We start from the raw sequence: 42,431 nt of genomic DNA on the forward strand, positions 1-42,431 counted from the left end.
CAAGCAGGAATACTAAAGGATATATAGGCTAAATGACCTAAAAAAAGGAGTAGTAATAATACTCCTTTTTTTTAGTTTGTTATCCATATGGTTAACAGACTATTAATTCAATTCAAATTATAATAATAATGTGAAAAAAATATAATTTCGCTGAAAGAGGGTAGAAAATGAAGCAAAATAAAAATCTTATTCATTACATTATTTCGAGTTTCATAATTGTAGTGTTTCTAGCAGGGTGTTCAACAGTACAAGATAAAGAGGTTTCTGTTGAAAAGGACGTTGAAATTTCTAATGAAAAAGTCAGTGAAACTAGTAGTCAACAAGAATCTAGTGTAATTGAGAATGCGGAAAACACTGAGGATATAGAAGACACTGAGATTACAGAAAACACCAATGATGCAGAAAGTGCTGATAAAACTGAAACTGCGTCATCTGATGAAGCTGTTAGTAACGACAAAGTAATAGAAATTTCAGCATTTGAGATGGGGTTTAATCCTGAAAAGATTACTTTAACAAAAGGTACAGAATATGAATTTATTTTAATAAATGAAGGTAAGGTTTTCCATGATTTAAATGCTTATGATATGGACATTGAAATAACTTATATGGATGAAATGGATGCACACCCTGATGAAGTGTCTTTCATCGATAAAATATTCGGTGTTAAGGTAGTGTCAGCTGATGGTGAAAAAGAAGCAATTCATATGAATGTAGATGTTGAGCAAAGCAGTAGAATCAAATTTATACCTTTAAAAGAGGGAGAATTTAAAATCTATTGTAGTGTTCCTGGGCATGAACAAGCAGGAATGGTTGGGACTATTATTGTTGAAAAATAGAAATCGGTCTCATTGAAAAGTGAGGATTGATTGTAGTCAACTCCCACTTTTCAATTTTTTAAGTATAAACCTGCTAATGGTGAAGGTTAGAGGGAATAGAACAATTAATTGAATAACTGGTAAAAGTCCAATGTTTGTATTTAATACTAACGGCATATATTCTGAATAAGACCATCTTTTAGTATATAGTGCTGAACTCTCAAAATAAAAACTTAAAGCTAACGCATATAAGAAAATGATTATATAAGTGACTTTGTTAAATTTATTAAATATCCACTTATCATTTCCGTGAATAAATGTTAGTAAAAGAAATAAAATAATTGTCATATTAACATCCCCAAATATTGCTTGCCACATGAGTGGCTCAACAATTGACATTGAAGACATATTATAAAAAATCCCACACTGTAGGAATTCCCAAACCGAATGAAGGATTAACGATACAACAATAATTATAATTAATTTCTTTAGAATTTCCATAACTTCACCTATGATAATTAGTTGTTGGTTTTTAAAGGATCTTTTCATAGAATTTGTTGCAGGTACTAAGTTGAATTTTTCCTTGATCAACCACAAACGCTAGATGTATACATGATTATATTTGTGTAGTAAAAGAAAAATCAATGTGAAAACATTCTTATGAAAATTTAAGTACGTTTTGTGCTGCTTAGTACTGGTATATATACTTCATTGTTTTGTATAATGGGTTGAAAGATGTCAAGAGGACGCGGAGGTGGACCACCAATATTTATACCGAATTCATCGTATTCTCCTCCGTGACAAGGACAATAAAATGTTAGTTCCTTATTACTTTCATTTTTTTCATCATCGCTAACCTCACCAGCAATACAACCCAAGTGGGTACACACAGGAGACATAATTAATAAGTTATTAGCATCCTCAGGATCAACATTTACATACACAAATCCTTCTCTTTTTTGCTCGACCCATGCATCTTGAATAGTTGTAGAATAATTGATTTTTTTAGGAAAAGGGCCTTTTTTTATGTCCTCTAACAATCCTAATTTTGCTAAAGAACTAGTATCTATTGTCTCCTCGTTATTACATGCAGTCAGACTTATTGGAACAACAGCAAGCGTTAACATACCAAGAGTACCTTTAGTACCGTTTTTTAAAAACCTTCTTCTACTCCATTTCTCCATCATATTTTAACCCCCTTATTAAAGTTTATAATAGCGTAAATTTATGAAGATTTTATGTATTTTGAAAAGGGAGAAACTTGAGGTCTTTACTCACTCTATTTCTTCATCTAGTTTTATTTTTCTAAAGGCATAGCAAGAAGAACAGTTTCTTTGTATGAGATTCATTTGATGTATTGAATTTACGTGAAAATAAGTTAAAAAAGCACTGTTCCATAAGGTATTATCTGCAATAAGTGAAAATGTTGTTCTTACACTGAAATGCTTTTTTAATTTGTGCTTTGACACGAAGCAAAGACCTTCACATCATCTATGTAAGATCAAATCGTTCATGGTTCACATCATCACAACCAAATAATTACATGACTTTTGTTGTCAAAAATAGAGCTTCAACCTGACTTCAGTCATGGTATTCACTGACGTATGGATAGCTATTTCTTGATTATTGGTATATGGGACTTAAAGTTACATCTAGATACTATTTTTTTATAAGATCAAGAAATATATTCTCGTAACAATAGGGAGTCATTTTGAGATAGTGGATTCCCACACACAATCATATTAAAATTAAAAGACTTTTTTAAGAAAATTTGTTGTTTTTGTCACTAAATTACCATAGTAAGAAAGGATTTAATATATTGGACATAGTTTTTCAAAAGAAATGATTCCTCCAAGGGTAGTTGTATATATATTACTTAATTGAAAAGCAACAATTAATGAGAAAACAACCAATAAAAAATGAGAGATCGGTAAGTTGAAGTCATGAAAAGTTATTGACATTTCAAATATATCAAGCTATTATATAGAGTATTCACGACAATATATCGTGATTCCGTAGCTCAGCTGGGAGAGCGCTACCTTGACAGGGTAGAGGTCGCTGGTTCGAGACCAGTCGGAATCATCCTAACGCTAGAATCCTTGATAAATCAATGGTTCTAGCGTTTTTTATTTCCGTTGACTTGTGCTTTACTTAGTAGATTTAAGGGGAATTTATCACAGGGTAGCGGTGCTAGAGGTCTATACAAAGCCTTTTTACATCGATTGCTCCTAATCAAAAATATTCGGGGTAGCGGTGGTACTATTCGTCTATTATTTCGTAATAATAAAATAGGAGGCGTAGTTTATAGCTACTAAACAGGCTTGCAACGTTATGTTTATATGAAGAAGTGCCGACTAGCATCCGGACAAAATGTCCCGTGACGAATACCTGATTATGAGTGATATGCAAGAAGAAGAACGACATAACGACGAAGTTTCATTAACATGGGCTGAAAGTGTCAGTACCGACGGACGTGACTATCGTGCTCAGACGAGAGATTATCGAAGAAAAATGAGAAATTTATCGTAAGGTATACAACTTTTTGTCAGTTTCACGGCTATACCTTATAGAAGGATACTAAATACAAACGATCGCCCTCAACGGAGATAGTTACGTCTGAGAGCGATTGAGCTACTGATTCGGTAGCGATGTACTTATACATCTATCGAAGAACTTAAAGAAATAAGATCCGATACAATTATCTCCACCGTCACTTAAACACATAACTGTGATTCGAGTTACGTTTGTATATGAAAAAGTGAATACATTATCATTTTGACCTGGATCATTTCTCGGAGGTACATCGAACACAAAATCTGTACCATTTGTCGTAATCGTAGCACGGAGTCCACACTCTGATGAATCAAGTACAACAATATTTCCTGTCAGTAGACCTCTAAAGTTTCCTCCTAAAATAGTCATGGATTCACCGCACGCTATGTTAATATCACCACCTCGCTGGTCGATTTCCATAGGACAATCACAGCAAGCAGTTTGTTCTTTGACTGTGGATACAGTGCTACCACAACATGATGATTTTGAAACATACGCACTCATTTTACTACCTCGTTTCATAGTTTGTTTGCGGTATTGTATGGTTAATTATTTAGTTTTGATTAGGCGTAAGAGTAAATATTTTGGTGTTTAACGGCCAACCGCAAATCAACGCGGTTGGCTTTTTTATATTAGTCAAAGGAGGCGACCTAACATGGCGCAAGAGCGCGAAGTTGGCGAGTTATCAGTAAAATTAAACGTTGATGTTTCCGAAGCCATTACCGGTTTAAAGGCGATTCAACGTGAAGCAAGGAAAGTAACGCAGGCACTTCGGGAGTTGGAGGCACAGCGTAACGGAGGTGTCAGCGATAACTAACATTCTAGTAATCGATCGTTCAACAGGTGAAGAAGTCACTGCTGACTATGTTGTGACTAATCGCCTTCAAGCTACAGCATATCGCAAGCGCAAAGAAGCCGAGCAATACGAAATTACTGACGTAGGTAAGCGTTGGGTAGCCAGTTACCACGACCCGATTCGCAGTAATATAATAAATCTATCGTTAATTGAGGCGGGGGCAATCGTAAAGTTGCTTCCGTTTTTGCGTTTTAAAGGCGAGGGCAAATTACCGTTGAAGCAAACTGAGATTCAGCGAATATTCAAGCGGGGCAGGGACGCCACTCGCGATATATTAGACCGGTTGCACTCGCTCGGTGTTATTTCGATTCAAAAGGAAGGGCGCTCGAATGTGTTTTCATTAGCGCCAACTTTCATACGATTGGCGACGTTCGAGAGGGCGAGCGATTTACGAAGTTGTACCAAGTGAAAACCAGCGAAATAGTTGACGGGCTGGACTTGAGTACGACGGGCTTACTGTATAAAGCGCTGCCGTTCTTTCATTATTCCGAATATTATTTATGCGCCAATCCTAACGAAGAGAATCCGGAAGTGATCGAACACCTAAATCGTGAACAGTTGGCGGAAGCTATAGGGCACGATGCTGATACGGTGACAGAAGCGATTAATAAATTACGGAGAAAGCGAGCAATACTGACGACTAAAAGTGGTCAGACCATACGTTATTTAATTCACCCTGACTTGATGTTCCGTCAAAAAGTAGAGACTGATTGGACGAAATCGGTGCGTAAAATGTTTGCGCAACATAAAGTTCGATAAAAACATGCGGTGAAAACCCGTCATATTAAAAGTGGGTCAAACCGTTGGGGCAGTACGGGAGAGGTCGGTTTTAGGCGATTTTTCTTCTCTTTATCTTGTTACAAGCGCAGAAGTATTTGGGCTCTTATGAGCCCGCGCCTCATTCCGTTTCACTACATTCGCGCTGTGGCCCTTTATCGTTGGTTATTAAATAATCGCCGAGGAAAGTAATAAAGGACAGTGACAACTTGAGCGAAGCGAAAGGCGGCACAATGGTTTTAAACTTATTAAATCGATTGAAAGGGCGGTGAATATGGCGCAATTAAAAGAAACAGATGATTTCGGTTATATATTCGTAAACTACTCCGTTATATACCATGAGTTACCGGTAATAGACGATCTAGTATACGTAAGTTGTATTGGTATCTTTAACGTTGATAACGTATATAACAACGGTGATATAGACGTTAAGTATAACGATGGTAAAGTAGTACGGTTACCAACGTCATATTATCGTTTAATTAAACGGAAAGGAGGAAGTTAGGAATGGCACGGAATTTAACGGAAGCACAGATTGCAGGAATTACGATATTAGCAATGCCAAAAAGGAACGGAATGAAGTACGCTGAAATAGCCGAAGAGGTAGGCGTTACAGAACGTACATTACAGCGTTGGCGTAAGCTCGATCATTTTAATGAAGAATTAAAACGTCAGATTATGCGCAACAAACTAGATAGATTACCGGAAGTAATGGAGTCGATACCCGATCATATTATCAAGGACGGTAATGCTGCGATGTTTAGGACGTTGTTGCAGGCGCATAGTATGTTAACGGAGAAAGTCGAAGTCAATTCCAAAGCAAAAGAGGAAGGCGTTAGTGTGTCGGATATGAAGGCGAAGATCGAACGTTTTAAGCAAACGGTAGACACTGACGAATAGAGAGCATTAATTAATAGGAAGGGATGCAGAATAATAGGGTGGACTTGATGTCGGTTGAGGTCGTACGTCCAATCACAGTGAAGAAACATGCATAAAATATTACATTAAACTGTGCTAATGGAGGTAGAATGATGAGTCAATATAAAAAAGTGAGCACGTGTTGCGGAAGTACTATCAAAGAAGATAAAACGTGTGATTGTCCATGCCAATTGATTGTTGATGATGTTCAATGTGCATTCGAAAATTTAAATAATGAAAACCCAATAATAGAGTTTTACAATGGAAGGGAAGTTGGATTGCACGGTAACGTCGGATTGAATGTAAGTGACCCCAATGATAAGGCAGTTTTTAACTTTACTTCAAATGGCGCAGTACAGCCTATAACAATAGATAATAACAACCGTTGCAAATTCTTTTCGTTGAAGAATGTAACTAAAGTAGATGTGATGTTTATGGGAGCAAATGGAACTACTTTGAATGGGTTTATTGATTTGCATGGAATGACAGAGCCGTGTAGTTAGGTCTGCACGACGCACCTGACGCGCGGTACCCCGAACACTTTCGCCTTAAAACGGAAGGTTAATCGTATGCACTATTTTAGCGTAGTAAAGGGAGTTCGACACGCTACAAACACAGTAATGCAACGATGTATAAAAACGTGCATATTCGATAAATCCACATGCCTTACAAACGCTGTCATACCAACGGTTGTGAATACGTATTGGTTCCTATAGTTACTATTATGTAAAATAGAAATGAATACCTTATACAACGATATACACGAATTAGAGTGTGGTCGCAAGGGGAAAACGACCTATCCTCAAGCACCCCCAGCGAATAGCCTTTATCAGACAGAGGAACAATGCGGATTCAAAAATCACTTTGACCTTGCACTCGCATACATTGGTAAAAACGATTGTATGGAGGTCGGTACAATGGTGCTGGATTATGTTTCCAACTCAATCTAAGGCACAGTGTCAGTCATAGATACGAAAACTCATTCAGTTATCGCAACAGTACCCGTTGAAGAATCACCGGACACTATAACAATAACTCCGGATGGTAAATTGGCTTATGTTTTGTTTGCAGTAAGTGATGATAGTTTTATAGCTATAATCGACACAAAAAACCATTCTATTATCGCAACAGTTCTGATAGGGGTTGACGAAGATTCTATAAATGCTGTCTATTTTACCCCCGATGGAAAACTTGCTTATGTTACGAATGCGGGTTCTCAAAACGTATCAGTCAAGGTCGGAGTTGCAGCGCCCCGATCTCACGCTAAATCGTCGTTCCTTTTAAAGGCTTACCCGATTCATGAAGTTGTGTACCGATTACGCAAATATATCATCATTATTTCGGAAACGCTGGACGTATCGAGCGCCAATATGGATTGGATATCGAACCAACTAAAATACAACGAAAAACTACGCGCCTCCTTCGGTCCATTGCTCGATCCAGAATTGCAGGGTAATGAAAAAGACAATTCGAGCGAGTTTATTGCATGGCATCCGATTGTTGGCGAACAGCACAGGCGCGAGCGAGTAGCGTTAGTTCCAGCAGGTCGTAACTGGGACGGTAATCGCCCCGACTCGGTTATTTGCGATGACTTAGAGGACGCAAATACCAACGCATCGACGCCGGAATTATGGAAGAAGCTGCGTGAATGTTTCACGTTGGTAGTTATGCCACTCGGCGACCCGAAAGGCGAGTTAACGGCGTATGTTTACATGGGAACGACCGTACATCACGACGCTTTATTAATGAACATTCTACATAAACGGTCGTACTTCCGAACGAGGATATATCGCTCAATGATAGAGCAGCCGAAGAATATGGCGTTACGGGAGCAATGTCGCGGAATATACCAAGATCGCAACAACGCAAATCGAAGCGACGAAGCACTCAAATTTTACGATACAAATCATAAAGAAATGGATGAAGGTGCCGACGTGCTTTGGCGGACGTTCAGCCATTGTACAAGCTGATGAAATGGAAGTGGGACAACGGGTCGAAGGCGGTTAACATCGAATACCAAAACAACCCAATCGATGAGAAATCGATGATATTTGTGCCGAGCACCTTTTCAATTGGACGGATAACACATCGAATTTAGAAGTAGTTTTTAATAACGATGGGCGTTGACTTTGCGATGGGTAAGAAAAAAGGCGACTACTCGGCGATAGGTGTTGTTGCGAAGGATAAAATAACGAACACGTATTACGTCATTGATTCGTGGGGCGAGCGTGTTAACCTGACGTATTCATGAAAAAGGTCGTTGAAATGACGCTAAAATATCAGCCTCACGGCATAGCAGCCGAGGCACAAATGGCGCAGGAGTTTTTCGTCGATAAACTGAAAGAAGCATTGAGGAGAACGAATTACCCGGCACACTCGCGCGTTCATAAAATTCAGCAACGTCAGCGTAAAGAGCTTCGAATCGAGGCGATGTTGCCTGACATTGAAAGCCGTGGAATTCAGTTCTCAAGAAATCACGCCTTATTGCTCGAACAGTTTGAGCGATATGGAACGGGTGAGCATGACGACTTAATTGACGCAGTTGAGCAGGCGGTTTCAATATCGAAACAAGTAAGAGCTCGGGTAATGGAAAAGCCTGCGTGGTTGTAGTTTACTTGTTATTTTCTCTTTCTTCTATCAATCTATTAGACTTTGGCGTCAGTTTATTGTTTATATCTTTGAGTAAATTTATTATCCAAAATAAACAACCAACAACAACTCCGAAAGTGATATAAACTATCCAATCAAATGGTAAAAATACATCTAATAAGAAATACACGACGATTGCTGCAACAATTGTTTTTTCAAACTTCACAGAAAGTCCCCCCTCATAATCTATTAATTATATTACTAAACGAAAGGAGGAGGTGCAATGTATTAATAGGAAAACAATTTCTACCGGCAGGCGACGTTGAACGCTTAGCAAAATATAAACGCGGCAAATCATTCTTTGAGGGAAAACAACATGAAGTCTATCAACGCGCCTCGGAACTATTAAAAGAGACATCTTTTGCGTCGCAAATGGAAAAGTTATATATAGCGGTTAACATTATCGATATTCTATCAACGAAGCCAGCCGATTTATTAGTCTGCGAGCAAATTTGAGTCGGGCAAGGATAGCGAAAGTATCGAGCAAAGAGCGACTAATCGAATTGTGGAGGGAAGCGATATAACTGAGCAACTAAACGAACTCTCCGTCGGCAACGGATACGGAGTGCGTTTTCGTGTCTATGACCGATAATAAATTGATTGCGCCTCCTTCGCTACGAACGTGTACAATATAGGCAAGTTTGCCATTTGGTGTGAAAGCGACCATTGCTGGCCCAATAGCTACACTTACAGTTGCTATAACCGAGTGAATCTTGGTAACAATTACCGAAACGGAGTTACAGGCAGTACTTTCATTTGTAACATAAGCTAACTTTCTATCTTGAGTAATGGCAACACTACTAGGAAATGTCCCTAATCTATGCGGTAATTTCCCTCGTGAGTATTGAAAAACCCCCGTTCTTAATTGAGCGGAGCTAATTTGGTGTGAAGGCGATAGATACGGGATTTCCACCGATGAAAATGGTTTCGATTATTGAATGTGTTTTAACATCAAAGACAGATACCGTTTCATCCTGATTTCCAACGTAAGCAAACTTACCATTGGGTGTAAAAGCAACGAAATTCTGACCATTATCAGCTTGAATACTGGCTATAATTGAATGTGTTTTTGTATCAATAGCCGTTACTATAATGCCGTTAAGGGTATCAACGTAAGCTAATTTACCATCAGTTGTTATTGCGATATTATTTGGTAAACTATTTACATTGCCTACTGGAGTTGTAGTAATAACTGAGTGAGTTTTCACGTCGATACTAGAAACAGAACCAATCCCTCCATTATTCCTATTCGTCACATAAGCAATTTTTCCGTCCGGTGTGAAAGCGACAAAATGATGGAGCGTTTCCGACCTCAATAGTTGCAATAACTGAATGAGTTTTCGTGTCAATGACTGAGACTTCTGTGCTTCCGTTGAGCGCATTAGTGACATAAGCTAATTTACCATCTGGTGTAAATTTAATATTGCTTGGAAGCTGTCCCACTGGAACTGTCGCAATAACTGAATGAGTTTTAGTATCGATGACAGATACTAAACCGGATCCATTCACCACATAAGCAAACACCATCGCACCGACCTCCTTTTATTCGTTTATAAAAGTGGATGCGGTGATGTTCGTTGCGAGTATTGAAAAAGCCCCGTTCAAATGAGCGGGGGAAAGCTAGTTCAGCAAGGCAAAAATCTTTCGCTTCATATTATGTATGTTCGGAGATAGGCTGTTGTTTGTATTAATAACTAATCGAAGTAAATTTATTTCTCTCGTTGTCTTAGCGCTTCCCTTTCAAATTGCGCAAACTCTTTCGCTTTATCTTCTTGCATCTTGATAAATTCGTGGATCCACACGATTTTTTTCTCGAAGTTCATAAACTCAATTATTACCATATCGGGCTGACCGTCGATGTAACCAACTACGCAACAAATGTGCCAGTGTCCGTTGACTTTATAAAAGAAAGTTCGTGGTAATCTCTTAGTTGTTAAGTTCGATATGCCTAGTTTGGCGTATATAGTTTTCGCTTCTTCTTCGCTTTTGAAGTATACTTCCCTAGATGTTTCCATGGTATCTCGTCCTTCTCTTGAATCTTCTATATAAATAATCTATCATTTTGTACAGTTTACGACAATACGTTATCTAAACTCCCGACCATAAACCACACTCGCCGTCTTTTTCCGGTGTTCAATTACGTCCTTCACCGCATTCTTCACCCATTGTCTCGCCAAATCATCTGTCCCACCAGCTTTAAATAAAAGTCAACTATCATGCGCGGATTAAAACGCAAAGTGTGTAAGCGCCATCCAAATCGGCATGAGAATCGTCCTTTACAACGAGGTATTTACGTAAGTTAATGCGTTCATACAATATATAGGACCACGAAATATCATATTTCATAATTGCCCTCGTGACACTACGTGTAAATTCTCTTTCGGCTTTTTGCATTCAATCGCCTCCGTCTATTTTCGTTGATAATGACTCTAATTTGCCATAAAACTTCCTTGTGACAATGACTTGACTATTATCCTCCTGTACTGTTGACAATAAAGTTTGTTGAGCTTCTATTGGATTATAAAAATGTATATATTCTGCCAATTATTCAAGATTTAGGGTTGCAAATTACACCTGAGCATTACAACGCTTATGCCGATGCGGTTCTTGGAATATTGATATTGTTAGGGATTATTAATAATCCTACTACTAAAAACAAAGGTTTTGGAGGTGATAAGGAATGATACCAGTACACCTAATGATAATTCCTAAAAATAAATACAAAATTAAAAGATGGACTAAAAAGGAGCTAAAAAAATGCAGGAAGTCAAGTCTAAACTATCAAAGATACTAAAAGAAAGAAACATTACACAAAGCAAATTAGCAGATTTATCGGGTGTTACTCAGGCCACAATATCTAGGTTTGATAGAAACTCCAGGTTTGAAGCTAAGCACCTTTTTGCAATATCAAGAGCATTAGATATTACTATTGAAGAACTATTTGAGGTAGTGGAAGAAGAATAAGCGTTGATGCTGTCTCGTGACGAAAACCCGATTATGAGTGATATGCAAGAAGAACGACCTAACGACGAAGTTTCATTAACGTGGGCTGAAAGTGTCGGTATCGACGGACGTGACTATCGTGCTCAATCGAAGGAATATCGAAGGAAATTGAGCAATTTATTATAAACTAGCTTACTTTTATGCCCTCAGTTGTCTATACATTATAGAAGGATACTACAATAACGCACCTAAATAAACGGTCGTCCTCAACGAAGATAATTTCGTCTGAGAGCGATTGGTCAATATTAGTCAAAGGAGGCGGTCAGTGCGCGAATTAACGCTATCGCAAAGGAGTGCTCGGAACAACGGTGTTAGATATACATCTTTCAGTAATAGTAAAGTTATAATTTATCACACAAGTTTCTCCTGTACCTCCATTAGTACATGTAAGAGTTATTTGAGTGACGTTTCTATATGAGATGCATATAACATCCCCACTGATACAAGGACCTAAAGGAATATCCATCCCGTTTGAGGTTACTACTATCAGTATTTCACATGTTGTAGTAGGTTCTATGTTAACTGTACCGTTTACAGATCCTATAGTATTTCCATTAAAAAAGGAAAATGTTGGACTGCCGCACTCTCGCTCAATTCTCCCTGAGCATTGGTCAATAATTACTGGACAATCACAACAAGCCGTTTGTTCTTTGACTGTAGATACAGTACTACCGCAACATGATGATTTTGAAGCATACGCGCTCATTATTCTACCTCATTTCATAGTTTGTTTGTGGTATTGTATGGTTAATTAATTAGTTTTGATTAGGCGACAGAGTAAATGTTTTGGTGTTCTAAAGCTAATCGTAAATCAATGCGGTTGGCTTTTTTATATTTCGAAAAAGGAGGCGATCTAACATGGCGCAAGAGCGCGAAGTTGGCGAGTTATCAGAGAAATTAAACATTGATGTTTCCGAAGCTATTACCGGTTTAAAGACGATTCAACGTGAAGCGAGGAAAGTATCGCAGGTACTTTGGGAGTTGGAGGCACAGAGTAACGGAGGTGACAGCGATAACTAACATTCTAGTAATCCATCGTTCAACAGGTGAAGAAGTCACTGCAGACTATGTTGTGACTAATCGCCGTCAAGCTACGGCATATCGCAAGCGCAAAGAAGCCGAGCAATACGAAATTACTGACGTAGGTAAGCGTTGGGTCGCCAGTTATCACGATCCGATTCGTAGTATCATAAAAAATCTATCGTTATTTGAGGCAGGAGCAATCGTTAAGTTGCTTCATTTTTGCGTTTTGTGGAAAAACAATGCGGATTCAAAAAATCACTTTGATTTTAACTCGCATACATTGGTAAAAACGATTATAAGGAGGTCGGTACGATATGGTACTGGCTTATGTTTCAAACGATGATTCCGAAACAATATCAGTCATAGATACGAAAACCCACTCTATTATCGCTACTGTATCTGTAGCAGGATCCCCGGACACTATAGCGTTCACCTCTGACGGTAAAATAGCTTATGTGTTGTTTTCAGAAGGCGCAAGTGATATGGCTTTTGTAGCTGTAATCGATGTCAAAACACACTCTGTAATTGCTTCAGTACCACTAGGGATAGACTTGGATTTTGTTAATGTTATAAAATTTTCGTCAGATGGAAAGTTTGCTTATACAACGAATGCAGGCTCGAATAACATATCGGTTATTGACACGAAAACGCACTCTGTTATCGCTACTGTGTCAGTGGGAGGAAGCCCTGTGTTTGTCGATTTTACTCCGGATGGAAAACTCGCTTACGTTGTGAATAGGAGTTCGAATAACATTTCAGTCATTGATACGAAAACACACTCCGTTATAGCTACAGTGCCAGCAGGGGAGAATCCGGTAGATTTGGCATTTACTCCGGATGGAAAGTTAGCTTATATAGCTAATGAAGGAACGGATGATAATCCAAGTAATACTGTGTCAGTAATAGATACAAAAACTCATTCAGTTATCGCTAATGTGAGGGTAGGAAATGAACCACGCGATGTTAAAATAACACCGGATGGGAAACTTGCTTATGTAGTGAATACTAGCGATGCCTCAGTTTCGGTCGTTGATGTGAAAACTAACACTACTATCGCAACTGTGGTTGTAAGTGCTGGAAGTGCGCCCCCGACAGGAATCTCCATTTCACCGGATGGAAAGTTAGTATACATCAATGCTTCGGAAGGAGATGCGGTAACGGCAATAGATGCGAAAACTCATGCTGTGGTAGGGACAGTTCAAGTGGGTAACAATCAACTTTTCTCTGAATTTACTCCGGATGGAAAACTTACTTATGTTGGAAATGCTACTCAAGGAACAGTTTCGGTAATCGATGTAAAAACCCATTTAGTTATAGCAACCGTCGACGTTGGAGATAGACCGATAGCTATTGCATTTACACCGCAGTAATATAACTTAACTTAACTTAACTTAACTTAAACTAAATTCACGCTCGCCACCAATAATATTTCAAACCTATTTAGGTAAAATAAGCATCTACTTTGGGTGCTTTTTTTATTTTGTAATAACGGAGATGACAGGGTAACTAACATTCTAGTAATCTATCGTTCAACAGGCGAAGAAGTCTCGGCTGATTACGTTATAACTAATCGCCGTCAAGCTGTAGCATTGCAGGCGTAAGGAAGCCGAGCATTAAAAGTGCATATTTTTTCGTAATCCTTATCACAGTATATAGAGATTTTACCAGGATAGTTAATTGCTTACATCGAAATAAAAACGGACGCCCTCAGCAATATAATTTTGGTTGAGGGCGATTGTTTTATTGATTAGGTACCGATGTACTGATACATCTCTCTATTGTTCTAAATGAGTATTCAATCCTACAAGCATCATCATCATCCACACAGTTCGCTGTAATATCAGTTACATTTGGAAAAGAAAAACTTATAGAGTTGCTATTATCGACTAAATTGGCTAGGGGTCGAATATTTTTAGTTATAACCGAACCATTTGTTGTTATATTTATTTCAAGCCCATCACCAGTCAATAAAGTAATAGTTCCACATAAAACCCCAGTAGGAGTAGAAGCTCCACAGTAAATTTGAAATTGGTCGGTATCTTCTACAACATAAGTTCCCATAAAATCACAAGTAGGAACCGGACAATCGCAACAAACGGTCTTTTCTGACGTGGTAAGCGTCTTAGTACTACCGCAACACGATGATTTTGAAACATACGCGCTCATTATTCTACCTCATTTCATAGTTTGTTTGGGGTATTGTATGGTTAATTAACTCGTTTTGATTAGACGGATGAGTAAATATTTTGGTGTTTTATAGCTAATCGCAATCAACGAGGTTGGCTTTTTTATTTTAATTAATTTGAAAGGGGGGTATTTAAAAATGGTTACTTGGATATCAGAATCTTTGAAAAAGAAGTTATTTGAAATGTTATCAAATGGAGAAAAGATTAATCCTCAGAGTATAGGATACTTAGAAGGGTATTATAGATGCGAAAAAGGTATACGGCTCTTATGAGAAGTTCTTAAAAGAATACGGACTAATTCCTGCTGCACACTTCCATAGAAATAGGGTCCTATGCGCAAATAATAGTAACGCAACCCATCATTGATGTCGGTTGAGGTCGTACGTCCAATCACAGTAAAATACGAGCATATTATATCGTAAATCTGTGATTATGGAGGTAGTACGATGACTCAGTATAAGAAAGTAAGTACATGTTGTGGAAGTACAGTTGTAAAGGAAGAAAAAGAGTGTGTATGTCCGTGTTTTCAAACGTTACCTGAAAATATTACGGCTAACTTTTCGGTAAGTAGTAACAATACATCATCGGAATTATACAATGGTAAAGCAATTGGGATTATAGGTACGCTCTTATTACAAGGACCGTCTGCGGGAGATGAAGTAAGGGTTGACTTTTTTTCAAATGGTACGTTAAACAAGTCTATATCTATAACTTTCAATGATTTTAACAAATTTTTCACATGTGACAACGTAACTAGAATTGAAGTAGTGTATGTGAGTGGCCCGGGCACAGTTGATGGGTTAATGCGTTGGGGTGGAGTGAGTGAGCCTTGTAAGTAAAGAAGTCTTCACTTCGCACCCTGCTCACGGTACCTCGAACACTTTGGTCGGATTAATAGTGTCATACCTCAACAATATTGACCGTTTTCCGGTGCTGATAATAGGGCGGTGTTAATTATGAAATATGGATACGAGCGAGTGTCAACGACAGGGCAACTAATGCACGGTACTTCACTGGAAACCAATGAGAACTGTTGGAGCAAGCAGGAGCAGAAGTGATATACTCGCATGTTTATACCGGATCTAAAGGTGATCGACCTCAATTTAAAGAGTTATAGAATAAGATTGCCACAACCGACACGCTTATAGTTACAAAAGTAAACAGATTTGAACGGTCAACGGTAGAGGGAGCCTAATTAAAGAACTGTTTGAGTACGGTGTGAGGGTGAACATATTGAATCTTGGCGTATTGAAAATACACAGACAGGCCGATTAATATTTATCGTATTCATGAGCTTCGCTGAGTTTGAGAGTGATATGATTATTGAACACACACAGCAAGGAATGGATAGCGCTAGACAACGTAGTGATTATGTCGAAGGTAAACCGAAGAAACAGCAGGAAACAAATAGAGCATGCGTTAGAGTTACTAGAGAGTAATTCAGATAAACAATTTGAGGAAGTAACGTGCATAAGTAAGAGTACATTAAGACGGGTTAAGAGATTGAAGGGAAAAGGCGGTCAATCATGCCGGTCTTTTTTATTTTTCTGACCCCCAAGCGCCCCTAGCGAATAGCCATTATCAGACAGAAGAACAATGCAGATTCAAAAAATCACTTTGACCTTGCACTCGCATACAATGTAAGAAAAGAAATAAGGAGGTCGGTACGATGGTACTGGCTTATGTCGTGAGTAACGGGCCTGACACTATATCTGTAATCGATACGAAAACTCATTCTCTTATCGCTAGTACGTTAGTGGGTGGTGACCCTAATGATGTTGCGATATCACCTGATGGGAAAATTGCATATGTCACAAATAGAAGGTTTCAAAGTAACACCATGTCCGCGATTGATACAAAAACTCATTCAGTCATTGCTACTGTAGCGGTAAATGCTCCCACGTTTGCTGTGGAGTTTACCCCTGACGGCAAGTTAGCTTATGTTACGGATAACATTGATTCCATTTTTGCAATAGATTCAAAGACACATTCTGTTATTGCTACTATTTTTTTAGACGATAATACAGATGTCATAGAGTTTACCCCGGATGGAAAGCTAGCTTATGTTACAGATGGTTCTAGTATTTCTCCAGACGACGTAGTGTACGTAATTGATACTAAGACACATTCCGTTATTGCTATCGTTGGTGTAGGAGAGAACCCTAATAATATTGCGATTACTCCGGATGGAAAACTAGCTTATGTCACAAACGAACAATCTAATAATGTGTCGGTAATAGATACGAAAACGCACTCCATTATTGCAACTGTTCTCGCAGGAATCAGACCACAGGACGTAAAGTTTACTCCGGATGGGAAACTAGCTTATGTCGTAAATCAAGGAGATGATTTAACAGGTGGTTCCGTCACAGTAATCGATGTGAAAACGCACTCCGTTGTCGCTACGATTCCGATAGCTAATCCGGGCGACAGTCCAAGTAATATAGCGATATCACCTGACGGGAAACTTGCTTATGTAGATACTTTTAACGGAAATACAGTGACGGCTATTGATGTAAAAACACACTCAATTATAGCTAACGTTGCTCAATTAGAAAATAATCTCCGTTTCGTAGAGTTCACTCCGGATGGTAAATTTGTGTATGTGGGTAATGAGGGCGAAAACACAGTAAATGTAATTGATACGAAAACTCATTCGGTAATCTCAACCGTTTCTGTCGGGAGTAACCCAGTTGCTATCGCATTCACACCACATTAAAATAATCTAACCTATTAGAAGATCACTTTGACTTTTACTCGCATACACTACTAGAAACGAATTAAGGAGGTCGGTACAACATGGTACTGGCTTACGTGACTAGTTTGTTTTTTCAGGATCCCGTTACTGTAATCGACACTAAAACCCATTCGATTATCGCGAAAATACCTGTACAACAGAACTTTACTGATAAAATAGCCATAACCCCGGATGGAAAACTAGCATATATAACGAGTAGTATTACAAATATTCCAAGCAACGTTACAGTCATTGACACGAAAACTCATTCCGTTATTGCATCCATCCTTGTTGGCGTTCAGCAGAGCGATATAGCAATAACGCCGGATGGAAAACTTGTGTATATCACGAACTTAACATCCGGAACTGTGTCCGTAATTGATACGAAGACCCACAGCGTAATAGCAACAGTAACTGTAGGGAGTTCTCCAAGCAATGTTAAGATAACGCCGGATGGAAAACTGGCATGTGTAACAAACTCAGGGAGCGTGTCAGTAATCGATACGAAGACCCACAGTGTAATAGCCACTATATCTTTAGGAAATAGTCCGCTTGGTAACAATATAGTGATATCACCTGATGGAAAACTCGCATATGCTACGAGTAGTAGTGGTCAGGGGACTGTATCTGCCATAGATATCAAAACTCATTCAGTAATTGCTTCTACAAATGTGGGAAGCGGCCCAACTAATATAGGGGTAACACCCAATGGGAAATCACTTAATATTCCGAATACATTTTCAAATAACGTGTCTGTTATTGATACGAAGACACATTCTTTGATTGGTACAGTAAGTGTAGACGGACTTCCTCGAAACATTACGATATCACCTGATGGAAAAATTGCTTATGTAATAACACAAAGTAATGGTACAGGGGTAATTGATCTAAAGACAAACTCTCTCATAGCAACAATCCAAACAGGAAGCAATCAGCTATTTGTAGCATTCACTCCGAGTGGAAAATTCGCTTATATTGGCGGCGTTAACACTGTCTCAGTTATTGATGTGAAAACACATAATATTATTGCGTCTGTAATTGTTAATCCTCTAGCGTCGGAAATAAGATCAATAGCGTTTACGCCGAACTAATCCAACCTAAATTCACGCTCGCCTTGCAGACATTATTACCTCTAACAATTTATTATAAAATCTACATGTGACCATTCAAGTCCCGAAAAGCTCACCCCTTCTTAATCTAGCTGCTAGAGCAAGTATTATCAAAAAGACATAATTTATATAGCATAGCATTTTTATATTTGCATATTTGCGAACTTCACACCACCTCTACTCTTCGGAGTGGAGACTTTTTTTATTGCATCGAAAATACATTTGTACATAATCAAAAGATAATTTCGTCTGAGATAGTCACAGCAACACTACTAAACATACTGGACATCATGTTCACGATGTTTGAATTACATAAGCAAGTTTACCGTCCGGGGAGAAGGCGACACTACCTGCTGGAAACCCAACTGGTACCGTTGCGATCACGTTATGCGTTTTGACATCTATGACAGAAACAGTGGCAGAACTAGTATTGGTAATATAAGCGAGTTTACCATCTGGTGATATAGCAATACCCTGTGGAGAGTTCCCGACCTGCACTGTGGAAATTACCCTGTGTGTTTTGACATCTATTACAGAAACAGTAGTAGACACGCTATTCGTGACATAAGCGAGTTTACCGTACGGTGTGAAGGCGACGACAGATGGTGCAATGCCAACCTGTATAGTTGATATTACACTATGCGTTTTGACATCTATCGCAGAAACATTTCCTAATCCTCTATTTATTACATAAGCAAGATTACCATTTGGAGTGAAGGTAACATCAAATGTTCCAAACCCAACCTGTATAGTTGATATAACGCTATGTCTTTTCACATCTATGACAGAAAGAGTGGCAATATTACTATCCGTGATATAAGCAAGTTTACCGTCCGGTGTGAAAGCGACGACAGATGGTACGGCTCCAACCTGTATAGTCGATATCATACTATGCCTTTTCACATCTATGACAGAAACTGTTCCAGCCCCTCCATTTATCACATAAGCAAGTTTACCATCTGGTGTGAAGGCGACATCAGTTGGGTTGTTCTCAACCTGAACAGTAGCAATCACACTATTAGTTAACACATCTATGGCAGAAACAGTAGTAGACCCATTATTAATGACATAAGCAAGTTTACCGTCTGGCGTGAAGGCGACAAAAAATGGATCATCCCCAACTTGAACAGTAGCAATCACACTATTAGTTAACACATCTATGACTGAGACAGAGTTAGACCCGCTATTTGGGACATAAGCAAGTTTACCATCTGGCGTGAAGATAGATGATAAAATTTCAGCGTTTCCAACAGGTAGCACGGTAATGACGGAATGCGTTTTCACATCAATCACAGCCGTCGTCAAATGAAACCACCTCTTTTAAATACTTATTATAATAAAAGTATGAGAAATAAGGTTGGCTTATTCGTTACCTACTAATCAATAGTGTATGTTTTGTACAACTATTAAATAAGTTTATTACCATAAATTCGTTGATGACAAATTAAGATTAATATAATAAGATTGAGCAAAATATTTATGAGTGGAGGAAAGTATGTTCAGTACTGTAATGTGGTCAATTTACTTGATCTTTCTAGTAGCTTCAACTATTGGTTTTTTATTCATGGAAAAACTCAAAACAAAAAGGCAAAAACTAGATTTAGTAATAGGGATAATTACTTTTATTGGTTTATTTGGATATATATATAATATTCAATTGTTAACTCCTTTTATTTGGATGATTGTATTTGTAGGTGCATTAATATGGGAGATAACAGGAATCTTCTTTCCTGCAGGTTATAAACTGGAACCATCTATTAAAGAAAAAATAATTGGCTTTCTAGGAAGTATTCCACTTTTTTATGGTTTGTTTCAATATGCATTTTAAATACAAGTGAAAGACATAACTGAAATTTTGTTGAACAACTATTTCTTCATTGAATGCACTAACAAATCAGGAAAACATAATATGTATTACACTGGTATGATGACATGAAAGCAGCCCCACTTTTTGATAGAGTAGGGCACTTCTTATGTTTACTTCTCTTTTTGAAATGTAGTGACATTGATACATCGACACGTACTTGTAAGAATTAAAAATGCTGGTTTACATTTATTGTATAAAATAGATAATCTATACGTATGACAGCCAATAGTGGAGTATCACATACTGTATAGCTTGGGGTCAATGTGAAATTGTCCTGTCTCTCATCGGACATAGGGTAACTACACAGTGTAATAGCATTCCCATCTGTTATGCGTTCAACTACATACAGTATACCAAAAGCCTATGGTCCACTGACAATGGCTTGTAAGTCTACCATAGTATCAACCTTGGCAACCCAATCTTTTTTTTGGCACACTTATTGTAGCTGTTGTTAAAATTATAGGGACAAATACTGACCCTTCCATACCATCACTTAATGTAAATTGACCAAACTGACAATTACAAAATAGGTAGAAACTTGACATATTACGTTTCATAATCGTACATACAACATTACGCGCAAAGTCCTTTTCGACTATTTCTATTTTGTATAACCTCAGGAAATTATTAAACTATTTCAAGTAAATTCAATGGTGAATATCGCTAAGAACGTACAGTATCACAAGAGATATGTAAAGGCACATCTTTGAACATAAGGAAAACAATACAAATAATAACGGGCTCATCACTTGCTATAGCTGTAAATGCATTTCCGTTATGATCTGTTACATCTACTTCTAGCTCTTTATTTGGATATACATTGAGGTTGTGTAAATTATTGTTATCTTTGTATGTTGGCAAAGAAGGTAATAAGGTTTTAGCTATTGATAAATCAGAAGAATAGTAAGGAACATTTTCGTCATGTAACTCTTTTTCTGAAACATTTTGCAATATAGATTCTATTTTGTAATCCATGTTTCTACTGCTGAATATAGGAATCTGAAATTTTTGTTTGTTTTCATTTATTTGAATATTTAATTTAGGAGAATTTAGGCTTTTGTTATTTTCCTCATGTTTTTCTTTTAGTAGTTTCTTAATTGTTATTTCTGTTCTAATCCCTTCGAGGGTTTGCTGGTGATAAATCAAATATGCGATCAAAACAGAAGCGAATACACTAGAAACAGTCTCTATTTCCCCTACTTCTAAATCAATATATTTTTCTACAAGTTCTGGTGATACAATCAAGATTATAATAGTTCCGAAGAGGAAATTAGTAATTATTAAACCTCTTCTATTGGATACGATTTGTTTTTTTATTTTTTTTTCAGATACTGTTTTATGAAATTCGTCATAATTATATATTTTATATTGCCTAAAAATAAAAAAACAAATAAGTAAACCTAATGCTAATGTTTCTAATCCATTCATTAAAACCTACCATCCCTTACAAGAATTTAAAAGTAAATTTATAACATAATAATAATCTATCATTTCTTATAATTTTGAACAATGAAAAAGTATTTTCGAACTACTAATAATAGTTTGAAGTACAGTTTAATTAATAATCGAAACTTTGTGTAAAAGTGTGCTGACTAAAATCGTTTGGGGTATTATTAACCGAATACATAACCATATGAGTATCATACGAAAGCGGAAACGTATTTATGATCACTATATCAAATTCACACGCAACAAAATTTGATGTACTAGCCGAAATATGGCAGAAACTATAATTCTATTGTGACGAACACGGTAAAATATACGTCAAATTAGTGACAAAAACCAACAATCACCTAACGGTAGATAGACTTTTAAGGTTATGTTAATATGAGGCTACAAGTGATCACAGAGTGCCTGGACTGCTTGAATTATGTCTTTGTCAAATAATCTGGTAGACCTGTTTCTGTAACTCCTATTGGTGCTTGTTTTGAAAAGCATATTTCGTAAACTTTGTTTCTAAACTAAATTTAATTGTAAACGTGTTTAATTTTTAGTACGATAAACCATTTTTATGAGAAAACAGTCTTACGTAAAGATGGCGGTTGTTAAGAAATTATATTTAAGGTAAATATTAGTACTTTAGAATAAATATCATAAGGGGTGTTCAACAAACGGGACAGAATTATAAGGATATTGATTTATAGTGAAGAGAGCAATGTGAATTTTAGGAGTGGAAAATGATGACTAATAATAAAAATATAGGTTCTAAGAATATCCCTTTTAGATTGATTGAACAAAAAGAAGAAGCAAATAGCTTAGCAATTGTCCTACCTGGGGCTGGTTACTCAACACAATCTCCTTTGTTACACTATACAACGGGGTTATTTTACAATAAAGGTTTTGATGTATTACACATTAATTATTCATTTAATAGGCAAGAGATGTCTGCACTTAATGAAAGGGATTTCGCAAGAGGTGTTCAACTTACAATTGACAACGCAATTAAGGACAAGAGCTACAGTAAATATTATGTAGTAGCAAAATCAATTGGTACAAAAGCTTTAAGCTATTTGTTGGATAATACAATGTTGAAAGATGCTAAAGTAGTATGGTTGACACCGTTAATACAAAATGATTACGTATTTAATGCAATGGTTAACAGTGAAAATAAAGGGCTTTGTATTTTTGGAGAAAAAGATAGTTCTTGTTTTATTGTGGAACGCTTCGATGAATTGAAAAACAATCAAAACCTTATATTAAAAGTGGTTGATGGTGGAAATCATAGTTTAGAACTTGATAAAGACCCTATAAAATCTATTGATATATTAAAAAGTGTAATTTGTGATATTAATGAGTTTTAACGATACGCATACAAGGACCTTAGATTGTCATATCATTAATATGGATTTTGTATTATGTTATTACACCTCAAAAGCGACTAACTGTACACGATAGACCTGTTTTTTCCAGATAGGGTGAAGTATATTAACTATACTACATATGGTATTCCGATTTACCCATAATAGTATGAAAAATATACAGAACTATGTCCATTCTAAGGGGGATTGGGTATCGGTGTTCAAATAGTAAGAGAAGAATGAAAAAGTGTAAAAAATAAAGTGGTTTTTCACTTCTCATATATACAATTATTGGTATAATATTAGGGGAGTTTTTAAGGGGGAGAAATAATATGAAAAGAACACTATTATTATCAATTGTAATATTTCTAACTATATTTGCTTCAGCATGTAGTCAAGAAAAAGCAAGTGATGGTAAAGAAGATGTAGGAAAAGAAGTGGAGTCGGGAGATAATTCAAAAGATGTTGAGAAAGAAAATGAAACGGAGTCAATTGAAGTAGATAAGGGGTTGTTAAATGTTGAAGTAACCTTACCAAACTCGTTTTTTGAGGGAGAAGACATGGACAGTATTAAGGCCCAAGCAAAAGAAGATGGCATAAAAGATGTCATACAAAATGATGACGGCACTATTACTTATGTAATGTCAAAGTCTAAACATAAAGAAATGATGGATGAAATTAAAGATAGTATACTTATGACCGTCGAAGATTACAAGAATAATGGAGACTTCCCTTCAATTAAAGATGTATTACATAATGATTCATTTTCAGAATTTACATTAGTAGTAGATCAAGAAAACTACGAGAACAGTTTTGATAGTTTTGCTCAACTAGGATTGGGAATGTCAGGTATGTACTATCAACTATTTAATGGTGTTGATCCAGAAAGTTATGATGTAACGATCTTTGTTAAAAACGAAACTACTGGTGATGTATTTAAAACGGTTGTTTATCCTGATGCTTTGGACGAAACAGAATAATAATGAAGTGTTATAAAAAAGCGCTCTTATAGAGTGCTTTTTTACTTAGCTTTGTAAGTTAAATTATATTAATTGAGAAAGGAGCTTTGCTAAAGAAAAAGTGATAGTTATTAATTTTAATTGGAAATGCCACCTTGTTCATTATTTTCCTTGTCTCTTTCTTCTAAATATCTCTCATATGCTTCTTTTACTCTATCTGTTTTAGGTGCTATTTTTAAAAGTCTTTTGTTTAGATCGTTAAGTAAGTACAGACCTCTAAATAAACAACCAAGAACGATACCCGAAACAATAATCATAGCAAATGGACCAGTTATAACGAATAAAATAGAGCTTAACATAATTGCTCAATTATCGTTAATAGCAAAATCACATGAATAACCCACTTATAATTCTATAATTATACACTAAACGAAAGGAGGAGATGGAATATTCAAAATAAGCAAACAGATTCCACCTAAAGTCGATGATGACCGGCTAGCGAAATATATACGAGGTAGATGGTCCTTTAACGGTAAGTAAATCAAGTATAACAGCAACACCCTTCATTAATTCAATGGGATATTACCCAATAAAACAACTAGCTGATTACATTCAAATTAAGATAGTTATATAGCTTTCGAAAATGATCTGCACCATTTTGTAGCTTTTTTGAATTTCTATATACACAGGGAGCACATAAATGATGTTTCTATTAAGGCTGTATCAAGGTGTACAATTACTAGTAGTAATCGTTAAATCCCAACCTTCTGCAATATTACCTGAGTCATCAGGGAATGCATCAAAAACGAAAAGACTCCAAACGCCGTTAGGATTTGAAAAATTAAACGTACTTAACATTGAGCCGAAAGATTGATTAGTAGGCGCTGGTGGTGGTAATGGAACTAATTCGCCTAAATAATTTGCTGGTTGAAATGTACCAGTAGTAAGTGGCAAAAAGAGTGGAATGATGCTTGATCCCATATCATCAAAGGTAAGGGTTATATCGTCCACTTTACCAAATCCTGCTCCTGCCATAATTGTGGCATTTCTACCATCAGGAGCAACTAATAAGATGATAAGGTCACCGACAAATGTGTGACTTAAGTTATTAATGGATATAACTACTTTCACAATTTTGTCTGTAAATCCAGAGACGAATATATTTGATGGATAAGGAATAGCTGTTCCTTCTTCTGGAATTTGTATAGGAGTGGAATTTTGAAATTTTTTTGTGGTAAAAACGCAATTTGATTTTGGTGCAATTCTACAACGGTATATAGGTGGTGTTTTTGACATGAGTTCACCTTCTAAAGGTATTTATTAATATACAATGGTTAAATAATAACAGTTGTATAGGTTGCTATCCTTAAGAAGGAGTGGAATTTTTCAAAAGGAAGAAGTTGTACATTTGTCATTGTGGAAAGAGCCTGATAGTGGGGAATATTTACTTCAATACTGGTGAGAGCACAAATTGTTTGTAGCTAATAGAGTAGTTTTGAGGAAGAATTATGAGAGAACATGGCTTTTAAGTAACAAGAGGATACACTTAAGTTGACTTATATTTTTATAATTGCTTATATGGAGGGTTCTAATTATACATTATGGAAAGTGGTCGTTTGAGTTATTGATACTTGTAAATGAGATTTAATATATACATTTAAACAATGTCTTGTAAAATATAAATTTGATAGGCCAGCTGTCCATTTATAGGTGTAGGGACTTCCTCCTAGGAAAATCATAGAGGTGGAAGGTGGATTCGAAGTGATACACCTTTCAATGATATCCAAATTGTAGTTACCTAAGCAATTCTGTCCTGCATCCCCAGAACATACTACTCGGTGCAGGAATATTAATAGGGGTTTCCACCACAGGAAAGGTTAATTTTTTTATAGTTGAAAAATATTATAGCAATTAAGATGAATGGTAGTAAAAATATTAAAAGGTTTTTATAGTGTCTTCTCCTGCTCATAAAAATTTACGACAGCTTTTGCCATATCATATATATTTTTCTTTAAACTGTTAGGGTGTATAATTTTTATTTGATCTCCGAAGCCTAAAATATACTCTTTTGCTTCTTGTTCTGCATCAAAGCTAAGTTTAACAGGAATCCATCCATTTTCTAAAGGAGGTTCTACCTGTAAAATTTGTACAAAACGTCCAGGAAACTTTATTCTTTGAATGATACAGGGTGATACTTCTACATTCACCTCGTATTTCGGAAGGCTTTTAATAAATTCTGTTGTTGAAGAACTCCAATAATGTGCCAAATTAAAGTCATTTGGTCGGTCAAATTCTTCCTGTGTTAGTGTTGCAGACTGCATTCGTGAAGCACGGTAGTTTCTGAATTTTCCATCGGAGTGCGCTACTACATACCACGTACTACCTTTAGCGACTAAGCCTAATGGGTTTACAATTCGTTCAACACATTGTCCATCTGCACGTTCATACTTAATATGTAGTTTCCTTTCATCCCAAATCGCTTGTTGTAAAGTTTTAAAAGATTCAATTTTTTCAGTTGACTGTCGCCAAGTACTAGTATCTACATGGATACGGTTCCAAATATCATTCGTATTTCGCTCATAGGAGTTAGGAACAGAGGCAAGAATCTTTTGCCGTGCTTCATGCCAATCTTTTGCTAAACCTAGGTCAGTAAGTAACTGTAGTGATGGAGAAATTAACAAAGACATTATTTCATTCGCTTTCATACCAGTTAAATTTGTCTTGTATTTATCAAGTAATGTCCAACCTCCTGATTTACCACGTTCTGCAATAACAGGAATTCCCGATATACTTAATGCTTCCATATCACGATGAATCGTACGTTCTGATACTTCTAATTCCTGTGATAATTGTTTAGTTGTTAGTTTTCCTTTATTTTGTAACAACAGTAAAATGGAAATCAATCTATCTGCGCGCATAAATACCCCCTAAAAATTACAATAACAGAATAATTATAATATGACATAAGGTGACATCATTAAGTATTATACTATTCTTATCAAAAAAGTGGAGGTTGATTACATGAAACAATTAACAGGAAAAATAGCCGTAGTTGCTGGAGGAACAAGGGGAGCTGGGCGTGGAATTGCAATGATGCTTGGAGAAGCAGGAGCAACGGTTTATGTAACTGGAAGAAGTACGAGAGGTAATTTATCTTCAATGGGAAGGACAGAAACGATTGAAGAAACAGCAGAGCTCGTTAATAGTAAAGGTGGAATAGGGATACCAGTTAGAGTTGACCATACGGTTGAAGACGATGTGAAATCTTTGTTTAATAAAATAGAGGAAGAACAAAATGGCAAGCTTGATATTCTCGTTAATGATGTTTGGGGAGGGGATCCACTCACCCAATGGGAGACCCCTTTTTGGGAACATGATTTAGATAATGGGCTTCTTATGCAGAGAAGAGCGGTACATTCTCATATGATTACTAGTCATTATGGTGTTCCGCTTATGGTTAAAAATCAGAACGGATTAGTTATCGAAATAACAGATGGTGTGAGCTATGATTATCGAGGAAATTTATATTACAGTTTGGCAAAGATTTCAACCATCCACCTAGCACAAGCGATGTCAAAAGATTTAGAGGATCATAATATTACAGCAGTAGCGGTGAGTCCTGGATATTTACGTTCAGAAGCTATGTTAGATTGGTTTGGTGTCACTGAAGAAAATTGGCAAGAAGGTGCTGCTAAAGATCCACACTTCATCGCTTCTGAAACACCATTTTTTATCGGTAGAGCGATTGTAGCACTCGCAAGTGATCCGAAGGTACAAAACAAAACTGGCAAAGCACTTAGCTCTTGGGAATTATCAAGAGAGTATGGATTTAAAGATATTGATGGAAGAAAGCCTGATTGGGGTAAATATTTTGAAGAAAATGTTCAAAAAAATCAATAGATCACTCGGTTACTTGACTTGACGCAATTCTTGAATAGAATCGCGTTTTTTTTTTCTATGATTTAGATATAATTAGCACAATTGCTTCCTAAATCTTTGGTAATGAATATCACCTTCTATTTCCTGCTATTGTTATATACTATCTATTCTTTCCTTAGCACGAATGCTAAAAAATAGATGTTCATTTTTCGTATGCACAATGTCTATATCTTATTTATAATTTTATATATGTACAGTGAAAATACATCCAAGATGACAAACTATAGAGCAATAATAGTGTAACGAAGGTAAAATTGTATTAATATCCGATAGAAAAAAATGTTTTTACAATAGGCTGTTTTCACATTGAATGTTGTTTTTCATACTAGGTAAAAAACACGAATACAGCTATCGTTCGTGACAACTTTTGTTTGCTAAAGTTTAAAAACATCTTATAAAACATACTTCTCATATTTAGTGAAGTTTAGCAACAAAGTTTACGAAAAGAGCCTTACAATAATATTGCACTGATAAAATGAGGGATCTGAAATGGTTAATGATGAAGCTTTAAAAAAACAATATTACGAAGCATTGCTAGCAAGAAATTCATCATATGATGGTATTTTCTTTGCTGGAATTAAGACTACAGGTGTATTTTGTCATGCGACATGTCCCGCTAGAAAGCCTAAATATGAAAATTGCAATTTCTATACAACAGCTGAAGAAGCACTTTTAGCAGGATTTCGTCCTTGTAAGAGGTGTCATCCAATGTCCTATCCTAAAGAAATATCTCCGCTTGTACATCAAATGATACAGCTTGTTGAGGAAAATCCAGAAAAAAGGTGGAAGGATGCTGATTTCTCAAAGTTAGGGCTCCATGCAGCTACCGCTAGAAGACAATTTAAAAAATTTTATGGTATGACCTTTGTACAATATGCGAGAGCTAGAAGAATGGGAATTGCAATGAAATCGATAAGAACAGGTGAAAAAATTATCAATGCTCAAATAGATGTAGGGTATGATTCTTCTAGTGGTTTTCATGATGCATTTTCCAAAATTATGGGAAAATCACCGACAAAGTCTAAAAGTGTAAAAATGCTATATGCAAACTGGATAGATACTAAATTAGGACCGATGGTAAGTATAGTAGATGATGATTATTTATATTTACTTGAATTTGTGGATCGTAGAGGCTTGGAAAGAGAAATTGAACGTTTGCGAAATAAGTTAAACGCTTCAATCATTCCAGGAGTAAATAAAATATCAAAACAGATTGAAGAGGAAATCACAAATTATTTTACAAAAAAACTAACAACATTTAAAACCCCGATCATCTTACTAGGGTCTGAATTTCAAAAAACTGTCTGGAATGAACTGTTAAAAATTGAATTTGGAAAAACGACTTCATATAAAGAACTAGCTACCTTAATTAATAATCCAAGATCTGTCAGAGCCATTGGTAACGCAAATGGTGCCAATCAATTAGCAATCATCGTACCATGTCATAGGGTTATCCAATCTAACGGAGGTTTAGGCGGATATGGTGGCGGTTTAGAAAGAAAAAATTGGTTGCTAAACCATGAAAAAACGTATAATAACTCACTGTCCAACAAACCAAATTAACCTGAATTATCAAAGCTTTTTTAGAATGCAAGGATGAAATTTTTACCCTTGCATTCTTTTAGTAAGTACAAAATAGTTTCAAAGTTCATTTCTTAGGCTGTTTTCGTATGGATTGTTGCTTTTCGTACTACGCAATAAACTACAAAACTAAAGTTCGTGACATCTTTTCTTGTGTACAATAAGGACTAACAATATAAAACCAATTTTATGTTGCTAATTTGATAACATTAGCAACAAAGTTAACGAAAAGAGCCTTTCTCTATTACGCATTTGGTGCTCGATACACTTCTTCAAATGGTTGTACTACAACAAAGCCACTACCGCTAAACTTCATTTGAAAACTTTCTCCGCTTCCTCGACCAAACAAACTTTTAAATTGAATATCAGTAACAATATCAGGAGTTAAATTACTAGACCAAGCGATAGTAGAATTTGGGTCTGTCATTACTGGGTTATCAGGGGTTACTTCTAAAGTAAGAGGCTCATAATGACTAGTAAAGGCAATAAGACCATGTCCTTCTAAACGAACATTAAATAGTCCACCTGCTAACATACCAGCAATTTTACGAATCATTTTAATATCCCATTTAACAGTTGACTCGAAAGCCAAAATATCATTTCCATTAATAGAAATAGCTTCTCCATCAAGATTAATAATGTAGATCTTTTTCCCACTATCAGAAAAATATACTGTGCCGTTTCCTGATGCTTTCATCAAGCTAACGCCTTCTCCGGTAAATTGTTTTTTAAACATTTTACCGATGCCATGCTCTAAAATGCTTTCTCTTACAAATTTAACTTGGCCCTTGTAAGAAGTCATGGAACCCACTTTTGCCCAAACTTCTCCATCTAAATTAACTTCTAACATCCGGGGACTTTCTAGTTCAAATACACCTTGATTTTTTTCCTTTTGCTTCGTTTGATCTACAAACTCTTGAATAGAATATCGCTGATTCAAATAAAACCCCTCCTGAAAAAAATATTATGAAACAAGATGGATATCGAAAGCGTTATTAAGGAAAATACTTTTGTAATATGTCTCTGTAATTAAGATAGCATAAATCAAATTGTTGTGATGTAGAATTTTGTCATTCATTTTATCGGTACATAAACTCATATTTGGTGCCGATAATTTAGTTTTTTATCGGTCAAATTTTATAATATATGGGTCAAATCCACGGGTTTATTGGTCAAATTCATGAATTAATGGGTCAAATCCCTGAATCCATCTATCGTGTCAAAGATATAACAAATAGAGAAGAATTTAATGATTTAGATTGTACCAATTCCCTCTTGTAGAGTTGGTTATGGTTACTTAAATGAGTTCAATTTTCTTTTGAGAAGTTCCAGTTCACAAAGAAAATCCCAATAAAAATGAGTAGTCCACCTAAATAAACATACCATTGAACAATTTCGTCAAGCAGTAACCATCCAAAAAGTACTCCAAAAAAAGGAGCTAAAAATAAAAACGCACTCGTTTTACCTGGGTCACCTTTATTGAGAAGGTAATACCAAGTTGCAAATTGAACGATAGAACCCATAATAGCTAAATATAGGACAATTGATATAGATTCAATATTTATGATCATTTTTGGGGATTCAAGTATGATGCTCAATAGTAAGAGTACCAACCCACCAAACAGCATTTGATAAGCTGTAAGTACCCAAATATCAAAATGAGATCCCCATTTTTTAACTAATATAGTTGCTATAGCCCAAGAAAGTCCTGCTCCAAGCCCTAAAAGTGTTCCAGTTTGTAATTGTAAGTGAAACCCAAATGTTACTATTACTCCTAGAAATCCTATTAAAACTCCAATCCATTGATATAATCGGTATTTAATTTGTAGAAAAATGGTACCGAGGATTACTACAAGAAGTGGATTAATAAATGTGAGAATAGAAGACTCACCCGCTGTAATCGTTCTTAGGCTTAGAAATATACATCCCATAACACCTGTAGTTTGAAAGAGTCCTATAATAAATATCTTCATCCAACTGTCCTTGGGTGAATGTAGCTTTTTATTCTTAACCCAAAGAGACATTATTAATCCAGCGATTGTAAAGCGTAACCCAACTAAAAGAAATGGTGATATATATGCCAGGCCCATTTTTCCTATCGCAAAAGAAGATCCCATCAGTGAAGTAGCAAGTATTACTAGTAATGTGTAAACAATTGGATTCATAAGTTCCTCCGAATTAACTATTATATTTAATGATAAGGTCAGTCTTTTAGAACGAAGTAATTGTTCTAAAAAACGGATACAACAATCGTTTCTTAGCATCTTTTCTTCTAAGAAACAATTGCATTATGCCCGCTTTTATTGTAGGAATATTGTATAAATAACAACAAAAAGTAAATATATGCTGTTTTCACATAAATTGTTTCTAGTCGTATTCAGAAGTAAACTCATACACAACTAAAGTCGTGGCACCTCTTCTTCTGTACAGAGATGACTAACAATATAACAATGCTTTTTATAGTACTAAACGGACAGCAACAGCATCAAAGTTTAAGAAAAGATCCTAAATAAAAGAGCTGATAAAAAATATTTACTGTATGAGTAGCTTAACATGTATATAATAAAATCATAATCGAAATATGGATGTAAAGTTATTTTTTCACTAACTAAATGGATATGTTCTAAACAAATGAAAATGTAGACTATAAATGAGAGGAAAGATTAATATGAGTGGAAGACCTGATATAGCAAAGGTTGCCAGCCTTGTGAGCGAAAATTCTCGTGCTGCAATACTGACAGTTTTATTAGACGGTAGATTTCACCCTGCAAGCGAACTAGCGTATATGGCACAAATTAAACCTCAAACTGCTAGTTTTCATTTAACTAAAATGGTTGATGCCAACTTAATTACTATGGAAAAACACGGGAGACACAGGTATTATGGTATTCGTAATCAGGAAGTTGCCCAAGTGATGGAATCTCTACTTTCAATAGCTCCACGAACTGAAATTAGGTCATTAAAACAAGCTTCTGAAGATAAAGCAGTACGTTTTGCACGAACTTGTTATGATCATCTTGCAGGAAGCTTAGGTATACAAATAACAGACTCTTTAGTTAATTCAGGTATTCTTTGTAATAACACCACAGAGTTTGAGGTGACAGACAAAGGAGAAGAATTCTTTGCATCTTTTCAAATTAATCTTCAGGAAGTTAAGAATAAGCGTCGTGCATTTGCACATAAATGTTTAGATTGGAGTGAAAGACGTCACCATCTTGCTGGTGCATTAGGAAATGCTCTGCTAGAAAGAATTTTGGAGTTAAACTGGATTCAACGCTCACCCAATTCCAGAGCTATAACAATCACTACTGCAGGTAAGAAAGGATTTAAAGACATATTCATGATTGATGTTTAAAGCAGCTGTCACTAGTACTGAACGGTATTTAATATGACTGTTTTCACATTTCATTCTTTCTTCTCTATAGAGCTAAATTTTAGGGCAGGTTGTCGATTATAAATCATGCGAATGCCTTTAATTCTAGAAAACAATAATGATAAGAGTGAGGAATATTTTGGACTTTTCCACTTTGCCATTTCTGTAGACTCAAAAAACTGTCAACTCATTAATAGAATGGTTATAAAGCTGTCAGTGAACCTAGAGGTACAGGAGATTGATATTATGAATGTCATTATAGATCTTGCTGGAAATAGAGTTGAAAAAACCATTAAGGATCATTAAGTATAAAAATAACTTTACTACATGTAAATAAATGAGGTACAATTTTTTTGTTACGTAAATAGAAGATAATGTTAATTTCTTTACATTGGATTGGAGTATTATTTTGAAGATGATGTTACTTTTTTATTAATACGGGCTTGAAACAAAAGCTCGTATCGATTTTATAGCTATCGATACGAAATTATATATTTCGGGAGGTAGCAAAATGGAACAAATTTGTTTTGAATTGAAAAATATTGAAATGACTTATTTAGATAAAAGGGTATTAAAAATAGAACGATTAGCTGTTCATCAATTTGATCGAATTGGAATTGTGGGGAAAAATGGTGCCGGGAAAAGCACATTAATCAAGTTGCTTTCTGGGATTGTTCAACCTTCAGTTGGGAAGGTACATCGCTATGTAGAGCATGGGTATTTTGAGCAAATGTCAGCACCTACAACTGATGAAGCAGACTCATCATTACTTGGAAGGTTAGCTGTTCCACAATATTCTAACCATTTAAGTGGTGGAGAGCAAACAAGGCTAAAATTAGCACAAATGTTTACACATTATTATGAAGCATTACTAGTTGATGAGCCGACCACTCATTTAGATCAAGAAGGTATTTCATATTTACTCGATGAATTGAGATATTTCTATGGGGCACTGGTAATCGTTAGTCATGACCGTGCCGTACTTGACGAGCTCACCACATCTATTTGGGAAGTTGACGAAGGAGAAGTACAAGTATATACAGGTAATTACAGCGAGTATGTAGAGCAGAAACAATTAGAACGTGAACAGCAAATTCAAGCTCATGCACAATATATGAAAGAACAGAAGCGTCTAGCAAAAGCAGCGCAAGAAAAAATGAAAAAGGCCGAAAAAGTTGCACAAGCCGGAAGTATGTCAAGGAAAGAAGCGAAGGCTAAAGCGAACCGAATGTTTGAATCGAAGTCTAAAGGGACATGCCAAAAAGCAGTACATCGCGCCGCAAAAGCAATTGAACAACGTAAAGATAGGCTAAAGCATGTGGAAGCAGTGAAAGAGGAAAAGCAAATTGTATTTCACCAATCAAAAGCATTGGAATTGCACAATAAATTTCCAATTATGGCTGATAGATTTAGTCTCGAATTGGAAGATCGTAGATTGTTAGATGGAGTTAGTTTTCAACTCCCTTTAGGGAAAATAATAGCGATAACTGGTGAAAATGGAAGTGGTAAAAGTACACTATTAAAGCACATTGCCAGCCATGCTGTCGGTTTGACCATTACACCAAAAGCGAGAATTGGCTACTTCCGACAAATGAGCTATCAATTTACAAGTGATGAAACGATACTGCAATTTATGAAAAATCGTTCGGAATATGATGAGGGGTCATTAAGAAGTGCTCTACATTCTATGCAATTTATAGATACAGATTTATTAAAAAAAGTGAAGACGTTAAGTGGTGGAGAAGCAATTCGTCTCCAGCTTTGTCTATTATTTTTAGGAAAATATAACATATTATTGCTAGACGAACCTACCAATTTTTTAGATATCAGGACTATTGAAGCATTAGAACGATTTATCTGCGCTTATAAAGGAACAATCATATTTGTATCACATGATACAACGTTCATAAAGAATGTGGCAGATTTACGTTTAAACATTTCTGATAAAAAATTGCAACAACAGTGTTTATGAGTTAGCATATATGGAAGGTTAGATCATACGTACTTTATATGATTCACATTTTCGAGAGAATTTACAATCACACGAGTGGAAAAGACGATCAATGTATAAATTGTATTTTGTAGAGGCTGTTCTTCGCATTAATTGATGCTTTTCCTAATAAGTACTAAACACGTATATATTTAACGATCGGTGCTCTTTTCACCATTTAAAACTTTAAAATTACATTTAAGTGAAAACAACAAAGTTTCGAAAAGAACCTTTGTAGAAGAGGACTTGTAAAATGTCCTCTTTTCTTTTTGGGGAATGATCCCAAATAGTAAAAGAAGGCACTATAGAAGATGAAATGGCACTCCTTTATCTTTTTCTGGCAGAAGACTCTCACCTCAAGGAATGAGAAGGTCGAAGCCCAATGAGTAGGTGTGAGATGAATGTCGGTTGGCGTCAGCCAAAACTATTGGTAGAATATACTTGTACAGATTGCTCTTTGAAAACTGAAGTTATGAGGTTGTTGTAGGAATTCGACTGCAACGTAAAATCTTCAACGCTCCATCGCCCACGCTCGCCGAAGTTGCGAAAACCAAGCTAAAGTAGGGAGCGTGTGAGTAAACGTACAAGCTTTGCTTTCAGGGTAGGGACTACCCGTAGAGTCTGCTAAATAACTTGAGGTTACGCTAGTGTTCGCAGGAATCTCCCACTTCAAGCGAAGCTAAGTGGTGAGTAGTTCAATGGTTATAAGTTTACTAAATGGAATCTGCTCTAAGAAGTTTTGGTCTTTGAGCAAGACAGTAAAATCCAGTCATTTCACCCACACATAAAATCATTACTCTTTGCTGTGACGATATCCTAATCGTAAATTACCTTTCTATATTTATCCTTTAATCATGTTCATTATTGTATGTCAGCGAAGTGTACATTCACATAATTAATATGGTGAATGGCACACATTCCAAGTTTCTCTCATTCTCTCAACTCTTATTTCAATAAATTACAGGATAATAAAAATTTCACTTAAACACTCATAAGTAAATATTCAAATATTTCTTAAGTTCATTGTACACCTTGATAAGTCTACAATTCAAAATAACTGTATGATAAACGTACAATTTCGAATAAAACAGCTTATTCTCTTCATATCCATGTAATAACAAATAAAATGAAGAGGTGCATTCACTTGACTACTTTTGTCGTTGACACAAAAACACATTCTCTTGTAACTACACTTCCTGTAGGGTTTCAAGCCGCCTTCGTAGGAGTTCCTCAATCTTTAACTCCAGATGGCAAGCTCGTTTATGCTATTAATGTAAATGGCCGTTCAGTATGTGCTATTGATACAAAGACACATTCAGTAATTGCTACGATTCAATTTGATGCTTCTACCCTCCCACAAGGTATTGATACTTCTCCAGATGGCAAGTTAGTTTACGTTACTACAAATCTAGGTACTGTACCTGTTCTTGATGTAAAAACTCATTCAATAATTGCTACAGTTTCTATAGGAGAACTCCCTCTTACTTCGGTAAAGTTTACACCAGATGGCAAGCTTGCTTATGTTTTAGGTTTCAGAAGTTCTGAGCCCGGTACTCTTTCAGTTATTGATACAAAAACTCACACAGTTGTTGCTACTCTGAATCTTCCAGAAGATAGCACATTACCGTTATTTATTTCTTTTACACCAGATGGAAAATTAGCCTATATAAACGCAGGTACAACCAATTAAATAGTATTCAAGCCCCATGGTCATCCCAGGTTTAAAATATCATCATTGTTTTATTTTGACCTTTCTTAAAGGCTGTTTTCGCATATTATGTTGTTTTATAAACACTTATACAACTTTTTTAATGGGTAAACAGCCATTGGCATTAGCCATTTAGGAATATTTAATTCTTATTTCCATTAAAACTCACTTGAATTTTTTCTTACCCCATCTTAATATAAATTAAACTAATCCACTAATAGATCTCACGACCTTGATTGAAATGGAGGTCTATTGACAAAAAAATGATAGAAGGATTCACTATTATGAACTACATAAAGTACTTCCAATTCAAATGTATATTTTATATTACTGTGTTTTTTCTTTTTGTCCTTGGTACTAGTAACATGAGAAAACCTTTCTCAGCTCTTACAAAAGTTGATCTTCTTCAAATAGGGCTAATTTTCTTTTTCTTTTTATCAGCATTAAGTTTATATGACGAGGCTTCAGAGCGTTTCTCTAATATACGCCCCCTACAAAGATTTATATTGTCTATATTTTCTTTTTTACTAGCTACCATTTTAGGAGGAATGATTGCTTTTCCTCTAGTAAAATAAAATGAGTATCGTTATGAACATTCAAAACAATTTGCATATTAATTAAGAGAACCATTTAATGAATAGACACGATATTTTGCTGGTATTTCAGTGATACTTTGTATATGCTTAGAAACTTGTAAAATATCAACAATTTCTTCATCATTACTAACACAAATCCCCCCAGTATAGGAACAATAATTTTTGTTTTCTTTAATAACAATCCCAGTAGAAGAATACATATCCATATATGATTCATCATATTTTACACTGTCAGTTGATGATAAATATAATGTTGCTAACTTCTTTAATTGCTCATGTTCCTGTACATTACTCAATATGATAACTTCATCTACAAGCATTTTATCGTGCAGAGAAAGAAAATCTTCTATTTGTAGTATTTCAGATTTCAACACATTTGAGAGCGATTGTGATTGAAGATGAATGCCTTGACGTACTACTGTTTTAAAAATTTCTTGTATAAGCAGATCCTTACCAACAACAAAAGGATGACCGAAGCCATACTTGTATAAACTCTCCTTCATGCTTATCATTTGTTCTATTTGAGGAACTGCTGAGACATCAACCATTAAAGTATTTCCTTTCAACCGAAGGGAATCAATTAAAATATCAATGTCATAAGGATTAATGTGTAAGTGGGAATAATACAAATCTCTATTCCAAAAATCAAGCTGATCGAGTGATAGTGAACCAAATAGAATTTCTTCAATGATTTTGTACTTACTACCACCTCTTAATATATGTAAAACATCGTTTAGTAAGTTTGGTGTTCGGTCTATTATATTTCTGATTTCTGTATTTTCGCTAATGATTCGAAGAGTTAATTCTCCATGATCATGACCTGATATGAGTTGGAAGCAGTGTGAAAAGGGACCATGACCGATATCATGTAATAATGCTGCAACTTTAGCAAGTTTTTTTTCATACTGAGTAAGAGAAATGTCTCCCCGTGCACTTAGACTAGAAATAACTCGCTTCAGCAATTCATAGATTCCTAGAGAATGCTCAAACCTAGTATGAATTGCTTCGTTATGTAGAAAAAATGTATTACCTTGCTGTTTAATGAGCGATAACCTTTGAAATGCTTTCGTTTTAACTATTTCTATCAAGTCATCATCTTCAATTTGGATTGTCTTATAAATGGGATAATTGACTATCATTTCTACCTCCTGGATTTAAACTGTAACTATTTGAGTCTCCAATGCTAGGGCAATAACATTATACCAACATAAACAAAAAAATTAACATAAAATGTTATATGTTAATTTGTAGATATATCTTATTATAGGCTATTTTCTTATTTATTGTTAAATCCTTACAAAGTAGGATTCATAGCATTTTTTCATTTACGGCAACGATCGCATATAATCTCGCTCCAGTAGTTTTTTGAAAAAATAATAAAGAGTATGCTATGGAAAATAATAGGGGAAGTAGCGCGCTTATGGGCTGTTAGTAAACATCAACAAGACATGAGATTGAAATTTTGAGAATGATGCATTGTGAGCTTCTAAGGTTTCAAACTGATGAGGCTAGTTCAAGAATTTAGAGAAATGTTCTATCATTGTAATGTCGACATCATTGTACTCGATTAATTGTATTACGGAGGTCGCAAGAAATTTTGGTTTAGGACATTATTCACCTTGACTCATTTTGTGCTAAGAATGATGCTTAATGTATCAGAGATTACACTATACTAACTACACTATGAGTTCACAGCAGAATGAATGAACTCATAGTGTTTAAGATCGTCAATTAAAGAGCCAGTTATACACGGGTGTAGCATTCAACACCATTGTTGTAGTATTAATAATCAATCTAATTCCATCGTACCCTTGCCACGTGCTAAAAATTCGGCGTATCGTATAAATAAGACACCAATCAAGAAAAACACACAACCAAGGAAGAATTCTTCCATCATTAAATGTAATACTTGTGAAGAGTCACTGTGATTGACAAGCAGTTTAGTAGCCTCTACACCTCTAGTAAGGGGAAAGAAGTTAGATAACTGATACATCCATTGTGGCATAACTTCACGAGGGTAGTTAGCGCCGCTCAATAATAACAATAGGCTAAAGAGAAGGTTTGATATTAAATGCATAGACGGTGTCCATAAACAAAAACTGGCGACAATTAGTCCTAAACCACATGCAGCAAAAATTGACACTATCCATACAAATATTAAGTACGGAACCATTTCAAATTGTATTGTAACATCGAAAAGTATTATCCCTACAATTAAACCTATTAATGCTGTAAAAAGGCCGTTGATAATATGAGCAAATGACCTTGCCATAAATAAACTAGTTTTGTTTGCAGGGCTTGAAATAACGATTTGTAATGTACCCATACTTCTGTCAGAAGTAATAACTGACATCATACCGAACACTGAACTCATGACACATAATAATAATGAGTTCGAAGCGATAAATCCATTTAAGCCCCTACCGTCATAAACATATTTCACCAAAACTGAGAAGAATAGTAGTTGACTAATGGGGCTAAGAACCATAACAAATAAATATACTTTTGGGTCTAGCCAACCAAATAATGCTTTATAGGATAAAGTAGCATGACGAAAAAATCGTTTTATCATCTCCATATTAGTACACCCCTAGCGTTCCAGCGATTCTTGCCTTTTTATCTACTAATCTATAAAAAATGACAGCTAATGCTAAATAAATGAAGGAAAGAGCGATTAGTATAATTATTGTTTGCATTATCTCATTGACGACTAAGTGATTTCCAGTTACATCACGTAATAGTTTAATAGTCCAGGTCGGTGGAAGAAGCCACGAAATGGGTTGTATCCAAGCAGGTAATATGGAAATAGGGAACATGAAACCACAAATTAGATAGATTGGATACTCAATGCAGTTCATCAACATTGCTGCTTGTCGTGATAGTGTGAAAGACATAGCAAGAAAAAACGCAAAAATTGATAAAGAAATGATGTTTAAAAGGAAGCTCCCAAAAAATAACCATATGTAATTAATTTGGATTTGTACATCGTATAATAGAGTAAGGTAAACAAATGAGATAAACATTGATAAAATTCCCCATATTGTATTTCCTATTATTTTTCCAACGAGAGTATTTGCAAATGATGTTGGAGATGTGAAAATAATTTCTAACGTGCCATACATCCTTTCGCGATTTACATCACTAGCTGAAGAAAATACAATGGACGACCATAATGTCATGAATCCAGATCCTAAAACGACATAATGAAAAATCTGTTCCGCATCTGAATGACCATAAATAAATATCCCGAGAGTTGCAAAGATAAAAGGTTGAAATAGTATGATGAACTGAAACATCGGTCGTACCATCGAAAGCTTCATATGAATGCTAATCGTTTTGATGAGTGTTCTTAAAGGTGGTGGTAGACTCATGAAGCTTTACCTCCAACAATTTGTATGTAAACATCTTCTAGTGTAGGCTGATTAATACTTAAGTCAGCAATCATTCCAGTACTTAAAACTTGATACATCTTTGGGATGACTTCTTGTGGGCTATAAGTTTGGATACGGATATGGTAGGTTAACGCCATTTGTTCAACTCTCACCTGTAAAACATTAGGTAACATCTCCAAAGTTTGGATTTCTTGAGCAGTAGACCCAATGATTTTACATTCTATAACTGACACTTGGTCACTAACTTTTTTTAAATTTTCTGGACTATCTAATGCTACGATATTTCCTTCATTAACAAATGCGATTCTGTTACATAGCTCATCAGCTTCCATCATGTAATGTGTTGTTAGTAAAACAGTCGTTCCTTCATGATTTAATTGTTTAATGATCGTTCTTAACTGTTGTGCACTTACTGGATCTAAGCCAATCGTTGGTTCATCGAGAAACAATACCTTAGGGTTATTAATTAACCCACGTGCAATTTGTAATCTCTGTTTCATCCCTTTTGAAAAGGTTTCAACTCTTCGGTTGGCTACATGAGTTAATCCAACTAAATCAAGTAACTCGATGATTTTTCTCTTTTGGTCAATTCTTGGAACGTGATATAAATCTGCAAAATAAGCAAGGTTGTCGTAAGCGCTTAATCGCCAATATAGATTTCTTTCACCACCTAGAATGAAATTTATTTGCGGTCGTAGTTTTTTACATTCAGATACAGGGTTGAGACCAAGAATTTTTACATCTCCAGAACTGGGTGTTAATAACGTAGTCAGTATTTTTATCGTGGTCGTTTTTCCTGCCCCATTTGGTCCTAATAAACCAAATACTTCGCCTTTATTTACATTAAATGATAATCCTCGTAATGCATGAATTTCTTTACTCTTACGCTTTAATAACCCTTCCTCAGTATGAAAAACCCTCTTAAGATCTTGAACTTCAATAATTGCAGTCATAATTAGATACCTACCCCTTTATATTAGATGATTATCTAATATAAATAATATAATTATCTAATATAAAGATGCAACTGTTTTTTTCTTGTTATGGAATAATCATGCATTTTAGGACCGCTCGTCCTGTGTATCTCCATAAAATGTCATTTTACTTTTCAAATTTAAAGACAATAATAAAGGCTATTTACGTATATTTCTGAACTAGAAGATAAAAATGTAGTTTTACGGAACAGTTATCATTTTATAGAAGAAAGGACGCCACGAAGTCTATGTACTGCACCCAAATTGTTAGACACAACTATCAATTGGAGGTGTTGTTTTTTATTAGTAAATTTTCTGCTGAAGTAAAAATTAATGCGGTAAAACAATTTCTTAATGGGAAGGACAGTGGTGAATCTATTACTCAATCTATAGGGGTTCACCACAGTAATTTTCATCAATGGGTGAAATTGTACAAGGCTTATGGTGAAGACGCTTTTATTAAAAACTATACAAGTTACCCTGCACAGTTTAAACTAGACGTACTTACTTATGAAAGAGAATCGGGCGTCTATCAGAGAAACGGCTGCAATTTTTCACATCCCATCTCCAGAAACACTTAGACAATGGAAAGTTGCTTATGAAAGAGGAGGATTTGATGCCCTACATT

At 35.8% G+C, this 42,431-nt stretch carries 50 protein-coding genes, 1 tRNA gene and 2 pseudogenes (1 of these 53 cut by a window edge); 33 read left to right on the forward strand and 20 right to left on the reverse strand.

Annotation, left to right across the window (positions count from 1 at the left end):
- A protein-coding gene (locus tag ACSVDA_RS02265; RefSeq protein WP_485880499.1) for a response regulator crosses the window boundary here: on the forward strand, positions 1-27 show its 3' portion. It extends 630 nt beyond the left edge of the window; the window shows 27 of its 657 coding nt (coding positions 631-657); its start codon lies off the left edge, out of view; its stop codon occupies positions 25-27.
- Between the two features lie 140 nt (positions 28-167).
- Positions 168-836 (forward strand): plastocyanin/azurin family copper-binding protein, encoded by a 669-nt coding sequence (locus ACSVDA_RS02270; RefSeq protein WP_485880501.1) that lies wholly within the window; start codon positions 168-170, stop codon positions 834-836.
- 36 nt (positions 837-872) lie between these two features.
- Here ACSVDA_RS02270 and ACSVDA_RS02275 read toward each other — a convergent pair whose 3' ends face one another.
- Positions 873-1,406, reverse strand: a complete 534-nt coding sequence (locus ACSVDA_RS02275; protein ID WP_485880502.1) for a hypothetical protein — start codon at positions 1,404-1,406, stop codon at positions 873-875.
- 77 nt (positions 1,407-1,483) lie between these two features.
- Positions 1,484-2,002, reverse strand: coding sequence for a QcrA and Rieske domain-containing protein (locus ACSVDA_RS02280; RefSeq protein WP_485880503.1), 519 nt, complete (start codon positions 2,000-2,002; stop codon positions 1,484-1,486).
- An 822-nt stretch (positions 2,003-2,824) separates the two neighbouring features.
- On the opposite strand from ACSVDA_RS02280, the gene ACSVDA_RS02285 reads away from it, so the two are divergent.
- A tRNA-Val gene (locus ACSVDA_RS02285) sits at positions 2,825-2,897 on the forward strand.
- Positions 2,898-3,185: 288 nt separating this feature from the next.
- The gene (locus tag ACSVDA_RS02290; RefSeq protein ID WP_485880505.1) at positions 3,186-3,344 is read left to right on the forward strand and encodes a hypothetical protein; all 159 of its coding nucleotides are present in this window, start codon (positions 3,186-3,188) and stop codon (positions 3,342-3,344) included.
- Positions 3,345-3,446: 102 nt separating this feature from the next.
- On the opposite strand, the gene ACSVDA_RS02295 is transcribed toward ACSVDA_RS02290, so the two are convergent.
- Positions 3,447-3,872, reverse strand: coding sequence for a hypothetical protein (locus ACSVDA_RS02295; protein ID WP_485880507.1), 426 nt, complete (start codon positions 3,870-3,872; stop codon positions 3,447-3,449).
- A gap of 151 nt (positions 3,873-4,023) precedes the next feature.
- On the opposite strand from ACSVDA_RS02295, the gene ACSVDA_RS02300 reads away from it, so the two are divergent.
- From ACSVDA_RS02300 to ACSVDA_RS02330, 7 genes are all read left to right on the forward strand, one after another.
- Positions 4,024-4,185 carry a hypothetical protein gene (locus tag ACSVDA_RS02300; protein WP_485880509.1) on the forward strand — a complete coding sequence of 54 codons (162 nt, stop codon included), beginning with the start codon at positions 4,024-4,026 and terminating at the stop codon, positions 4,183-4,185.
- 570 nt (positions 4,186-4,755) lie between these two features.
- Entirely contained in the window at positions 4,756-4,983 is a 228-nt protein-coding gene (locus ACSVDA_RS02305; RefSeq protein ID WP_485880511.1) for a hypothetical protein, read from the forward strand.
- A gap of 292 nt (positions 4,984-5,275) precedes the next feature.
- Positions 5,276-5,506: a hypothetical protein gene (locus ACSVDA_RS02310; RefSeq protein WP_485880512.1), complete on the forward strand. Its 231-nt coding sequence runs from the start codon at positions 5,276-5,278 to the stop codon at positions 5,504-5,506.
- Positions 5,507-5,508: 2 nt separating this feature from the next.
- Positions 5,509-5,901 (forward strand): phBC6A51 family helix-turn-helix protein, encoded by a 393-nt coding sequence (locus tag ACSVDA_RS02315; protein ID WP_485880513.1) that lies wholly within the window; start codon positions 5,509-5,511, stop codon positions 5,899-5,901.
- A gap of 131 nt (positions 5,902-6,032) precedes the next feature.
- Complete coding sequence (locus tag ACSVDA_RS02320; protein WP_485880514.1) at positions 6,033-6,422, forward strand: hypothetical protein; 390 nt, start codon at positions 6,033-6,035, stop codon at positions 6,420-6,422.
- A 453-nt stretch (positions 6,423-6,875) separates the two neighbouring features.
- Complete coding sequence (locus tag ACSVDA_RS02325; RefSeq protein ID WP_485880516.1) at positions 6,876-7,889, forward strand: hypothetical protein; 1,014 nt, start codon at positions 6,876-6,878, stop codon at positions 7,887-7,889.
- A 277-nt stretch (positions 7,890-8,166) separates the two neighbouring features.
- Entirely contained in the window at positions 8,167-8,529 is a 363-nt protein-coding gene (locus ACSVDA_RS02330; protein ID WP_485880518.1) for a hypothetical protein, read from the forward strand.
- 1 nt (position 8,530) lies between these two features.
- Here ACSVDA_RS02330 and ACSVDA_RS02335 read toward each other — a convergent pair whose 3' ends face one another.
- The 5 genes from ACSVDA_RS02335 to ACSVDA_RS02355 all read right to left on the reverse strand — a co-directional run bounded on the left by ACSVDA_RS02335 (position 8,531) and on the right by ACSVDA_RS02355 (position 10,583).
- Positions 8,531-8,734 (reverse strand): hypothetical protein, encoded by a 204-nt coding sequence (locus ACSVDA_RS02335; RefSeq protein ID WP_485880519.1) that lies wholly within the window; start codon positions 8,732-8,734, stop codon positions 8,531-8,533.
- A gap of 366 nt (positions 8,735-9,100) precedes the next feature.
- The gene (locus ACSVDA_RS02340) at positions 9,101-9,481 is read right to left on the reverse strand and encodes a YncE family protein (RefSeq protein ID WP_485880521.1); all 381 of its coding nucleotides are present in this window, start codon (positions 9,479-9,481) and stop codon (positions 9,101-9,103) included.
- Positions 9,444-9,824 carry a YncE family protein gene (locus ACSVDA_RS02345; RefSeq protein WP_485880523.1) on the reverse strand — a complete coding sequence of 127 codons (381 nt, stop codon included), beginning with the start codon at positions 9,822-9,824 and terminating at the stop codon, positions 9,444-9,446. Before ACSVDA_RS02345 ends, ACSVDA_RS02340 begins: the two co-directional genes overlap by 38 nt.
- Positions 9,814-10,095: a YncE family protein gene (locus ACSVDA_RS02350; protein WP_485880524.1), complete on the reverse strand. Its 282-nt coding sequence runs from the start codon at positions 10,093-10,095 to the stop codon at positions 9,814-9,816. The genes ACSVDA_RS02345 and ACSVDA_RS02350 overlap by 11 nt, the downstream gene beginning before the upstream one ends.
- A 182-nt stretch (positions 10,096-10,277) precedes the next feature.
- Positions 10,278-10,583, reverse strand: coding sequence for a hypothetical protein (locus ACSVDA_RS02355; RefSeq protein ID WP_485880525.1), 306 nt, complete (start codon positions 10,581-10,583; stop codon positions 10,278-10,280).
- Positions 10,584-11,054: 471 nt separating this feature from the next.
- Here ACSVDA_RS02355 and ACSVDA_RS02360 point away from each other — a divergent pair, with 471 nt between their 5' ends.
- The 7 genes from ACSVDA_RS02360 to ACSVDA_RS02390 all read left to right on the forward strand — a co-directional run bounded on the left by ACSVDA_RS02360 (position 11,055) and on the right by ACSVDA_RS02390 (position 13,964).
- Positions 11,055-11,252, forward strand: coding sequence for a hypothetical protein (locus tag ACSVDA_RS02360; protein ID WP_485880527.1), 198 nt, complete (start codon positions 11,055-11,057; stop codon positions 11,250-11,252).
- 73 nt (positions 11,253-11,325) lie between these two features.
- Positions 11,326-11,532, forward strand: a complete 207-nt coding sequence (locus ACSVDA_RS02365; RefSeq protein WP_485880528.1) for a helix-turn-helix domain-containing protein — start codon at positions 11,326-11,328, stop codon at positions 11,530-11,532.
- A gap of 33 nt (positions 11,533-11,565) precedes the next feature.
- A complete protein-coding gene (locus ACSVDA_RS02370; protein WP_485880530.1) occupies positions 11,566-11,697 on the forward strand; it encodes a hypothetical protein in 132 nt (43 codons plus the stop codon).
- A 275-nt stretch (positions 11,698-11,972) separates the two neighbouring features.
- Positions 11,973-12,326: a hypothetical protein gene (locus ACSVDA_RS02375; protein ID WP_485880532.1), complete on the forward strand. Its 354-nt coding sequence runs from the start codon at positions 11,973-11,975 to the stop codon at positions 12,324-12,326.
- Between the two features lie 103 nt (positions 12,327-12,429).
- A complete protein-coding gene (locus tag ACSVDA_RS02380; RefSeq protein ID WP_485880533.1) occupies positions 12,430-12,591 on the forward strand; it encodes a hypothetical protein in 162 nt (53 codons plus the stop codon).
- Positions 12,575-12,937, forward strand: a complete 363-nt coding sequence (locus ACSVDA_RS02385; protein WP_485880535.1) for a hypothetical protein — start codon at positions 12,575-12,577, stop codon at positions 12,935-12,937. Before ACSVDA_RS02380 ends, ACSVDA_RS02385 begins: the two co-directional genes overlap by 17 nt.
- Entirely contained in the window at positions 12,909-13,964 is a 1,056-nt protein-coding gene (locus ACSVDA_RS02390; RefSeq protein ID WP_485880536.1) for a cytochrome D1 domain-containing protein, read from the forward strand. Before ACSVDA_RS02385 ends, ACSVDA_RS02390 begins: the two co-directional genes overlap by 29 nt.
- Before the next feature lie 370 nt (positions 13,965-14,334).
- Here ACSVDA_RS02390 and ACSVDA_RS02395 read toward each other — a convergent pair whose 3' ends face one another.
- The gene (locus ACSVDA_RS02395) at positions 14,335-14,760 is read right to left on the reverse strand and encodes a hypothetical protein (protein WP_485880538.1); all 426 of its coding nucleotides are present in this window, start codon (positions 14,758-14,760) and stop codon (positions 14,335-14,337) included.
- A gap of 157 nt (positions 14,761-14,917) precedes the next feature.
- Here ACSVDA_RS02395 and ACSVDA_RS02400 point away from each other — a divergent pair, with 157 nt between their 5' ends.
- From ACSVDA_RS02400 to ACSVDA_RS02420, 5 genes and pseudogenes are all read left to right on the forward strand, one after another.
- Positions 14,918-15,052 carry a hypothetical protein gene (locus tag ACSVDA_RS02400; RefSeq protein ID WP_485880540.1) on the forward strand — a complete coding sequence of 45 codons (135 nt, stop codon included), beginning with the start codon at positions 14,918-14,920 and terminating at the stop codon, positions 15,050-15,052.
- Positions 15,053-15,226: 174 nt separating this feature from the next.
- A complete protein-coding gene (locus tag ACSVDA_RS02405) occupies positions 15,227-15,619 on the forward strand; it encodes a hypothetical protein (protein ID WP_485880542.1) in 393 nt (130 codons plus the stop codon).
- A 117-nt stretch (positions 15,620-15,736) separates the two neighbouring features.
- Positions 15,737-16,331, forward strand: a pseudogene (locus ACSVDA_RS02410) (recombinase family protein).
- 118 nt (positions 16,332-16,449) lie between these two features.
- Positions 16,450-17,499: a YVTN family beta-propeller repeat protein gene (locus ACSVDA_RS02415; RefSeq protein WP_485880543.1), complete on the forward strand. Its 1,050-nt coding sequence runs from the start codon at positions 16,450-16,452 to the stop codon at positions 17,497-17,499.
- An 80-nt stretch (positions 17,500-17,579) separates the two neighbouring features.
- Positions 17,580-18,608 carry a cytochrome D1 domain-containing protein gene (locus ACSVDA_RS02420; RefSeq protein WP_485880544.1) on the forward strand — a complete coding sequence of 343 codons (1,029 nt, stop codon included), beginning with the start codon at positions 17,580-17,582 and terminating at the stop codon, positions 18,606-18,608.
- A gap of 312 nt (positions 18,609-18,920) precedes the next feature.
- On the opposite strand, the gene ACSVDA_RS02425 is transcribed toward ACSVDA_RS02420, so the two are convergent.
- Complete coding sequence (locus ACSVDA_RS02425) at positions 18,921-19,931, reverse strand: cytochrome D1 domain-containing protein (protein ID WP_485880545.1); 1,011 nt, start codon at positions 19,929-19,931, stop codon at positions 18,921-18,923.
- A 190-nt stretch (positions 19,932-20,121) separates the two neighbouring features.
- Here ACSVDA_RS02425 and ACSVDA_RS02430 point away from each other — a divergent pair, with 190 nt between their 5' ends.
- Positions 20,122-20,454, forward strand: a complete 333-nt coding sequence (locus tag ACSVDA_RS02430) for a hypothetical protein (protein ID WP_485880547.1) — start codon at positions 20,122-20,124, stop codon at positions 20,452-20,454.
- Positions 20,455-21,156: 702 nt separating this feature from the next.
- Here the strand turns inward: ACSVDA_RS02430 and ACSVDA_RS02435 are convergent.
- Complete coding sequence (locus ACSVDA_RS02435; RefSeq protein ID WP_485880548.1) at positions 21,157-21,921, reverse strand: hypothetical protein; 765 nt, start codon at positions 21,919-21,921, stop codon at positions 21,157-21,159.
- Between the two features lie 752 nt (positions 21,922-22,673).
- On the opposite strand from ACSVDA_RS02435, the gene ACSVDA_RS02440 reads away from it, so the two are divergent.
- A complete protein-coding gene (locus ACSVDA_RS02440) occupies positions 22,674-23,294 on the forward strand; it encodes an alpha/beta hydrolase (RefSeq protein WP_485880549.1) in 621 nt (206 codons plus the stop codon).
- Between the two features lie 329 nt (positions 23,295-23,623).
- A complete protein-coding gene (locus ACSVDA_RS02445; RefSeq protein ID WP_485880551.1) occupies positions 23,624-24,271 on the forward strand; it encodes a hypothetical protein in 648 nt (215 codons plus the stop codon).
- Positions 24,272-24,387: 116 nt separating this feature from the next.
- On the opposite strand, the gene ACSVDA_RS02450 is transcribed toward ACSVDA_RS02445, so the two are convergent.
- The 3 genes from ACSVDA_RS02450 to ACSVDA_RS02460 form a co-directional block, all read right to left on the reverse strand.
- The gene (locus tag ACSVDA_RS02450) at positions 24,388-24,609 is read right to left on the reverse strand and encodes a hypothetical protein (protein ID WP_485880552.1); all 222 of its coding nucleotides are present in this window, start codon (positions 24,607-24,609) and stop codon (positions 24,388-24,390) included.
- Positions 24,610-24,973: 364 nt separating this feature from the next.
- A complete protein-coding gene (locus ACSVDA_RS02455) occupies positions 24,974-25,546 on the reverse strand; it encodes a hypothetical protein (RefSeq protein WP_485880553.1) in 573 nt (190 codons plus the stop codon).
- A 650-nt stretch (positions 25,547-26,196) separates the two neighbouring features.
- Positions 26,197-27,168: a helix-turn-helix transcriptional regulator gene (locus ACSVDA_RS02460; protein WP_485880554.1), complete on the reverse strand. Its 972-nt coding sequence runs from the start codon at positions 27,166-27,168 to the stop codon at positions 26,197-26,199.
- A gap of 103 nt (positions 27,169-27,271) precedes the next feature.
- Between ACSVDA_RS02460 and ACSVDA_RS02465 the strand changes: the two genes are divergently transcribed.
- Together ACSVDA_RS02465 and ACSVDA_RS02470 are read left to right on the forward strand one after the other, a co-directional pair.
- On the forward strand, positions 27,272-28,150 hold the full coding sequence (locus ACSVDA_RS02465; protein WP_485880555.1) for an SDR family oxidoreductase: 879 nt from the start codon (positions 27,272-27,274) through the stop codon (positions 28,148-28,150).
- A 528-nt stretch (positions 28,151-28,678) separates the two neighbouring features.
- Entirely contained in the window at positions 28,679-29,752 is a 1,074-nt protein-coding gene (locus tag ACSVDA_RS02470; RefSeq protein ID WP_485880556.1) for a bifunctional transcriptional activator/DNA repair enzyme AdaA, read from the forward strand.
- Positions 29,753-30,014: 262 nt separating this feature from the next.
- Here the strand turns inward: ACSVDA_RS02470 and ACSVDA_RS02475 are convergent, their stop codons facing one another.
- Positions 30,015-30,710 (reverse strand): AIM24 family protein, encoded by a 696-nt coding sequence (locus ACSVDA_RS02475; RefSeq protein ID WP_250886781.1) that lies wholly within the window; start codon positions 30,708-30,710, stop codon positions 30,015-30,017.
- Positions 30,711-31,077: 367 nt separating this feature from the next.
- Positions 31,078-31,935, reverse strand: coding sequence for a DMT family transporter (locus ACSVDA_RS02480; protein ID WP_485880559.1), 858 nt, complete (start codon positions 31,933-31,935; stop codon positions 31,078-31,080).
- Between the two features lie 503 nt (positions 31,936-32,438).
- Between ACSVDA_RS02480 and ACSVDA_RS02485 the strand changes: the two genes are divergently transcribed.
- The 4 genes from ACSVDA_RS02485 (at position 32,439) to ACSVDA_RS02500 (ending at position 36,823) form a co-directional block, all read left to right on the forward strand.
- A complete protein-coding gene (locus ACSVDA_RS02485) occupies positions 32,439-33,125 on the forward strand; it encodes an ArsR/SmtB family transcription factor (protein WP_485880561.1) in 687 nt (228 codons plus the stop codon).
- Positions 33,126-33,236: 111 nt separating this feature from the next.
- The gene (locus ACSVDA_RS02490) at positions 33,237-33,449 is read left to right on the forward strand and encodes a hypothetical protein (protein ID WP_485880563.1); all 213 of its coding nucleotides are present in this window, start codon (positions 33,237-33,239) and stop codon (positions 33,447-33,449) included.
- A gap of 205 nt (positions 33,450-33,654) precedes the next feature.
- Positions 33,655-35,115 carry an Msr family ABC-F type ribosomal protection protein gene (locus ACSVDA_RS02495; RefSeq protein WP_485880565.1) on the forward strand — a complete coding sequence of 487 codons (1,461 nt, stop codon included), beginning with the start codon at positions 33,655-33,657 and terminating at the stop codon, positions 35,113-35,115.
- Between the two features lie 1,162 nt (positions 35,116-36,277).
- Complete coding sequence (locus ACSVDA_RS02500; protein WP_485880567.1) at positions 36,278-36,823, forward strand: beta-propeller fold lactonase family protein; 546 nt, start codon at positions 36,278-36,280, stop codon at positions 36,821-36,823.
- A 631-nt stretch (positions 36,824-37,454) separates the two neighbouring features.
- On the opposite strand, the gene ACSVDA_RS02505 is transcribed toward ACSVDA_RS02500, so the two are convergent.
- The 4 genes from ACSVDA_RS02505 to ACSVDA_RS02520 form a co-directional block, all read right to left on the reverse strand.
- Positions 37,455-38,576 carry an HD domain-containing protein gene (locus tag ACSVDA_RS02505; protein WP_485880569.1) on the reverse strand — a complete coding sequence of 374 codons (1,122 nt, stop codon included), beginning with the start codon at positions 38,574-38,576 and terminating at the stop codon, positions 37,455-37,457.
- 650 nt (positions 38,577-39,226) lie between these two features.
- Complete coding sequence (locus ACSVDA_RS02510; protein ID WP_485880571.1) at positions 39,227-40,015, reverse strand: ABC transporter permease; 789 nt, start codon at positions 40,013-40,015, stop codon at positions 39,227-39,229.
- A gap of 1 nt (position 40,016) precedes the next feature.
- Positions 40,017-40,808: an ABC transporter permease gene (locus tag ACSVDA_RS02515; RefSeq protein ID WP_485880573.1), complete on the reverse strand. Its 792-nt coding sequence runs from the start codon at positions 40,806-40,808 to the stop codon at positions 40,017-40,019.
- Entirely contained in the window at positions 40,805-41,782 is a 978-nt protein-coding gene (locus ACSVDA_RS02520) for an ABC transporter ATP-binding protein (RefSeq protein WP_485880574.1), read from the reverse strand. Before ACSVDA_RS02520 ends, ACSVDA_RS02515 begins: the two co-directional genes overlap by 4 nt.
- Before the next feature lie 323 nt (positions 41,783-42,105).
- Between ACSVDA_RS02520 and ACSVDA_RS02525 the strand changes: the two are divergent.
- Positions 42,106-42,431, forward strand: a pseudogene (locus ACSVDA_RS02525) (transposase); the annotation flags it as partial.

The sequence above is a fragment of the Cytobacillus sp. Hm23 genome, from assembly GCF_051842895.1.
Lineage (GTDB): Bacteria > Bacillota > Bacilli > Bacillales > SM2101 > Nanhaiella.

What these genes read in the sequence shown, in the direction of transcription:
- ACSVDA_RS02415 (WP_485880543.1), top strand. Translation starts at nt 16,450, where the DNA reads ATGGTACTGGCTTATGTCGTGAGTAACGGGCCTGACACTATATCTGTA.
- ACSVDA_RS02485 (WP_485880561.1), top strand. Translation starts at nt 32,439, where the DNA reads ATGAGTGGAAGACCTGATATAGCAAAGGTTGCCAGCCTTGTGAGCGAA.
- ACSVDA_RS02290 (WP_485880505.1), top strand. Translation starts at nt 3,186, where the DNA reads ATGTCCCGTGACGAATACCTGATTATGAGTGATATGCAAGAAGAAGAA.
- ACSVDA_RS02460 (WP_485880554.1), bottom strand. Translation starts at nt 27,168, where the DNA reads ATGCGCGCAGATAGATTGATTTCCATTTTACTGTTGTTACAAAATAAA.
- ACSVDA_RS02450 (WP_485880552.1), bottom strand. Translation starts at nt 24,609, where the DNA reads ATGTTAAGCTCTATTTTATTCGTTATAACTGGTCCATTTGCTATGATT.
- ACSVDA_RS02380 (WP_485880533.1), top strand. Translation starts at nt 12,430, where the DNA reads ATGGCGCAAGAGCGCGAAGTTGGCGAGTTATCAGAGAAATTAAACATT.
- ACSVDA_RS02515 (WP_485880573.1), bottom strand. Translation starts at nt 40,808, where the DNA reads ATGAGTCTACCACCACCTTTAAGAACACTCATCAAAACGATTAGCATT.
- ACSVDA_RS02520 (WP_485880574.1), bottom strand. Translation starts at nt 41,782, where the DNA reads ATGACTGCAATTATTGAAGTTCAAGATCTTAAGAGGGTTTTTCATACT.
- ACSVDA_RS02510 (WP_485880571.1), bottom strand. Translation starts at nt 40,015, where the DNA reads ATGGAGATGATAAAACGATTTTTTCGTCATGCTACTTTATCCTATAAA.
- ACSVDA_RS02365 (WP_485880528.1), top strand. Translation starts at nt 11,326, where the DNA reads ATGCAGGAAGTCAAGTCTAAACTATCAAAGATACTAAAAGAAAGAAAC.
- ACSVDA_RS02270 (WP_485880501.1), top strand. Translation starts at nt 168, where the DNA reads ATGAAGCAAAATAAAAATCTTATTCATTACATTATTTCGAGTTTCATA.
- ACSVDA_RS02435 (WP_485880548.1), bottom strand. Translation starts at nt 21,921, where the DNA reads ATGAATGGATTAGAAACATTAGCATTAGGTTTACTTATTTGTTTTTTT.
- ACSVDA_RS02300 (WP_485880509.1), top strand. Translation starts at nt 4,024, where the DNA reads ATGGCGCAAGAGCGCGAAGTTGGCGAGTTATCAGTAAAATTAAACGTT.
- ACSVDA_RS02320 (WP_485880514.1), top strand. Translation starts at nt 6,033, where the DNA reads ATGAGTCAATATAAAAAAGTGAGCACGTGTTGCGGAAGTACTATCAAA.
- ACSVDA_RS02395 (WP_485880538.1), bottom strand. Translation starts at nt 14,760, where the DNA reads ATGAGCGCGTATGTTTCAAAATCATCGTGTTGCGGTAGTACTAAGACG.
- ACSVDA_RS02390 (WP_485880536.1), top strand. Translation starts at nt 12,909, where the DNA reads ATGGTACTGGCTTATGTTTCAAACGATGATTCCGAAACAATATCAGTC.
- ACSVDA_RS02315 (WP_485880513.1), top strand. Translation starts at nt 5,509, where the DNA reads ATGGCACGGAATTTAACGGAAGCACAGATTGCAGGAATTACGATATTA.
- ACSVDA_RS02440 (WP_485880549.1), top strand. Translation starts at nt 22,674, where the DNA reads ATGACTAATAATAAAAATATAGGTTCTAAGAATATCCCTTTTAGATTG.
- ACSVDA_RS02310 (WP_485880512.1), top strand. Translation starts at nt 5,276, where the DNA reads ATGGCGCAATTAAAAGAAACAGATGATTTCGGTTATATATTCGTAAAC.
- ACSVDA_RS02405 (WP_485880542.1), top strand. Translation starts at nt 15,227, where the DNA reads ATGACTCAGTATAAGAAAGTAAGTACATGTTGTGGAAGTACAGTTGTA.
- ACSVDA_RS02280 (WP_485880503.1), bottom strand. Translation starts at nt 2,002, where the DNA reads ATGATGGAGAAATGGAGTAGAAGAAGGTTTTTAAAAAACGGTACTAAA.
- ACSVDA_RS02495 (WP_485880565.1), top strand. Translation starts at nt 33,655, where the DNA reads ATGGAACAAATTTGTTTTGAATTGAAAAATATTGAAATGACTTATTTA.
- ACSVDA_RS02455 (WP_485880553.1), bottom strand. Translation starts at nt 25,546, where the DNA reads ATGTCAAAAACACCACCTATATACCGTTGTAGAATTGCACCAAAATCA.
- ACSVDA_RS02295 (WP_485880507.1), bottom strand. Translation starts at nt 3,872, where the DNA reads ATGAGTGCGTATGTTTCAAAATCATCATGTTGTGGTAGCACTGTATCC.
- ACSVDA_RS02445 (WP_485880551.1), top strand. Translation starts at nt 23,624, where the DNA reads ATGAAAAGAACACTATTATTATCAATTGTAATATTTCTAACTATATTT.
- ACSVDA_RS02330 (WP_485880518.1), top strand. Translation starts at nt 8,167, where the DNA reads ATGAAAAAGGTCGTTGAAATGACGCTAAAATATCAGCCTCACGGCATA.
- ACSVDA_RS02480 (WP_485880559.1), bottom strand. Translation starts at nt 31,935, where the DNA reads ATGAATCCAATTGTTTACACATTACTAGTAATACTTGCTACTTCACTG.
- ACSVDA_RS02470 (WP_485880556.1), top strand. Translation starts at nt 28,679, where the DNA reads ATGGTTAATGATGAAGCTTTAAAAAAACAATATTACGAAGCATTGCTA.
- ACSVDA_RS02370 (WP_485880530.1), top strand. Translation starts at nt 11,566, where the DNA reads ATGAGTGATATGCAAGAAGAACGACCTAACGACGAAGTTTCATTAACG.
- ACSVDA_RS02355 (WP_485880525.1), bottom strand. Translation starts at nt 10,583, where the DNA reads ATGGAAACATCTAGGGAAGTATACTTCAAAAGCGAAGAAGAAGCGAAA.
- ACSVDA_RS02350 (WP_485880524.1), bottom strand. Translation starts at nt 10,095, where the DNA reads ATGGTGTTTGCTTATGTGGTGAATGGATCCGGTTTAGTATCTGTCATC.
- ACSVDA_RS02430 (WP_485880547.1), top strand. Translation starts at nt 20,122, where the DNA reads ATGTTCAGTACTGTAATGTGGTCAATTTACTTGATCTTTCTAGTAGCT.
- ACSVDA_RS02465 (WP_485880555.1), top strand. Translation starts at nt 27,272, where the DNA reads ATGAAACAATTAACAGGAAAAATAGCCGTAGTTGCTGGAGGAACAAGG.
- ACSVDA_RS02490 (WP_485880563.1), top strand. Translation starts at nt 33,237, where the DNA reads ATGCCTTTAATTCTAGAAAACAATAATGATAAGAGTGAGGAATATTTT.
- ACSVDA_RS02400 (WP_485880540.1), top strand. Translation starts at nt 14,918, where the DNA reads ATGGTTACTTGGATATCAGAATCTTTGAAAAAGAAGTTATTTGAAATG.
- ACSVDA_RS02420 (WP_485880544.1), top strand. Translation starts at nt 17,580, where the DNA reads ATGGTACTGGCTTACGTGACTAGTTTGTTTTTTCAGGATCCCGTTACT.
- ACSVDA_RS02505 (WP_485880569.1), bottom strand. Translation starts at nt 38,576, where the DNA reads ATGATAGTCAATTATCCCATTTATAAGACAATCCAAATTGAAGATGAT.